Source organism: Streptomyces sp. NPDC096323 (genome assembly GCF_040302845.1).
In the GTDB taxonomy this organism is placed as follows: Bacteria; Actinomycetota; Actinomycetes; order Streptomycetales; family Streptomycetaceae; genus Streptomyces.
The window spans coordinates 683,297-740,967 of record NZ_JBEOSI010000004.1 but is presented as its reverse complement, the minus strand read 5'-3'; the positions used below and the strand labels follow the sequence as shown (position 1 = coordinate 740,967).

Sequence of the window (57,671 nt, the reverse complement as noted above, 5' to 3'; positions counted from 1 at the left end):
GCAGCCGGGATCCAGCCTTCGACGCTCGGGATCGCGCTGGCCGCCAACACCGCGGTCATCGTCGTGGCCCAGTTCGTGGTGCTGCGCCTGGTGGAGCGCCGCAAGCGCAGCCGGGTCATCGCCTCGGTGGGCCTGATCTGGGCGTTCGCCTGGATCGTGGCGGGCTACGCGGGTCTCGGTCACGGGAGCCAGACCATGGCGACCGCCGCGATGATCTCCACGTACGCGCTGTTCGGGCTCGGTGAGGCGATGCTGTCGCCGACCGTCGCCCCGCTGGTCGCCGATCTGGCGCCGGAGTCGATGGTCGGTCAGTACAACTCGGCGTTCGCGCTCTGCAAGCAGCTGGCGCTGGCGGTCGGGCCCGCTGTGGGCGGCCCGATGGGGGCCTCGCTGCACGGGCCGTACATCGTGACGTTCGTCCTCTTCTCGCTGGGCATCACGGTGCTGGCACTGCGGCTGGGCCGGCGGCTCACCGCCGTACAGGACCAGCCTTCGCTCGCGGCCGTGCCGTCGCGAGTGGTGGCCGTGTCGCTGCCGGAGCATGCGTCGGCGGAAGTGCCGGTCGCCGCCGTCCGCTGACGGTCCGCTACTGCGGCAGGGCGAATTCGCACCAGACCGCCTTGCCACCGCCGGGTGTGCGGCGGCTGCCCCATGACGTGGCGATCGACGCGACGATGGTGATGCCGCGGCCCGCCTCGTCGCCCGGTTCCGCCCGGCGGCGGCGCGGGAGGTGGTCGTCGCCGTCGGTCACCTCGATGATCAGCCTGCGGTCCGTGCGCCGCAGGCCCAGGCGCATCGGCGGCGTCCCGTGCTGCAGGGAGTTGGCCACCAGCTCACCGGCGGCCAGGACGCCCAGGTCGCACAGGTCCATGGGGAAACGCCACGACGTCAGCACGCCCGTCGCGAAGGCGCGGGCGCGCGGGGCCGCTTCGATGCCGCCGAGCAGATCGAGCGAGGCGTTGTGGAACAGCTCCGCCGTCGGGCCGGTGCGGGCGGGGTGCTGGACGACCAGCACCGCCACGTCGTCGTCGTGCTCCGCGGTGACGTTCAGGGAACGGATCAGACGGTCGCAGACCACCTGGGGCGAGCCCTTCGCCCCGGACAGCGCCCGTTCCAGCGCGGCCACTCCCTCGTCGATGTCCTCGCTGCGGCGCTCGACCAGGCCGTCCGTGTAGAGGACGGCGGTCGAGCCGGGAGGCAGTGCGATCGTGCCCGACGTGTGGATCCAGCCGCCGGTGCCGAGCGGGGGCCCCGTCGGCTCCGCGGCGCGGCGCACCGTGCCGTCCTCGTCGCGCACCAGGATCGGGAGGTGTCCCGCGGAGGCGTGGACGAGCAGGCCCTCGTTGGGATCGTGGACGGCGTAGGCGCAGGTGGCGATCTGGCTGGCGTCGATCTCGGCGGCGAGCCCGTCGAGCAGCTGGAGCACCTCGTGCGGGGGGAGGTCGAGGCGGGCGTAGGCGCGCACGGCCGTGCGCAGCTGGCCCATCACCGCGGCGGCCCGTACCCCGCGGCCCATCACGTCCCCGATGACCAGCGCGGTGCGGCCCGCTCCGAGCGTGATGACGTCGTACCAGTCGCCGCCGACCGCGGCGTCCGTGCCGCCCGGCTGATAGGTGGCGGCGATCCGCAGGTCGTCGGGCTGCTCCAGTTCCTGCGGGAGCAGTGAACGCTGAAGGGTGACGGCCGTTTCGCGGTGCCGGCTCTCGCTGGCGCGCAGCCGCTCGGCCGCTTCGGCGTGGTCGGTGACGTCGACGGCGTAGACGAGGACGCCGCTCTCGTGTCCCTTTTCCTTGTCGTGCCGTTTGTCCTTGTCGTGCCGTACGGGGGTGCAGGTGACCGTGTACGAGTTGCCGCTGCCGGCCTTGCGGGACTTGACGGTGCGCGGCGTGCCGCTGCGCAGGACCTGGTCCATCAGGGGGAGGAGGCTGAGCTCGGTGAGCTCGGGCATCGCCTCGGCTGCGGGGACACCGCTGGGGCGCGGGCCGAACGCGGTGGCGTAGGCGTCGTTGACGTACGCGATGCGGTGATCCGGGCCGTGCACCAGGGCGACGAGGGCGGGGAGCCGGCCGAGGATCTCGCGGGCGGAGAGGTCCTCCAGCGCGGGTGCGGCTGCGCGGGTGCCGGGGCCGTCGGGGTCGCCGTCCGGAGGGCCCGCGCCGGTGTCGGCCCGGGCGAACTCGGCGCGGGCCGCCGGTACGGGACTGCGGTCGTCGGGGACGGTTTTACGTTGCGTACCGGGGAGGCGGGCGCTCCAACGCGTGAAGTTCACGGAATCCAATGCCTCGTGTGTCGGTCTGGTCCGCTCGGGCGGGCTGCTTCCTCTGCCGGGGCGTCACCCGTGGGTGCTGGCGGTCTGCTCGCCCCTGGGACGGTCTACCTCGTGGTCACTGTCGGTGGCTGCCGGCCGGGTCACTCTGTGCAGATGTGAGCCCACCTATGGTCACACGTCCAGTGTGCCGGACCCTACTGACAGTCGCCGTCGTCCGGCCGGGGGCGTCTGCCGGCGGCGGCCTCGAACTCGGCCCGGGGGTGTTCCAGCGAGCCCAGCGAGACGATCTCCCGCTTGAAGAGTCCGGCGAGGGTCCATTCGGCCAGCACCCTGGCCTTCCGGTTGAAGGTCGGGACCCTGCTCAGGTGGTAGACGCGGTGCATCAGCCAGGCCGGATAGCCCTTGAGCCGGCGCCCGTACACATGCGCGACGCCCTTGTGGAGGCCGAGGGACGCGACGGATCCCGCGTATCTGTGGCGGTACTCCTCGAGCGGGCGGCCGTCGATCGACGCGACGAGGTTGTCGGCGAGGACCTTGGCCTGGCGGACCGCGTGCTGGGCGTTGGGGGCGGTCTCCCTGCCCGGTTCGGCGGCGGTCAGGTCGGGGACAGCGGCGGCGTCACCCGCGGCCCAGGCGTGCTCGGTACCGTCGACGGTGAGCCGGGCGGTGCAGACGAGCCTGCCGCGTTCGTTCAGGGGCAGGTCGGTCGCGGCGAGCAGGGGCGCGGGTTTGACCCCGGCGGTCCACACCAGCGTGCGGGTCGGGAAGCGGGAGCCGTCGCTGAGCACGGCGATCCGGTCCTCGCAGGACTCCAGCCGGGTGTCGAGGCGTACGTCGATGTTGCGGCCGCGCAGTTCCCGTACGGCGTACCTGCCCATCGACTCCCCCACCTCGGGGAGGATGCGGCCGGTCGCCTCGACGAGGATCCATTTCAGGTCCTCGGCCTTGATGTTGTGGTAGTACCGCGAGGTGTAGCGGGCCATGTCCTCCAGCTCGGCGAGCGCCTCCACTCCCGCGTAACCGCCGCCGACGAAGACGAAGGTGAGGGCGGCGTCGCGGATGGCGGGGTCGCGGGTGGCGGACGCGATGTCCATCTGCTCGATCACGTGGTTGCGCAGCCCGATGGCCTCCTCGATCGTCTTGAAGCCGACGCCGTGCTCGGCGAGGCCCGGGACCGGGAGGGTGCGCGAGACGGAACCGGGGGCGAGGACGAGCTCGTCGTACGTGATCTCCACGGCGCCGGTGCCGTCCTCGTCCGTGGCGAGGGTGGTGACCGTCGCGGTGCGCTTGGTGTGATCGATGCGCCGGGCCTCCCCGACGAGGATGGTGCAGTGCGGCAGGACCCGGCGCAGCGGGACGACGACATGACGCGGCGAGATGGAACCGGCGGCGGCCTCGGGGAGGAACGGCTGGTAGGTCATGTACGGGTCGGGGGTGACGACGACGATCTCCGCGTCACCGGTTCTCAGCCTCTGCTTCAGCTTCCGTTGGAGACGCAGCGCCGTGTACATCCCGACATAGCCCCCACCGACGACGAGAATGCGCACACCGGGCGGGGGGCCGGGGGGCGTTTCCCCGGAGTCTGAAGCCGAATCTGAAGCCATCACCACCCCATGACGCAACGTGCGCAGGAGTTTGTCCACAGCCCCGGCAAATTGTGTGACCGGAGGTTCTGTACGGGCCGCAGGGTGCGGCCGAGGCGTATATACGGAAGCTCCGCAGGTCAGGGGTTACGGAAAGGGCGGCGGAAGGCGTTCGGCGGAAGGCGAGGCCGGCCGGCGCTCCGGCCGCAGGACGCTCCCTGCGGGCTGCCCCCTTCTGAATTGACCCTCGCTCAACTATGTTCGTATGTCGTCGGGGTGTCGGACGGTGACCATCGGTCCACCCTCGACTGACACGGCGGGAGTCTCCGGGGGGAGACGTCATAACCGGGGGAACAGTTATGCATATTCAGGAATCGCATTGGCCGACTGCTGCGGTCACGTCCGAAGAAAACGGACGGATCGGGGCAGTCGGCACGGTGAGCGGAGCCGGGGCGGCCGGGACCATCGCGCCGTCGGGCGCCCTGGGCAGCACGCTGGGGGCCGCGCTCGGCTCCCAAGCCGGCGGGACCGGCGCACACAGCCGCTCTGCTGCCCCGCTGCGCGTGGACGCGCAGCGCAATCTGGAACATGTGCTGCGGGCCGCGCGCGAGGTCTTCGGTGAGCTGGGGTACGGCGCTCCGATGGAGGACGTGGCACGCCGCGCCCGGGTGGGCGTCGGCACGGTGTACCGGCGCTTTCCCAGCAAGGACGTGCTGGTGCGCCGGATAGCCGAGGAGGAGACGGCCCGGCTGACCGATCAGGCCCGGTCGGCGCTGGGGCAGGAGGAGGAGCCGTGGTCGGCCCTGTCGCGCTTCCTGCGCACGTCGGTGGCCTCGGGCGCCGGGCGGCTGCTGCCTCCGCAGATACTGCGGGTCGGCGTCGATGTCGAGGACTCCGTGGCCGGTGATGCCGGTGCCGTACGGACCGCGGAAGCGGCGCCGGGTGACGCGTGGGACGAGCCCCGGGTACCCCAGCAGCGCCAGGAAACCGGGCAGGCTCCGGTCCAGGCGGGTCTGCGGGTGGCCGAGCACCCTTCCGTACCGGGGGACGACGGCGGGGACCTCGGCGCCGGAGCGGCCGATCTGCTGGAGGTCGTGGGGCGGCTGGTCGACCGGGCGCGGGCGTCAGGTGAGCTGCGCCGCGACGTGACGGTGGCCGATGTGCTGCTCGTCATCGCGACGGCGGCGCCCTCGCTGCCCGACGCGGCTCAGCAGGCGGCGGCCTCGGCGCGGTTGCTGGAGATCCTGCTGGAGGGGCTGCGCTCGCGGCCTGCGTGAGCGCGTGGGCTTGAGGGGGACGGGCCACTCAGGGACAGGGCAGCCCCTGCCCGAGTGGGGGGCTTCCGTCGCTCTCGTTGCGGTCCGTCCCAACTGCCCGGTCAACACGTCCCGTTTCTCCTGCCCCGAATGAGTGCCCCCATTGCTCGCAGTCGGGAAAAAGCCCCGGACGAGTGGTTGACGCGGCCGCAGGGCCATCGTTTCTGCGCTCTGTGGCACGCTTGCCCGGTATTCGGGTCCGACAGCGCATACGGGGGCGTCCGCGATGAGCGGTGACGGGCAGCAGGAAGAGTCGCTCGACGGTCTGTCCGCCGCCGGCGGCATGGAGACGGGCGGGCTGCCCGGGCACCAGGTGCCGAGCCAGGCCGGGCCGCGGCGTGGGCAAGCCGGTGACGAGGGCGGCGGCACCGTGCTGCCCGGGCCGTGGCCGCCCGTTCCGGACGAGGGCACCGCGGACACGGACGCGATCGATGCCACGGCCGCCGTTCCCCTGCAGCGGGCGCCCAGTACCGCGCCCGCCGGGGACGCCTCCGGTCTCGCCGCCTCCGACGCCCAGTTGATCCAGGCGATGCGTGACGGCGACGACCTCGCGTACGAGGAGCTGTTCCGCCGCCACTCGGACGCGGTGCGCCGCTATGCGCGTACCTGCTGCCGGGACGCGCATACCGCCGACGACCTGACGGCCGAGGTCTTCGCCCGGACCCTGCAGGCTGTACGGGGCGGCAAGGGGCCCGAGGAGGCCGTACGCGCCTATCTGATGACGGCGGTCCGGCATGTCGCGGCCGCGTGGACCAAGACCGCGAAGCGTGAGCACCTGGTCGACGACTTCGCGATGTTCGCCGCGCAGGCGACGCGCACCTCGGAGGTGTCGGACGCGGACACACTCGATCTCGGTGCCGATGTGATGGCGATGCACGAGGCTGAGCAGTCAATGGCGATGCAGGCGTTCCGCAGCCTCCCGGAGCGCTGGCAGGCCGTCCTTTGGCACACCACGGTGGAGGAGGAGTCGCCCAGTGACATCGCCCCACTGTTCGGACTGACGGCCAACGCCACGTCGGTGCTGGCCAGCCGCGCCCGTGAGGGCCTCAAGCAGGCCTACCTGCAAGCCCATGTGAGCCAGGCGCTCACCTCCGGCGGCGACTGCGCTCGCTACGCGGACCGGCTGGGCGCCTACGCGCGTGGCGGCCTGCGGATGCGGGCCGAGCGCGGACTGCGGGGTCATCTGGACGAGTGCGCGAAGTGCCGGCTGGCGGCGGGCGAACTGGCGCATGTCAACGCCGGGATTCCCGCGCTGCTGCCAGTCGCCGTCATCGGTTGGTTCGCCGCCGGTTACACGCTCAAGGCCGCGGGGGTCGTGGCAGGTGGCGCCGTCGGTGCCGCCGGTGCGGGAGCCGCCGCCGCGGCGACCGGCGGCAGCTCGTCCGCGGGTTCCGCCGGGGGCGCCGCCGCTTCGGAGGGGCTCGGTGCACCGGCGAAGGCCGGCATCGCGGCGGCGGTCGCCGTCGCGGCCGCGGCCGGGCTGGTCTGGGCGCTGGTGGGGGACGACCAGCCGCGGCCCGAGGCGAAGCCCGTTGCCCGGCCCCCTGCCGTGTCGCCCGCCGCGCCGGCCCCCGCACCGCCGAAGCCCGAGCCGAAGCCCGCCGCGCCGGCTCCCCCGGCTCCCGCACCGCCGGAACCCACGCCCACTCCGACCCCCACGCCCACACCGACTCCGACCCCACCGCCGAAACCCACTCCGACGCCGAAGCCCGTCCCTCCGCCGCCGCCCGCGCCGACGCCGACCCCGACTCCCACCCCTCCCGCGCCCACACCGCCTCCGCCGCCCGCTCCTGCGCCCGAGGAGTACCAGGTCAGCGAGCTGGGCTACACCCTGTTCGGCGATCACAGCGGGCCCGAGGTGATGCTCGGTGAGAGCAGCTGGGCGTGGCAGCGTTCCGGCCTGTCGATCGGCGGCACGCAGTACGCGCACGGGGTGACCGTCCACAGCCGTTCCTCGGTCTCCATCCAGCTGAACCGTCCGTGCACGCGTTACGAGGCGATGGTGGGCGTGGATGATCTGACCATGGGCCTCGGCTCGGTGCGGTTCTCGGTGTTCGACGGCGACGGGGCAAGGCTGTGGCAGTCCCCGGTGATGAACGGTGACGACCCGGCCGTTCCGGTGAGCGTCGGCATCGAGGGCCAGGAGCGCATCCGGCTCGTCGTGGAGCCGATGAGCCCGCTCGGCGGGGTTGCCCTCGCCGACTGGGCCGAATCACGCATCAGCTGCCGCTGAGCGGCGGGGACCGCGGGGAGCCGCCCAGCGCCCTGCCCTCCGAGGTCACGGCAGGCCCACTGTGACGCCCTCGTGGGTCACGGCAGCTCTGCCGCGATGCCCTTCAACAAGTCGATGACGCCGTCGAGGGTCAGGCCGAGGCCCTCGGCGCGCTCCTCCTCGTACCGCAGCGCGCCCAGTTCCTTGCGGGCCAGTCGCTCGGCCGTGTCCACCTCGGCCTGTTCCTCCGGGGTCCTGGGTCCGGACAGGCGCCAGCTGTCGGCTGCGGCCAGGACGCGTGCGGCGGCGGCGTGGCGGCCCACCTTCGGCAGCACGGTCACCACGCCGTCCGCCAGGTAGCCGGTCACGATCTCCGCGCACCGCGCCTCGCTCGCGGCGACCAGGGCCGCCGTCAGCCCGCGCAGGCCGGCGAGGGGGCCGCCCCCGGGCCCGGGTTCGTCCACGGAGATCCGGGCCGAGAGTCCGTCCAGCGCCACGATGAAGTGTGAGGGCGGGCCACCTCGCCCGGCCTCGCTGCGGGCGGTGACGAGGTGCTGCCGGGCGGTCGCCGTTTCGCCCCTGTGGAAGGCCATGGTGGCCCGGAGGTAGTGGATGTCCGCGGCGGCGTCGCGTACCTGGTGGCTCTCCGCCTCGGCCTCCGAGTGGTCCAGCATCTCTGAGGCGACAGCCGGATCGCCTGTGCGGTAGGAGAGTTCGGCGAGCCGGGCGAGGAGGAACGGGGCCTCGGCGTGGGCGCCGACCTCGCGGGCGAGCAGCAGCGCCTCCTCGTAGGCCGTCCGCGCTTCGTCGTAGCGCCCGCGCATCATGCCCGCCTCGGCCGCCGCGCTCGCGACCTGGGCCCGCATCCACCGGTCGCCGACGCGGCGGCTCAGCGCGCGCAGTTCGGCGAGGTCGTCGTCGATGCCGGGCATGCCGCCCGGCATGTCGACGATCATGTGGGTGCGGAACATCAGGGTGATGCCGTACTCCCAGGCACCGGCGTGGATACGGGCGTTGTCGACGGCCGCGTCGATCTTCCGCCGTACGTCGTCCGCCGTTCCGGTCAGGAACGAGGTCATCGGCCAGAGCAGCCCGGGGAACCGGACGCCCGACGGCGTGGAGGAGGCGAACGCGTCGGCCAGGCGGTCCACGAACGCGTGGAGCTGGGCGTCGTTCTGCTCCGTGCCGGTCGAGCCGCGCTCCGCCGCGTAGAAGAACCACAGGATGTGGAGGTTCATCCGGTCCCAGTACCGGGGGTCCGTGTCATCGGCGGGGTCCTCGCCGAGTGCCAGGACCCGCTCGGTCCAGGAGAGGCCCTCGGGGCGGTAGTTGCGCAGCCACCAGAACCAGCCCATGCCGAGAACCAATCGCGTCGCGTCCTGTTCGCAGGGGAGAGCGGCGGCCGTGGTGCGGTGCAGTGCGGCGCGGATGTTGTCGAGGTCGGTCTCCAGGCGCTGGATCCAGGGGAGCTGGTCGGCCGAGCGCAGACGCGGCTCGGCCTCCTCGACGAGCGCGGTGAAGTACGCGGTGTGCGCGCGTCCGGCGGCGGTGCGCAGGTCCGGCGTCTCGGCGCAGCGCTCGACGGCGTACTCGTGAATGGTCTCCAGGAGGCGGTAGCGCATCGTGCCGTCCGCGGCCGGGGCGGCGACGACGAGGGACTTGTCGACCAGGGCGCCGATCAGATCGGCGGTGTCGCCCCAGGCGTGCGGGCTGGTACCGGCGGGTCTGCGGATGACGGCTTCCGCGGCGGTCAGGTCCCAGCCGCCCGCGAAGACGGAGACCTGGCACAGGGCGGTGCGTTCGTCCTCATCCAGGAGATCCCAGGACCAGTCGACGACCGCCCGCAGGGTCTGCTGGCGGGGCAGCACCGTGCGGCTGCCCCCCGTCAGCAGACGGAACCGGTCGTCCAGCCGGTCCGCGATCTGGCGTGGGCCGAGCAACCGCAGTCGCGCGGCCGCGAGTTCGATGGCGAGCGGCAGACCGTCCAGCCGGCGGCAGATCTCGGCGACCGCGTCCGGATCGTGTGCGGGTTCGTGTGCGGGGTCGAATCCGGGGCGTACGGCTCTGGCGCGCTCGGTGAACAGGCGGTGGGCGGGGTCCGCGGGCAGCGGGTCGACCGGCCGTACGGACTCGCCGGGGACGCCGAGCGGTTCGCGGCTGGTGGCGAGGACGCGCAACCGCGGACAGCGGGTCAGCAGGGCCTCGGCCAGCGCGGCGGCCGCGCCGATGACGTGCTCGCAGTTGTCGAGGATGAGGAGGACCGGCCGGGCGCGTGAGCCCAGACGGTCGACGAGCAGGTCGACCGGTTCGGCGCGCGGGGGGCCGTCGTGGCTGCCGTCCCGCAGCAGCGCCGTTTCGCGCAGCCCGAGTGCCGACAGCACGGCTCCCGGGACGGCGTCGGGGTCCTCGACCGGGGCCAGTTCGGCGAGCCAGACGTCACAGGGCGTGTCGGCGGCGTGGCCCTCACGTGCTGCGGACTCCTCGGCGAGGCGGGTCTTTCCCGTGCCGCCGGGGCCGGTGAGGGTGACCAGCCGGGACCGGGCCAGGTCGTCCCGGAGGGCGCGGAGCTCGGGCTCGCGGCCCACGAAGGAGGTGAGCCTGGGGCGGAGGTTGCCCTGGGCCGGTTTCACGTGAAACGTGCCGGTCGATCCGGGGGTAGCGGGGGCGGCCATTGCGGGGTCGAGCAGTTCCTGATGGAGGGCGGTCAGTTCGGGCCCGGGGTCTGTGCCGAGCCCGTCGGCGAGGGTGCGGCGCGCGTCCTCGTACGCGGCAAGCGCGTCGGCCTGCCGGCCGTCGGCGCGCAGGGCGCGGATGAGCTGGGCCCGGAAGCGTTCGTCGTACGGGTGGGCGGCGGTCAGCTCCGTCAGTTCGGCGACGAGAGCGGCGGGGCCGGGGGCGGACGCGGCATCGGGCGCGTCTCCGGCCCCGTTCCGTATCGCGGGCCCGTTCCGTATCGCAGGCGCTCCCGCCCCCGGTGCCACCGCGCAGCGCAGGTCGGCCTCGATGCGGCGTTCCAGGGCGGCCAGCCGGTGGGCCTCCGGGCGCAGGGCATGGCCGCGGTCCCCCTCGGGCAGGTCGGCGAGCGCGGGTCCGCGCCAGAGGGCGAGTGCGGTACGCAGGGTGCGGGCGGCATCCGACGGGGCGCCGGCCTCCAGCTCGGCCCCGCCCTGCCGGGCGAGGCGCTCGAAGACGTGCAGGTCCACATCGTCCGGACGGGCGGCAAGGCGGTAGCCGCCGGGGCCGCTGGCCAGTGCTTCCTTGCCCAGCACCCGGCGCAGGCGCCCGACGAGGGCCTGGAGCGCGGCGGTGGCGTCCACCGGGGGCTCGTCCGCCCAGACGTCCGCTACCAGCTCGGCGACGGGTACCGCGCGGCCCGGTCGCAGGGCGAGGGCGGCGAGCAGGGCGCGCAGCCGCGTACCGCCGAGGGGCAGCGCCGCTCCACGCTCGTCTCGCGCCTCCGTGACGCCCAGGATCAGATACCGCACCCCGCCATTGTGTCCCTCCGCTCGGACAACGGGGCATCGGACGGCGCTCACCGCTCACGGGATCAGCCACCCGAGACGGCACCGCGGCCGCGCGCGCTCCCGAATCCGCTACCCCTGCAACGAGCGCCGGGCCGGGGCCACCCCGCCGGCCACCGCGCGCTGCCGGGGCGCCGCCGTCCCCGTCCAGCAGGTGCCGCGCCGCGACACGAGGCGGCGCAGCCACATTTCCGTGGAGGCGAGGTCGGCCAGGCCGTCCAGGGGCAGGGGCTCGCCCTCGGAGGCCGCACGGAGTGCCTTGCGTACGACGCGGGCCTCGACGAGCCCCGCGTCGGCGAGCAGCGGGGCGTCGAACAGGGCGATCAGCTCGGGCAGCGAGGCGCGCAGACCGGTCCGGGTGACGGCGTTCGAGGTGGCCTGGGACGGGGTGCCCCAGCCGGGCGGCAGTTCGTGGATGCCCGCGCCCGCCAGGACCCGGCGCAGGATCGCCGCGCGGGCGCCCGGCTGGACCCGGAGGGATTCGGGGAGCGCGCGGGCGGCGCGTACGACCTGGTTGTCCAGGAAGGGGGCGTGCAGGCGCTGACTGCGGATCTCGGCGGCCTGCTCCAGGATGCGGTGACCGGCGGCGTGGCGGGCGAGGGAGGCTCTGGCCCGGGCCTCACCGGGGCGCTGGACGGAGGTGGGGCGGATCGCCGCCTCCTGGAGGCGAACCGATACTTCGGCCAGCGCCTCCCCGGTGAGCCACCGGGCGGCCGGTCCCGGGCGGGACCAGGCCAGTGCGGCGAGCGAGGCGTCGGCGGGCGTGCCGAGGTCGGGGGTGAGGCGGTTGGCGTCGGGCAGGCGGTCGGCCGCGGCCTCGAGTCCGGTGCGGTAGGACGTACGGGCCAGTCGGCGGGCGGCCCGGTAGACGGTCAGCGGCACGAACAGCGAGTGGGCGGACGGGCCTTCGGCCTTGGCGAGCGCGGCGACCGGGCGCACGAGATGGCGCCGCCTGCGGTCGATCAGCAGATCGGCGAGGCGAGCCGGGTGGGCGTCGAGCACCTGGCGGGCGCCGTCGCCCACGAAATGGTCGGCGCTGCCTGCGGAGAGGCGGCGGCGGTGGCGTTCGACGAGGACGAGGGAGGGGGCCGGCTCGTCGGTGAGCGGACCGTTCTCCAGGTCGGCGTAGGGCAGGGCCTCCTCGCCCGCGGCGACCACGACGTGGTGCAGCCTCGGGTTGGCGGCGATGAGGCGGGCGCGTTCGAGCTCGTCCTCGTGGGCGCGGGTCGTCAGGTCGTTGAAGGTGACGGCGAGCAGCCGCTCCCCCGCTCCCGTGCCGTGGCCCAGGATCGTGCCGGGCAGGCCGGGAAGCCCGGCGGCGAGCAGCGCGAGCGTCGCCGACGCGCTGCCCCCCGAGAGGTCGGAGCCGATTCCGGGGACGGGTGCGCCCCGGGCGGCGCGGCGTTCGGCGGGGCCCATGCCGGGGACGGGGCCGGGGTCGGGCGGCAGGGTCTCCGGGGCGTGGCGCGGGGCCAGGAGCCTGGCGCGCACCGCCTCGACGAGGGCGTCGCGCACCCCCTCGACGGCGGTCACGGGGTCGAGTTCGGGCGCGGCCACGGCGAGGGAGGCCACGGCCTCGTACCCGGTGATCTCCCGCGAGCCCTCGCGCAGGATCAGCGCGTGCCCGGGCGGGATGCGCTTCACCCCCTCGTACGGAGTGCCGTCGCGCAGCGCCTCCGGGGTTTCGGGGCAGGCGAGCAGGGCGGCGAGGTGGCCGATGTCCAGCTGGGCCTCGATGAGGTCGGCCAGGGGAAGCGCCGCGGTGGCGTAGGCCGTGCCGCCGGCCCAGGGCGTGTAGAAGACCGGGCGGGCTCCGGCGAGATCTCCGGCCACGGTGATCCGGCGGCCTATCTGGACGACGGCCGTGTAGCTGCCGGTCCATGCGGTGAGGTGGCGGAGGGCTCCGCCACGGGCGGCGAGCAGGCCGATCCGCAGTTGTTCGTCCGTGGCGCCGCAGCAGCCGAGGACGGCGAGCCGTGCGGTGGGGGCGCCTTGGGCGGTGTCCACCCGGACGGTACGGATCTCGTCGGGCCGCCAGTCGCCCACCGCCCACAGCGGGTCCGGGTCGCCCCAAAGGAGTTGGGAGCCCACGGGGTGCATCGTGCGCCCCTCGTCACTGCCGCCGACGGCTCCGGCCGTGCCGAAGCTCGCGGCGATACTGCTCCAACCCACCAACCAACGCATCGCCGCCTCCACAGGCTGTGGACAAAACGGCGCGACAGGGCACTATCGGGAGAACTCCGGTAACGCGCGGCGCCGTTGCGGACATGCTGCCACGACAACGGCGCGCAGGAGTGGCTACGGAGCGCGCACGTCGTGAGCGCATGCGCCCCTGGCAAAGGCCGGAGCGTGCGCGCCCGACCTGGTGTTCCGTGAACGGCTCGCGCGCGTCGGCCCCGGCGCCAACGAAGTTGCGGATTCCGGCCGTCGCGTTCCCCACGCACGGGCCGGGGTAACGGCCCGGATTGCGCCACGGCCGGCCCCTTGTCCGGACGGCTGCCGGAATGTCCCTGAACCCCTCGGCCCACCCTGGTTCCACCGGCGACATCCGGCCAATCTCTGGAGGCGCGGGAACCGATCATCCGACGCATCGCAGCCAGTTATGGCCCAGTTGGCACCGGTTCATCCCCCGTAGCGCCCGGCCGCGCGGCGTACCCCGTCCAAGCCCCGTCACGCGCTCGGCCGTAGCTCGTCGACCCGGCTGCGGCCGGGGCGGCACCGGCTCCACGCCGGGTCCGGGAGGCGCGGTCCGCCCCCCGGACCGGTCCGCCGCCTGCGGGGAATGAGGCGGCGGTGTTCCCCCAGCCCGCTGCGTCCAGCGCAGCGGGCCGACCCACGCAGCACCCATGCAAGCGCTCCCGCGGGGACCGGGCGAGAGCGCACAACCGGGCGCACGGCCACACACCAGGAGCACACGCAAACATCCCCGGCCGCAGTCCGGCGATGGCCCCCAAGGCCGCACGAGCAGGGCACCGGAGGTACCCGTACGCCCGGGTCCTGGCTGGTCGGCGGGGGGACGGCAGACGGCACGCTCCCTCCTCGCGCCGGAGCCGCAACCCTCGGGCACTCCTCCCGGGCGCCACCCGGAGGTCTCAGCGCCGGAGCGCGGGCGGACCTCACAGCCACTGCCCCGCGGCCCCGCCCCCTCTCCTCCGTTCCTCCGCCCTTCCTTCGCGCGACGTTCGCCTCCCGCTCGCCCACCGCGCCCCTTCCGCCCCTCGCGCCGCCCGGCTTCACTCCGGTCCCCGCGCGTGGCCGGTACGGACAACAATCCCGCCATACGGACGTCCAGCCCTTAACGGTAGGGATGTGGCGAACTACGCTGGGTTTACTGATGTTCTCAGCAGGGCGGCATATTCCTCGGGGCTCGGCCAAATGCGTGTGCGGCCGGAGTGCCGGGGTTCGTCCTTGGGGAGAACCCGGTACGAATGCCGCGCGCCGCATCGGTGACGCGGCTGCCGTCTGTGTGTCGAGGGGTGGCGCATGTCCAGGGAGCAACGCGGGCCGAACGACAAACTCGGAACCGTTCTCGCCCTCGCGGGAATCAGCAACGCCGGGCTCGCCCGGCGGGTCAACGACCTCGGGGCGCAGCGCGGACTGACACTTCGGTACGACAAGACCTCGGTGGCCCGATGGGTCTCCAAGGGCATGGTGCCGCAGGGCGCAGCGCCCCATCTCATCGCGGCGGCGATCGGCGCCAAGCTCGGCCGGCCGGTTCCGCTGCACGAGATCGGACTGGCCGACGCCGACCCGGCGCCGGAGGTCGGGCTGGCGTTCCCCCGCGATGTGGGTGAGGCGGTCCGTTCCGCGACCGAGCTCTACCGGCTGGATCTGGCCGGGCGGCGGGCGGGAAGTGGCGGGATCTGGCAGTCGCTGGCGGGTTCCTTCTCGGTGAGTGCCTACGCGACCCCGGCGTCGCGCTGGCTGATATCCCCCGCCGACCCGTCGGTCGAACGCGCCTCGACGGCGTCGGCCCCCGCCCAGCAGGGCGCACGGGGCGCATCGGGGGCGCAAGGCGCATCGGACGCGCCGAGCTCTGCCCATCCGTCCGGCGGCCACGGAAAGCCCGGCGGCCACGGGAAGCAGGGTGCCCCGTCCCAGGACGCGCCGGGACGGCCGACGGCCACGGCCCCCGGGCACCCGGCAGCCGGGCACCCCGCATCCGCCGGGCCCGGTACGTCGCTGCTGACGGGCCACGGCACGCCGCCGGGTGCCGGGCACGGCCTGTCGATCCCCGTCCAGCCGGGCCCGGATTCCGCATACGCCGTCTCGCCGCTGCGGGTCGGGCACAGCGATGTGTCCAAGCTGCGGGAGGCCGCCCAGGACGCGCGCCGCTGGGACTCCAAGTACGGCGGCGGCGACTGGCGTTCGTCCATGGTTCCGGAGTGCTTACGGGTCGACGCGGCACCGCTGCTGCTGGGCTCGTACAGCGACGAGGTCGGCCGGGCGCTCTTCGGCGCCGCGGCCGAACTGACCAGGCTCGCCGGGTGGATGGCCTTCGACACCGGTCAGCAGGAAGCGGCCCAGCGCTACTACATCCAGGCGCTGCGCCTGGCTCGGGCCGCGGCCGATGTACCGCTCGGCGGCTACGTCCTCGCCTCCATGTCGCTGCAGGCGACGTACCGCGGCTTCGCCGACGAGGGCGTCGACCTCGCGCAGGCGGCGGTCGAGCGCAACCGCGGCCTCGCGACGGCCCGCACCATGAGCTTCTTCCGCCTGGTGGAGGCCCGGGCCCACGCGAAGGCGAACGACGCCCCGGCCGCCGGAGCCGCGCTGAAGGCCGCCGAGGGGTGGCTGGAGCGCTCCCGGGACGGCGACGCGGACCCGTCGTGGCTGGGCTTCTACTCGTACGACCGGTTCGCCGCCGACGCCGCGGAGTGCCACCTCGACCTGAAGGCGCCGCGGCAGGTGCGGCGGTTCACCGAGCAGGCGCTGTCCAGACCCACCGAGGAGTTCGTCCGCTCGCACGGCCTGCGGCTCGTCGTCTCGGCCGTCGCCGAGCTGGAGTCCGGAAACCTCGACGCCGCCTGCGCGGCGGGCACCCGTGCCGTGGAGGTCGCGGGCCGCATCTCGTCGGCCCGGACCACCGAGTACGTGCGCGATCTGCTGCACCGCCTGGAGCCGTACGGGGACGAGCCGCGCGTCGTCGAGCTGAGGGAGCGCGCCCGCCCGCTGCTCGGCGCCCCCGCGTAGCCGGCCCCGGTTCCGCGCCGGCCCCGCCTGGGCCGGCGCGGGATCCGCCACGCTGTGCCCGCACTGGTTTGAACGTGTTGTCAGTGGGTCAGTGCACTATCGGGGTGGGAGGTGGCGTGATGATGACGCACGCGGCGTACGACTGCGATGTGCTGGTGATCGGCGGCGGGATCGTCGGCCTGTCGGCCGCGTATGCGATCACGCGGACCGCACCGGGCACGCGCGTGACCGTGCTGGAGAAGGAGTGGGGCCCCGCGCGCCACCAGACCGGCCGCAACAGCGGGGTGATCCACAGCGGCATCTACTACCCCCCGGGCTCGCTGAAGGCGCGGTACGCGGTGCGTGGCGCGGCGGAGATGACGGACTTCTGCCGGGAGCACGGCATCGCGCACGCCGTGACCGGCAAGCTGATCGTCGCGACCGGCCGCTCCGAGCTGCCGCGGCTGCACGCCCTGGTGCAGCGCGGCCGGGAGCACGGACTGCCGGTGCGCGAGCTGGGGCCCGCGCAGATCGCGGAGTACGAGCCCCAGGTGCGGGGCCTCGCAGCCATCCGGGTGGGCACGACCGGGGTGTGCGACTTCCGCGCGGTCGCCGAGCGTCTCGCCGCCGAGGTGCGGGGCGGCGGCGGCCTGATCAGGTTCGGCGCCGAGGTCACCGCGATCGACCGGCGGCCGTGGGGCGTCGCGGTGCGGACGGCGGACGGCCTGGTGGTGCGGGCCCGGGTGCTGGTCAACTGCGCGGGGCTGCACTGCGACCGGGTGGCACGGCTGGCGGGCGACGACCCGGGGGTGCGCATCGTGCCCTTTAGGGGGGAGTACTACGAGCTGGCCCGGCCCGAGCTGGTGCGCGGCCTGGTCTATCCGGTGCCCGACCCGGCGTTCCCCTTCCTCGGCGTCCATCTGACCCGGGGCCACGACGGCAGCGTCCGCGTCGGGCCGAACGCGGTACCGGCACTGGCCCGTGAAGGGTACGGCTGGCCGGTCGTACGCCCCCGAGAGCTGGCGGACACGCTGAGCTGGCCGGGTTCCTGGCAGATCGCCCGCAGACACTGGCGGTACGGGGCGGGCGAGGTGCACCGCTCGCTGTCGAAGCGCGCCTTCACGGCGGCCGTCCGGCGGCTCCTGCCCGAGGTGACGGAGGCCGACCTGCGCCCCTCGCCGGCCGGGGTCAGGGCGCAGGCCGTCCTGCGCGACGGCACACTCGTGGACGACTTCCTGATCCGTGAGGCCCCTCACACGGTGCACGTGCTGAACGCCCCGTCGCCCGCCGCCACGGCCGCGCTGCCCATCGGACGGGAGGTGGCACGCAGGGCGCTGCTCCGGGCACAGGGGACCGGGTGGAAGCCGCCCGCCGTAGAATCAGGGCATTGTGTCTGAGCCCTTGAACCCCTCCCCCGCGAACGGCGCCGACGCGGACGGCACCGACCCCGCGCCCGCGCCCGCGTCCACCGGTACGGACGGCGCCGCGCCCGCGACCGCCGGAATCCCGGACGAGCTGCGCGCCGCGGCCCTGGACCGTGCGCGCAGGCTGCGCCAGGAGCCCCGCTTCCCCGGCGGTCCCGCGGCCGATCCGGCAGGTTCGCACCACGAGCGCCGGATCCGCAGCTTCCAGCCGCGCCGCAGCCGGGTCACCCCCGGCCAGCAGGACGCCCTGGAGCGGCTCTGGCCGAAGTGGGGCCTGGACATCGACGGGCTGAGCGTCCTCGATCTGCCCGAGCTGTTCGACGGGCTCCCGGTGGTCCTGGAGATCGGCTTCGGCATGGGCGAGGCCACCGCCCAGATGGCCGCCGACGACCCGGGCACCGGCATTCTCGCCGTCGACGTGCACACCCCGGGCCAGGGCAATCTCCTCGCTCTCGCCGACCGGAACGGCTTGTCCAACATCCGGGTCGCCAACGGTGACGCGATCATCCTGCTGCGCGAGATGCTGGAGCCGGACGCGCTGGACGGGCTGCGGGTGTACTTCCCCGACCCGTGGCCCAAGTCGCGCCACCACAAGCGGCGGCTGATCCAGCCGGAGTTCCTCGACCTGGCGGCGCAGCGCCTGAAGCCCGGTGCGGTCCTGCACTGCGCGACCGACTGGGAGCCGTACGCCGAGCAGATGCTGGAGGTGCTGACCGCGCACCCCCGCTTCGAGAACACGGCGGCGGACGGCGGCTACGCACCACGGCCCGCGTTCCGGCCCCTGACCCGGTTCGAGGGTCAGGGCCTGGACAAGGGCCATGTCGTGCACGACCTGCTCTTCGCCCGCTGCTGACGGCCGAGGGGCGGCCCGGCGTTGACCTGGCGACCGCCCCGGGCCCGGCAGGCCCGAGGCCCCTTCCACGCGCCATGGCCGTTGTCAGTCCTGCTCGTTAGGGTCATGGAGTGTCGTCCGACGGGTCTGTTCAACAGCAACTCCACTCGCAGCCGGCCGTCCCGGTGCTCGCGGAGCACCTGGACGGCGGGGTACTGACCGCCGCCCCGGACCGGGGACAGTGGCGGTACCGCCCGCGCCGCGTCGGCATGCTGTGGCGGAGCAGGCCGCTCCGCGTCGTCGCCGTCTTCACCGTGCTGGCGCTCTGCGGTCTGGTGATCCTCGCCCTGGTCCGTGACCAGACGGGGACGCGGGGGTTCCTCGTCGGTCTGGGCCTGGCCGTGCTGCCCGTCCCGGTGCTGATGACGGTGTTCCGGTGGCTGGACCGGGTCGAGCCGGGCCCGTGGCGCAACATGCTGTTCGCCTTCGCCTGGGGTGCCTGCGCGGCCGCCCTGGTCGCGATCCTGGCCAACTCCTTCGCGACGCAGTGGATCGCCACCGCCACGGCGGACCCGGGCAGCGCCGACACCCTGGGCGCCACGGTCATAGCGCCCGTCGTGGAGGAGAGCGCCAAGGCGGCGGCCGTGCTGCTGCTCTTCCTGTTCCGACGGCGGGACTTCGACGGGATCGTCGACGGCGTGGTCGTCGCCGGCTTCACCGCCACGGGCTTCGCCTTCACCGAGAACATCCTCTACCTGGGCAACGCCTTCGGCGAGGACCAGCAGATGGGCTCGGGCTTCGCCTCGGTGACCGCGGCGACGTTCTTCGTACGTGCGGTGATGTCGCCGTTCGCCCATCCGCTCTTCACGGTGATGACCGGCATCGGTTTCGGCATCGCCGCGAGCAGCGCGCGCCACCAGCGGTTCCGGCGCCTCGCGCTCCCTCTGGTGGGCCTGCTGTTCGCGATGGGAATGCACGCCCTGTGGAACGGTTCCTCGTCGTTCGGCCCGTACGGTTTCTACGCCGTGTACGGGGCGTTCATGGTTCCGGCGTTCGGGCTCGTGACCTGGCTGGCGATCTGGGCCCGCCGCCGCGAACTGCGCGCCCTCGGCATCGAACTGCCGGTGTACGCGGCGGCCGGCTGGCTGTCCCCCGCCGAGCCCTTCGCCCTCTCCTCGATGCGCGCCCGCGGCATGGCCAGGGACCTCGCCCGCCACCGGGCGGCGGCAGCGGCGGCCGGCGCCCCGTACGGCAATCCCCAGGGCCACGCGTACCACCCGGCACACGCTCCCGCGCACGCCGCGCACCCCGCTCACGCGCGCATACCCGCCACACCGCTGAAGGCGGTGAGGGCCGAGGGCAGGGCCGCAGCTCGTACGGTCGCCGAGTACGAGTCGTTCGCGACCTCACTGGCCTTTCTGCGCCGCCAGGCCCGCCGCGGCACGGCAGGACCGGATTTCGCCGAACGCGAGCGGGAGTTGCTGCACCACCTGTGGCAGCGCAGGGAGACCGCCGGCCCGGCCCTGGTGCACGCGGCACAGGCCACGGGCCGTCTGCGCCTCCGGTACGTTCCCGCGGCGCACCGGCCCTATACAAACCCGTCGTACGGGAACCCGCCGTACATACCCCCGCAGCACGCGACCCCGCCGTACGCGAACGGGCCATACACACCCCCGCCCTCCTACGGCCCGCAGGGTTAGGAGGCGACGGGTCAGGCGGATGCCTCGGTGAGGTCCGCCAGCTCCTGGTCCGTCAGCCGCAGACCGGCGACGGCCACCAGGGCGGGGAGCTGCTCGACCGTACGGGCCGAGGCGATCGGTGCGGCGACGGTCGGCCGGGCCGCCAGCCAGGCCAGCGCCACGGTCGCGATCTCGGCATCCCGCTCCTGGGCCACCTCGTCGAGCGCGGCGAGAACCTTGCGACCGCGCTCAGACTCCAGGTGCGCTCCCGCGCTCCCGGCCCGGGCGCTCTCCACGGCGCTCCCCGGACGGTACTTGCCGGTGAGGAAACCGGAGGCGAGGGCGTAGTACGGGACGGCCGCGAGTCCTGCCGCGGCCGCGGTGTCCTGGAGCTCGCCCTCGTACGTGTCGCGGGAGACGAGGTTGTAGTGGGGCTGCAGGGCCACGTAGCGGGCGAGCCCCTCGCGCTCCGAGAAGTCCAGCGAGGCGCGCAGCCGCCGGGGGCTGATGTTGGACGCGGCGATCTCGCGGACCTTGCCGTCCTTCACCAACTGGTCCAGGGCGGTGATGATCTCCTCGACCGGGACCGTCTCGTCGTCGAAGTGGGTGTAGTAGAGATCGATGTGGTCGGTGCCGAGCCGGCGCAGCGACTCCTCGGCGGCGGCCTTGATGGTGGTGCTCGAGAGCCCCGTGTACGCGGGGTGGGCGCCGACCTTGGTCGCCACGACGATGTCGGAGCGGTTGCCGCGCGCCGCGAGCCACTTGCCGATGAGGTTCTCGGACTCGCCGCCCTCGTTGCCGGGGACCCAGGCCGAGTAGGAGTCGGCGGTGTCGACGAAGTTGCCGCCGGCCGCCACGTACGCGTCCAGAACGGCGAAGGACTGCGCCTCGTCGGCGGTCCAGCCGAAGACGTTGCCCCCGAGGGCGAGCGGGAAGACCTGAAGGCTGGAGGAACCGAGCTTGCGGAGAGAAGTCATGGGTGCAACAACGGCTTCCCCCGGCACCGCTATTCCGTGGCCGGTACACCTGAACCGCGGCCGCGGCCGCGGCCGGGCTGCGGCTGCGGCTGCGGCCCGACACATACCGCGAGGGCACGGCCGCGGACAGACCGGCAGCCCTGACGTCGGGGGGAGCGTCAGGGCTGCCGGGGTCGCGGGGCCGGAGAACCGGCGCGGGGAAACGGTCTCAGACCGTCAGGCCACGGGCGCGCAGCCAGGCCATCGGGTCGATACCGGTGCCGTCCGGGGTGTGGACCTCCAGGTGGAGGTGCGGGCCGGTCACGTTGCCGGTCGCGCCGACGCGTCCGATGGTGTCGCCCGTCGTGACCTTCTGGCCGATGCTCACGTCGATCGAGGACTGGTGGCAGAACCACACCTCGGTGCCGTCCTCGAGCTCGAGGACCGTGCGGTAGCCGTAGGAACCGGAGTAGCCGGCCGACTTGACCGTCCCGCTGTGGACGGCCTTGATCGGTGTACCGGTCGGCGCCGCGAAGTCGAGACCGGTGTGGTAGCCGGAGGACCACATCGATCCTGCCTCGCCGAAGGTCGAGGTGATCGTGTACGAGGAGGTGGGGATGGCGTAGCTGGCGGCGAGCTTGGCCAGCCGCAGGGCCTCCGCCTTCTTCGCCGCCTCCTCCGCCGCCTTCTTCTTCTCGGCGGCGATCTTGGCCTCGGCGGCGTCCTGCTGCTTCTTCGCCTCGGCGGCGGCCTTTTCGGCGGCCGCCTTCTCCGCGGCGGCCTTGACCTCGGCGTCGGCGGCGTCCTGCTGCTGCTCGGCCTGCTGGAGGATGCGGGCGCGGAGGGCCTCACCGGCGTCGGTGGTGCCCTGCTCGGCCTCGGCGGTGGTGATGCCGGCGGTGGTCAGCGGGGCGGCAGAGGTCGCGGCCGCCGTCTTCTCCGCTGCGGATTCGGACTCCTCGCCCGAGAACAGCGCGCCGACGCCCGGAAGGGACTTGGCGTCGGGGAGGTTGTCCGCGAGGGAATCGGGAAGAGAAATGGAGACCGGCGGCTTGCTCTGGGCGGTGGCCATGCCACCCGCACCGACGGCCGCGATGACGCCGACGCCGAGGACGGTGGAGCTGCGGGCCAGACCATTGCGCTGCTTGGCGACGCGGTGCTTGCCGCGCACGGGGCGGACGGACTCCTCGGTGGGGTTCCATTCCTCCCAGGTCCGCTCGGACCCGGCCTCGTCGGCGCGGAAGTCGTTTCCGAAGACGCTGCCCCGATCGGTCCCGTGGTCGGTCGCGTAGTCGGTTCCGTACTCCGTACCGAAAGCGGTGGCGGGCCGGGGCGCGAAGTCATCGCCGTACTCGGACCCGAACCGGGAGGGAGCTTCGGGGGCAGGCTTGTTGGACGCCACGGGGGCGCACTCCTTTCCTTCCTTCTCGCCTACCGGGTTAGCTGACGGGTTCGGAGCAGGAAGGTCTCCTACGGGTTCTCCGTCTCGTGGGACAAGACAGAGACACCCGATTCACCCCATGTAGGTGGTTCCCCGGTTCCCTTGCGGAATTCGGCGCTCGCGCACGGTGCCGCCACTGACGGCGGCTGGGACAACCGCGCTGCGTTATCGAACGTTAATAGACACCGGGGTCCGATTCCAAGCTGTTCCCACTGATCGTTCACGCCCTTGGCCTGGACTTTACGGGACACAACCGGGTGGAATCGGACGAGTTGATCGCGCCTCAGCTACCGGTCAGTTCCTGACGTTGCGTCACATGTTATGCGGAGTGATGCGCTTCGGTTACGGACGGTGGCATGGCATCAAGGCCGCCACCCGCTTCCCACCCCACTCCACTCCCGCCCAACGGACCTCCGGCTCATCCGCCGCGCACGGCCGCCTCGGCGGACCTCCGGCTCATCCGCCGCCCAGGCCGACGATCTTCACGGTCCTGCGCCGGTCGGGCTGGCCCTCGGTGGGCCGTACGACCGCGAGCAGCGCCATGTCGTCCGTCGACTCGCCACCCGTGTGCAGCCGTACGTCATCGGTCAGCGCGGAGAGCAGCTCGTCGGGCCCCGGGAAGATCCGTCCCCGTAGCCGCTCGGCGGGGTCGTAGAAGACGCCTTCGGCGTTACGGGCCTCGGAGAGGCCGTCCGTATAGAGGAGGAGCGTCGCGCCGGGAGGCAGGTCCCACTCGTCGGCCCGGTCCGGCCACTCCCCCAGACCCATCCCCAGCGGCAGCGCGGGCATCGAAGGACCGAGCACCTCCACCACCCCGTCGGTGTGCAGCAGCAGCGGCTCGGGGTGGCCGCGGTTGACGATCCGCGCCCGCGCCGCACCCGGCTGGATCTCCGCGAGCACGGCGGTGACGAACCCCTCGAACGCGTCGAGGCCACCGCGCCGGTCCGACTCCCGCGCCAGCGCCCGCTCCAGCCGCTGCGCCACACCCTCCAGCGTCTCCTCCTGCTCCGCCGCCTCCCGGAAGGCCCCGATGACCACGGCCACCGCCTCCACGGCGTCCAGCCCCTTGCCCCGCACGTCCCCGACCACGAGCCGCACGCCCTGCGGGGAGTCCGTCACCGAGAACAGGTCACCGCCGACGAACTCGTCCGCCTGCGCCGCCTCGTACCGCGCGGCCACATGCAGCCCGCCGATCCGCTCGGACGGCGTCGGCAGCACGGCACGCATGGCGGTCTCCGCGATGACACGGGCCGAGGCCAGCTGCTCGTTGCCGCGCCGCACGACCCCGTTGATCACGACCGCGAGCACGGAGACGGTGAGGACGGTGACCAGTTCGATGGCGGGCACGACCTGGAGCAGGGTGCCGCTGTAGGCCCGCAGCCCGACGACCGCCAGCAGCGCGGCGACCCCGGCACGGACGGTGCCGGCCAGCGAGGCGAACGGTGCGGCGATCAGCGGGGCAGCCGCGTACAGGGGGATGGCGGTGAACTCGGGCGGGCTCAGGACGTCGAACAGCACGCCTCCGACGATCATCAGCCCAGGCAGCACCCGGACGAACCGGCGGGTCCGCACCCCTCCGCCACGTCTGAGCCGCCGCTTCTCCCGCTTCCCCACCTGCTGATCTCCTGCCCGGTACATCCACGGCCGCGGACGGTACCGCGTACCACCACCCCCAGGCTTCCCGCAGCGGGGTCGCGTGGCGACTCCTCGTCGGCCAATGGGGGTACGTACGCGGCATGCGGCTCCCGCACCGACCGGCCCGGCGGGCCGACGGCGCCACAAACGATTCAGGCCCGGCACGCTGTATGCGTGCCGGGCCTGAGTCTTCAGTAGCGGGGACAGGATTTGAACCTGCGACCTCTGGGTTATGAGCCCAGCGAGCTACCGAGCTGCTCCACCCCGCGTCGGTAAACACAACTCTACGGCATGTTCGAGGGACTCATGACCACCCGGCGCGCACGCCCCCCGCAGGCCGTGTGCGCCCCGGCCCGCTGCCCGCGCCCCGGCCGAGGGCACCTGGAAGGCACCCGACTCACCAACCGCACGCTGCGAGCGGGCTGTTCTGCGTCACCAAGCCACAACAAACCAGCTCTGCCGCCCCTTTTGAGAGCCGCGCGCGACCGTCCCCGGCGCGGGCGACCTCCGGTGACCGTTCAACGTGTAGAAACCACGAAGGTGTTGCGAGGAACACGTGTTCTGCCGCAAGGTAACTGCTGCATCCCCCGGACCGGTGGGCTGCCCGTGCGAGCAGGCCCGGAGCGCGCACTCGCCGCGCCCCGAAAGCGCTCCCGGTCTCTCATCGCAGCCTGTCTGGAGGGCCCTCGACGATGACCGCACCGCTCACGCCCACTCCCGCCCCGGCCACCTCGCCCTCGCCCGTACGCGGCGCCGTCATCAGCGGCGTCATCGGCGGTCTCATCGGTGCGGTGATGAGCGCGGTGGTGAACTACGCCGCCGTCGGCCTCCCGGACAGCGAATCGGCCAACGCGATCAACCACGCGATATCGGGCCTGATCAGCGGGTTCCTCGCCGGCTTCATCGGAATCCTGGCGCACAACCGGAAGACCGCAGCGAACGCACGCGCGGCAGCGGTCACCGGCACGCCCGCGACCCCGCAGCCGGCCGAGCCCGCAGAGCGGTCCACCGACACGGTCCCGGCCGAGGCGCCGGGCGCAGCCCCCGTACCGGAGAAGTAGCGGCGTACTCCACACCGCCTGCAACTCCAACAGGCGAAGGCATAAATGCGGTGATATGACTGATTTCGGATTCAGTCATTCGACGCGGTGCCTGGAGTGGACGATGGACGACTACCCCCTGCTCAACCTCTTCTGGACCATGCTCTGGTTCTTTCTCTGGATCATGTGGCTGTTCCTGCTGTTCCGGGTCATCATGGACATCTTCCGCAGTGACGACCTGGGCGGATGGGCCAAGGCGGGCTGGCTGATCGTGACGCTGGTACTGCCGTTCGTGGGCGTGCTGGTCTACGTGATCGCCCGGGGCAAATCCATGGGAACGCGTGACGCGAAGGACGCCAAGGAACGCGACGCGGCCTTCAAGGCGTACGTGAGAGACGCGGCGGGCACCTCCGACGCGCACGGCTCACCGAAGGGCAGCCACGTAGAGGACCTGTCCAAGCTCGCGGACCTCAAGGACAAGGGCGCGATCACGGAAGAGGAGTACCAGCGGGCGAAGACGAAGCTCCTCGTCTGACTACTCCCGTACGGCGAGAGAACGACGCCGGCGGGGCGAGAGAACGACGCGGGCGGGGCTTCCCCGATGTGCCACGCCCGCGTCCTTCGTCGGAGGAGACCCATTCCCGGCCGAGGCGCTGAGGCGTATCCAGGACACCATCGAGTGGCGACCTGCCCGGGCTTGTTGATCAACAACACTGCCCCCTCCGGCGCCGAGTGCGCTGCCGACGCACCCGAGGGCCCGGAACGACGAAGCGCCCCGACCGGATGGGACCAGTCGAGGCGCTAAGTTGCAGGTCAGATGGGGTTTCCCCGCCCTGCTTCGCGTAGGCCGTGTGGGACTCGAACCCACAACCAACGGATTAAAAGTCCGCTGCTCTGACCAATTGAGCTAACGGCCCTCGGCGAATCACCCCCGAGCATAGCCCGCCGTGGCCCGGCCGCCGATCGGGTATCGGTTGCCGGGCCACGTCGTCGTGGCAGCGGCCTCGTTCAGCGGGAGGCGTTGCGGGCGATCGTGCGTTTGTGATCGGGGTTGAGGAACCAGTGACGGGCCGAGGCGAACCACCAGGTCGCGGCGAAACCCAGGACCACCAGGACGGCGACCGGGGCGTAGTTGAAGGTCTCCCAGGTGACGGGCGAGAGCTGGGGCAGCATGAAGAGCACGGTGATGACCACGACCCACACCACCGCGACGATGCCGATCGGACGGGACCAGCGGCCCAGGTGCCAGGGGCCGGGACGGAAGTCGTCGCCGCGCAGAAGACGGAGCAGGGTCGGGATGACGTAGGCGATGTAGAGGCCGATGACCGCGATCGAGGTGACGGCCGCGTACGCGGTGAGGTTGATCAGGTACGGAAGGCCCAGGGCCAGCGCGGCGACGGCGGCCAGCCACACCGCGGCCACGGGCGTGCGGGTGCGGGGGCTCACCGTGTGCCAGACCCTGGAGAAGGGCAGGGCGCCGTCCCGGGAGAACGCGTAGATCATCCGGCTGTTGGCGGTCACGGACGCCATCCCGCAGAAGAGCTGGGCGCCGATCACCACGAGGAGCAGCAGCTTGCCCGTGGTGGCGCCCAGGGCGTCGAGGAGGATCTGGGCGGGCGGTGCGCCGGTCGGGGAGGCCAGGGCTCCGTCGTACGACTGGATGGCGAAGGTGAAGCCGAGGAGGAGAACGAATCCGGCGATCCAGGAGGTCCAGATGGACTGGACGATGCCGCGCGGTCCGGCCGTCGCGGCGTCGTGCGTCTCCTCGGTCATGTGGGCGGAGGCGTCGTAGCCGGTGAAGGTGTACTGCGCCATCAGCAGCCCGATCATCACCACGTAGAAGCCGCTGCCCCACCCGGTGTTGTTCACGAACTCGGTGAAGACGAACGACGCCGACTGATGCGAATCGGGTACGAAGGTCAGCGCGCCGACGATGACGGCGACGCCGAGCACGTGCCACCAGACGCTGACGCTGTTGAGGACCGCGACGATGCGCACGCCGAACGTGTTCAGGAGGCCGTGCAGCAGCAGGATCGCGGCGAAGAGGAGGATCGTGCGGCCGGGGGTGACCTCGAAGTCGAACTGGAGGTTCAGATAGGCGCCGAGGAACGACGCCGCCCCGAAGTCGATCCCGGCGGTCACGGCGACCTGGCCCAGCACGTTGAACCAGCCGGTGAACCACGCCCACGCGGCCGCCGAGCGGGGCGGGGCCAGCCGGTGGGCCCAGAAGTACAGGCCTGCGGACGTCGGGTACGCCGAGCAGATCTCGGCCATCGCCAGCCCGACGAACAGCGTCATCAGTCCGACGCCGACCCAGCCCCAGGTGATCAGGACGGGACCACCTGTGTTCATGCCGAACAGGTAGAGCGTGAGGCAGCCGGAGAGCACCGAGATGATCGTGAACGAGACCGCGTAGTTGGAGAAGGCGGACATCCGGCGGGCGAGGACCTGCGTGTAGCCCAGCTCGGCCAGCCGCGCCTCGTCGGAGCCGGGGGGTGGGGCGGAAGGGGCCGAAGTGGCGGGCGGGGACGTTGTGCTGGACCCAGGCTTCGACAGGCTCTGTGGGGTGACTGGGGACGGTTGTTCGGAAGGCGCTCCAGGTGGGTTGCTTGTCATGCCCCCAGCGATTCCCTCGCCGGGGGCACGACATGCGTCGGACGCGGACCGGTATGACGGCCGAGCGCGTCGCGTCCTCTTGGGAAGAGGCGGACCGCGCCTGCGTCAGTAGAGCCTGGAGTACATCTGCCAGCCGCCACCGACCTTCGCCCGGTACCCGAACAGCCCCTTGCCGTCGCCCCGGTAGGACCACAACACGCCGGCCGTGTCACGGGCGAGGAGATCGGCCTTGCCGTCACCGCTCACATCGCCCACACCGACGAGCGAGTTGTAGACCTGCCAACCGGCACCGACCTTCACCCGGGCCGCCAGCGTGCCCTTGCCGGTCCCGGCGTACCGCCACAACACCCCGGCCGCGTCCCGGGCCAGCAGGTCACCCCTGCCATCACCGTTCAGGTCACCGGCACCGGCCAGCAGGTAGCCCTTCCAGCCCGTACCGATCTTGACGCGCGCCTTGAACGCACCGGCGCTCGTCTGCTCGTACAGGTACAGGTATCCGGTCGACGTCTCCCGGGCGAGCACGTCCGCCCGGCCGTCCCCGGTCAGGTCACCCGGCGAGGTGAGGGCGTCGTAGATGTTCCAGCCAAGACCCACCCTCGTGAACGCGGTCGTCGGCTTCAACGCGGCGCCGCACGACGGCTTGTACGCCCGCAGCTCACCACTCTTCACCCGCACCAGCACGTCATTGCACCGGTCGCCGTTCACATCGCCGAACGGCACCGCCGCCGTCACGGTGTTCGCACCCGTCCAGCCCGAACCCGACACCTTCGCATCCACCGAGCCTGTGCCCGTACCGGCCCGGAAGTCAGCGACTCCGGCAGAGGTGAACGCCAGCAGGTCACCGACACCGTCACGCTTCACGAAGTCGCGCGGCACCGCCGACCCACCGACGACGTTCATTGTGCCGGTAGTGCGCAGATCCGCTCCCTGCCCGTCGGCAGGCTTCGCCGTCAGCGTCCACGTGTACGGGCCGTTGGGCAGGTAGCCCCCGTCCGCGGACCGCCCGTCCCACGTAGCGGAGACGGAGTACGCAACAGCCCCGCCCGAGCGGGTGGCCACGGTCTGCCCCGTCACCTTGTTGCGGAGCGTCAACGTCCATGACGCGGCCGGTTCCGTCAGCCACCACGTACCGCGCCAGGCAACGGGAGTGCTGTCCGTGTCGGCCGTGGCGGACACCGATCGGTACGGAGAGGTCAAAGGAGCGGCGGGGAGGCCCTCGTGCAGCACACGGGTACCGGAGTTCGTGTGGACCGCGATGTCACCGGAACGCGGGTCCAGCGCGCTTCGCCCACCACCGAGAGGTGTCACCAGGACCGAGCCGGTGTGCACGTCGTAGCGCTTCGACTGGAAGGTGTCGACGACCACACCTCCGTCACCGAGTTGGGCGGGCCCCGTGACGGGAAGGCGCGTGTTCGTTCCGGTCCGTATGTTGAGGACGCCCGAGGCCGTCCCGACGTCAAGGATGTAGCAGCTCCAGTAAATCCACTCGCCCCGCACCTGAAGATCGCTCAGATCGCTGCAGCCCTCCTTGATGGTCGAGGTCGCCACGTTGGCTCCGGTGGACAGGTCCTTGCCCGTCACCTCCAGATTCCCGGCAGGGAAGGTTCTGGCCAGCGTCCAGAGCGAGCTGCCCCACAACGCGCTGACAGATACCGGCCTCTTGTCGATCACCGTGCCCGTGTCGATGTCGATGACCCGGGTCTCCATGGCACCGGCCGCTGACTGCCCCGTCACGAGAACCAGGTTGCCGGAGGCGCCATCGATGCCCGCCCTCCCGTCCTGCGTGGGAACCAGTCCCGTCTTCACCTCCGCCGCAGCGGGATACCCGGCACCCCTGTTCACCACAGCCACCGCGTCGCTGCCGTCGGCCTGCGTGCTGTCGTAGACAACCCTTCCGTCTCCCGTCGCGACGAGTGGGGGGCAGTAGATACTGCGTCCCGGCCAGTCGCAGTTCTCCAACGGCTTCTGGAAACTGCCTCGATCGACGCGGGGGCCGTAGCCGGGTGAGTCCGCTACGAGATCCCGGGTGTAGACCGCGGTACGGCCGTCTCCGCGCTCCACCGTGGTGACCTGTCCCTGATCGATCAGGAGGTCGTGGACGACCATCTGTACGGGTGCGATCGGGTGGAGGAGATCCACCCGGGGCTTGCCCACACTATCCGCGGTGATGGATACGAGTCCGTAGTCCAGGGCCGAGGAGCCACCGTTGAGTATCAGCCCCCCACCGGGACGGATCGCCACAGTGTCCACGTTCGCCCGGGCGACGAGTTCGTACTCGGCCGTGCCGTCGAACGGGACAGCGGAGATCCGCCACTGGGACTCGTCCTGCATTTTCTCGCCGTAGGCGGGGTCGTAGCGCCCGACGATAAGCGCGTCCCCGGCGAAGCCGATGATCCGCGCGCCCTTCTGAGGCCGGGCGACCACTCGCTCAGGGGCGGAGAGATGCCCGATGGCGTTCATGCCTATGCCCGCTACCTCCCGGGTCAGGAGATAGCCGTCAGCGACCACCGCGTCGGCAAAACGGATGGGCAGCAGTTCGAGATGGGCCGTGGCAAGATCCACCCAGCCGTTGATCAGGTTCTGGCCCGGCACACTGACATACACCAGGAGTCCCTGCGCGCTGCCCCGCTTTCCCGTCAGGAAGTTCGCACCCTCCGGAAGTCCGGTCACCTTCCGGTCCACGGTCGCACCCTGATCGGCTCGCAGCAGATGTATTTCGCTCACATAGCTGCTCTGCGTCGCCGGGACCTTGGTCACCACGGTGTCCCCGAGGGTCATGTAGTACTCCTGACCCGCCGGAATCGTGATGTGCCACGACGCTCCGGTTGCCATGTCGCGCAGGAGAACATCGGAACTGCCCGGCGCCCGCAGCGCCACTACGTCCGAATCCGCGCCGCGGTATTCGACCGGGGCGGGCACCCCCATGCCCTCGGTGCCCTCGACCGGGCGTGTCTCGCCGCCGTAAGTGGTCCACTCCAGAAAGGTTCTGCTCGAATCGGTGTCCGCGTGGAGAAAGCCCGTGCTGCCCGCGCTGTGTACTCCGCCGGCCGAAGAGGGTGTGGTGCGCATGGTCGGCGGAATCACGATCTCGGTGGGCGGAGCCTCCGCGTTCGCGGTAGGCATCGGGCCAAGGCCCACCGCAAGCGCCACCAGAGTCATCACGGTCGTACGGCCGCGCAGAAAACGTGCCAAGGCAGTCCCTCCCCAGGAATCGGCCTGCGATACGGGGATCGCGCCGGTATGCGTGTCCGCGCTCAGCCGCCACTGACAGCGACCGGCACCGGCCCCCCGCCCCCATGGCTCATGGCCCCCACATCAAAGTCGCCGGACTGTAACATCCGTTCCGCATGTGACGTGAGCGAAAAGAAAAGCGGGCCCGTCCAGGAAGGACGGGCCCGCTTCATCAGGTCAAAGACCTACGGACGATCAGCCGTTGCGCTTCCAGCGCGGCTTGTCGTCGCGGCGGCCGAAGGTACCGGTGCCGGTACCCGTGCCGGTGCCACCGCGGTGGTCGTCGCGGCGGCCGGTCGGGCGGTCGCTGCCGCCGGAGCGGAAGCCGCCGGCCGGGCGGTCGTCACGACGGTCGCGGTTGACCGGACGGTCGCCGCCGGAGCGGAAGCCACCGGCCGGGCGGTCGTCACGACGGTCGCGGTTGAACGACGGACGGTCGTTGTCGCGGTTGAACGACGGGCGGTCGTTGTCGCGACGCTCGAAGGGACGGCCGCCACGGTCGTCGCGACGGTCACCGCCACCGGAGCGGAAGCCGCCCGAGGGACGCTCGTCACGACGGTCGCGGTTGAACGACGGGCGGTCGTTGTCACGACGCTCGAAGGGACGGCCGCCACGGTCGTCACGACGGTCACCGCCACCGGAGCGGAAGCCGCCACCGACCGGACGGTCCTCGCGACGGTCGTTGCTGCCGCGGAACGACGGACGGTCGCTGCTGCCGCGGTAGCCGCTGCTGCCGGCCGGACGGCCGCTGCGCTCGCCGGTACGGTCGTTGCCGCCACGGTAACCACCGCGGTCGCCGCCGCCGCGGTTGTCCCGGCGCTCGAAGTTGCCGCGGTCGTCGCGACGCTCCTCGCGCGCAGCCTGCTGCTCCGGCACGGAGGTGGCGGCCAGCAGTGCGGCCTCCGCCTCGGCGGCGACCTCGGCCACCGCTGCCTCGGGGTCGTCGCCCCGCTCGCGTGCGGCGCGGGCGACCAGGCGGTCGGCCTCCTCGCGCAGCTCCACGGCACGGCGCTGGATGCGCTCCAGCTGCTTGGTCAGGTCGGCGGCCTCGCGCTCCGCCTGCTTGGCGGCGTTGTTCGCGGAGTCGGCCTGGACCTCGGTGAGCGAACGGGCACCGGTGATCTCGGCGACCTCCGGCTCGAAGACGCCCGCGCCCTGGACGATGTGACGGGACGCGTCGACGCCCGCGTCCTCCATCAGGCGGAAGATCTGGCGACGCTGGTGCGGCAGCGCCAGCGAGACGACCACACCGGACTTGCCGGCACGGGCGGTACGGCCCGAGCGGTGCAGGTAGTCCTTGTGGTCACCGGCCGGGTCCACGTTCAGGACCAGGTCGATGCCGTCGACGTGGATACCGCGGGCGGCGACGTCGGTCGCGACGAGCGCGTTGACGAAGCCCTTCTTGAAGTCCTCGAGCACGCGGGTACGGGCACCCTGCGTCATGCCGCCGTGCAGTGCGTCCGCCTTGACGCCGGCCTCGATGAGCTGCTCGGCGATGCGGTCGGCGCCCAGCTGGGTGCGGACGAAGATGATCGTCCGGCCCTTGCGGGCGGCGATGGCGGAGGTGACCGGCGCCTTGTCCTTCGGCTTCACGACGAGGACGTGGTGCGACATGGTCGAGACGTTGCCCTGGGCGGAGTCGACCTCGTGGGTGACCGGGTTGCTCAGGTAGCGCTTGACCAGGGTGCCGATCTCGTTCTCCATGGTGGCGGAGAAGAGCATGCGCTGGCCGCCGCCGGGGATCTGGTCGAGCAGCTCGGTGACCTCGGGCAGGAAGCCCAGGTCGGACATCTGGTCGGCCTCGTCGAGGACGGCGACCTGGACGTTCTCCAGGGAGCAGGCGCCCCGGTTGATGATGTCGCGCAGCCGGCCCGGGGTGGCGACGAGGACATCGACACCGCGCTCCAGCGCGTAGATCTGGTTGCCCATCGACGTACCGCCGCAGACGACCTTCATCTTCAGGCCGAGCACGTCGCCGTACGGCTGCAGCGCGTCCGCGACCTGCATCGCGAGCTCACGCGTCGGGGTGAGGATGATCGCGCGGGGCTTCTTCTTCTCGGTGTGCCCACCGGCCAGCGCCGTCAGGGTCGGCAGACCGAAGGAGAGCGTCTTGCCGGAGCCGGTACGACCGCGGCCGAGGATGTCCTTGCCGGCCAGGGCGTCCGGGATGGTCGCCGCCTGGATCGGGAAGGGTGCGGTCACACCGTTCTGCGCGAGCTTGCGGACGATGCCCTCGGGCAGGCCCAGCTCGGCGAACGTGATGGTCGGCTCGGCGTCCGCCGCGTCGGCGTCGGCCTCCACGGCCAGAGGGGCGTCGGTCTCGACGGCAACGGCCTCGACGACGGCCTCGGCGACCTCGATGAGCTCGGCGCTCTCGATGGTGTTCTCGACGTTCTCGGGCATGACGGTGTGGTCAGAACTGGAAATTGACATGCGAAATGCGAAACCTCTCGGAGTCTCGGCACGCGCCCGTAACTCCGTGTTTTCGCAATTTCGACCGCCTCAATGCGGTCCAGCCACGGCAAGGGAGAGTACGCGCCACACGGCGCTCTTCTGTGTCGGCGCCGGGCAATGGGATCAAACGATCTATAACCATACGCACTCTTCCCCCCATTACGCAACCCACCCCCTCCCGACCACCCCTTCAGGCCGGTCCCACCTGCGGTGATGCCTCCGGAGTCCGCAGCGCGTAGACGGCGCCCGGCGCGCCCATCGCGCCGTTACGGAGCTGAGCGGCCGGCGAGGCGGAGGGCGCGGGTGGCACCGGTGGCGCCGGATCGGAGGGGCCCGGATCGGGCTCCGGTGGAGCCGTCGGCTGCGGGCTCTCGGGGGCGGGGCCCGGGTCGGATGCGGCGGGCGGTTCCGGCTGCGCGGGGGCCCCCGGCCCCGAGGGTGTCTGTGGCGCCGGGTGGCCGCCCTTCGCCGGGCCGGACCGGCCCGATTCCGGGCGGGGGCTGCCGGAGGGGGCGGCGGAGGCGCTCGGGTCGGCGGAAGGGCCAGCCCTCCGTTCGGCGTGCGCCCCGGCGCCGCCCCCCGTACGGGCCCGGCCCGTCCCGGCCACCGTGGACCCGTCCGGCTCGGCCACCGCGCCCTTCGGTGCGGCGGACCCGGAGGGCGCCGGCTTCCCGCCGTCGGAGCCGATGCTCATGCAGCCGGTGGACGCGGCGAGCGTCACCGCGGTGACGGCCATCCAACGGACGGTTACGGGCAACTGGCGCACGGGGGCCTCCGGGGGGCGCGAAGAAGGACGGGCGCTGTGCCCAACTCCCCCCGCCCCGCCGTGGACACGGGTCCCTACGGGGTGGCCGCGCCTTTGCGGTTGCCCCGTGCCGGGGCGCGGGGTTCCGTCCTCAATCCCCCCCATAGCCTTAAGGGCATGGGGGGACCCCCATGACGGGCTTGGAGTGGTGCGGCTTGCCCCGCCGGTGCGGGCGCCCCTGCCCGGTGGGTGGGGGTCCGGGGTCCCTCCGGGGCGTCTCCTCAAACGACGAACGTTCCGCGGGTACGTGATGGACCCGGGTCGATGTTCGTCGTCCTGCGGGGACTCCCCTGCACGCCCCCGGACCCGGCCGTCTGGCGTCTGCGACAGTCGATCCACCGGGCGTTCACACGCAAGACGGCTGGGTGGGGGCGTGCAGGGGAGTCCCCGCAGGAAATGGCGTACGACTCGGGTCGTTTCCGCACCCGGCCGCACATGCCATTTCTGAGGAGTCTCCCCGGAGGGACCCCACCCCCACCCACCGGCGTGGCGCACCCGCGCCCCGCGAGGGGACCCGCACCAAGCCCGTCCGGCGCTTGAGGACGGAACCCCGCGCCACGGACCCCCGCACCGAGTCACCCGTAGCCCAGCGCATGCAGCCTCTCGTCGTCGATGCCGAAGTGGTGGGCGATCTCGTGCACGACCGTGATCTCCGTCTCGGCCACGACGTCCTCGCGCGACTCGCACATCCGCAGCGTCGGCCCCCGGTAGATGGTGATCCGGTCCGGCAGGACGCCCGCGTACCACTCACCGCGCTCAGTCAGCGGCGTGCCTTCGTAGAGCCCCAGCAGGTCCGGATCATCGGACTCCGGTTCGTCCTCGACGAACACCGCGACGTTGTCCATCAGCCGGGTGAGCTCCGGCGGGATCCGGTCCAGCGCCTCGCCGACCAGTTCCTCGAACGCTTCCCGCGTCATCTCCAGCACCCGGCCATTGTCACGTACGCCCACCGGACGCGCCCCGGTGTCCGCGTATCCGCCTCGCCGCCGGGGCGCACGCGCGTATCCGCCTCGCCGCCGGGGCGCACGCGCGTATCCGCCTCGCCGCCGGGGCGCACGCGCGTATCCGCCTCGCCGCCGGGGCGCACGCGCATATCCGCCCCACCGCCGGGGCATACGCGCCCAATGGCCCGCGTCCGGCACCTCCTGAGCCCGCTCCCGAGCACCTCGCCGCGGCCGTTCGTCCGCGCGCTCGGTCTCGTCGCCGTCGTGCTGTTCGGCGCCTGGCTGGGGCTGCTGGTCGTCGGCAGCGTCCGTACGCCCGTGGGCCCGATGGACACGACGATGACCCTGCGGCCCTCCCTCAGCGGCGGCACCAAGATCAACGTGTCGCCGCTCGGCGCCCTGGAACTGGATTCGCATCACGCCCCCGTCCGGCTGGACGTGGACATCGACCGCCTCGACCCGGTCCGCTCCGAGGCGCTGGTCCAGCACCCCGAGCGGCTTGCCGGTCTGGAGGCCGAAGTCGGCGGAGATGTCGGCACCGGTGCCCGCGAGCTCGCCGTGCGTTCCTGTGTCGCGGTCGTTTCCGGGGCCACCGCCCTCGGCCTCGCCGTCTACCGCAGGCCCCGGCGCGCCCTGGCCGCGGGAGGGCTCGCGCTCGCGCTGCTGACCGCCTCGGGCGTGAGCGCGTACGCCACCTGGAACCCGGAGTCCGTCCTGGAGCCGAAGTTCTCCGGGCTGCTCTCCAGCGCCCCCTCCGTCGTCGGCGACGCCCGCTCGATCGTCACCGACTTCGACGTCTACCAGCAGGAACTCGCCCGGCTGGTCACCAACGTCACCAAGCTGTACGACGCCACCTCGACGCTCCCGGTGTACAGCCCGAACCCCGCCACGCTCCGCGTCCTGCACGTCTCCGACATCCACCTCAACCCGGCGGCGTGGCACATCATCGGCTCGCTCGTCGAGCAGTACGACATCGACGTGATCATCGACTCCGGCGACACGATGGATCACGGCACGGCCGTGGAGAACAGCTTCCTCGACCCGATCGCCGACCTGGGCGCGCCCTACGTCTGGGTCCGCGGCAACCACGACTCGGCGGTGACGCAGAAGTACCTGGAGGGGAAGAAGCGCTTCCGGAACGTGCACGTATTGGACGAGGGCCGCGCGGTGGACGTCGGCGGCCTGCGGGTGGCGGGCATGGGGGACCCCGAGTTCACCCCGGACCGCACGGGCCCGGAGCAGGCCGAGGGGGTCGAGCGGGCGGCCGGCGGGCGGCTCGCCGCCGCGCTGCGCGGCGGGCTGCGGGCCGGCACACCGGCCGACATCGCCGTGACCCACGAACCGGAGGCGGCCCGGCAGACGGACGGCACGGTTCCGCTCGTCCTGGCCGGCCATGTGCACCACCGGCAGAACGAGCTGATGAAGGGCGGTACGCGGCTGATGGTCGAGGGCTCCACGGGGGGCGGCGGGCTGCGGGCCGTACAGAACAAGAAGCCCGAGCAGGTGCTCGCCTCGGTGCTCTATCTGGACCGCTCCACCCGCCGGCTGCAGGCCTGGGACGAGATCACCCTGGGCGGCCTCGGCCTGACGACCGCCGAGGTCAGCCGCCATCTGCCGGAGGAGAGCCGGCCCGACGCAACGCCCTCCCCTATTCGGTTTGGCTGACACCGAAACCCACGTGTACAGTCTCCGACGTGCCCAAGGGCGCCGGTCGCGGCTCGGCCGTCCCGAAACCTCAAGGGGTTGAAGGAGAAGCGGAACCTTTCGAGGGGAAGCGGAGTCGCACGCTTCTCACTTTCCCTTCGGGCGACAGACGCAGAAGCAAGCTGTACCAGCAGTTCTGCCCTCATCGTCTAGTGGCCCAGGACGCCGCCCTTTCAAGGCGGTAGCACGGGTTCGAATCCCGTTGGGGGCACGCACAACCTGTGCGACACTTAGTCGCACAAAGCTTGGTCCTGTGGAGCAGTTTGGAGTGCTCGCCACCCTGTCAAGGTGGAGGCCGCGGGTTCAAATCCCGTCAGGACCGCTGCAGCCCTTTGTGAGCTGCGTGGCTGGGTAGCTCAGTTGGTACGAGCGATCGCCTGAAAAGCGATAGGTCGCCGGTTCGATCCCGGCCCCAGCCACTCTTCGAAGGCCCCGTCCGGTGGACGGGGCCTTTGCCGTGTTCGCGCACGTGTTCGCGCACGTGTCCGGTCCGCGTGAACCAGGCCGCGTGACCGAGGCCGCGCGAAATACGTTCGCCGTTCCTCGCACCCGGGTGAGATCCTGGGACCCGTATGTCTACTTCCTTCGCCGATCTCCAGTCCCAGCTCGCGCAGCTGCCCCTCCGCGACGCGCACCGGCTCGGCCGCCGCCTCGAAGGCGCGCGGCGCATTCGCAAGCCCGAGGCCCAGCAGGCCGTGCTGGACGAGATCGCGGCCCAGGCCACGAAGGCAGCCGGGCGGCTCGCGCTGAGGGCCGGGCGGATGCCTGTCCTCTCGTACCCCGAACAGCTGCCCGTCAGCCAGAAGAAGGACGAGATCCTGGAGGCGATACGCGACCACCAGGTCGTGATCGTCGCCGGTGAGACCGGCTCCGGCAAAACCACCCAGATCCCCAAGATCTGCATGGAGCTGGGCCGTGGCGTCCGCGGCATGATCGGCCACACCCAGCCGCGCCGGATCGCGGCGCGCACGGTCGCCGAGCGGATCGCCGAGGAGCTGAAGACTCCGCTGGGCGAGGCGGTCGGCTGGAAGGTCCGCTTCACCGACCAGGTCAACCCGGACGCGACCTTCGTCAAGCTGATGACGGACGGCATCCTGCTCGCCGAGATCCAGACGGACCGCGAGCTGCTCGCGTACGACACGATCATCATCGACGAGGCCCACGAGCGGTCGCTGAACATCGACTTCCTGCTCGGCTATCTGGCCCGGCTGCTGCCCAAGCGCCCCGATCTGAAGGTCGTCATCACCTCGGCGACCATCGACCCGGAGCGCTTCGCACGCCACTTCGGCGAGGCCCCGATCGTGGAAGTCAGCGGGCGTACGTACCCCGTGGAGGTGCGGTACCGCCCGCTCCTGGAGGAGGACAGCGAGGACTCCGACCGCGACCAGATCACCGCGATCTGCGACGCCGTCGACGAGCTCCAGACGGAGGGGCCGGGCGATGTCCTGGTCTTCCTCTCCGGGGAACGGGAGATCCGCGACACGGCCGACGCGCTCGGCAAGCGCAATCTCAGGCATACCGAGGTGCTCCCCCTCTACGCACGCCTCTCGCACGCCGAGCAGCACCGCGTGTTCCAGCGCCACACCGGCCGCAGGGTGGTGCTCGCGACGAACGTCGCCGAGACCTCGCTGACCGTTCCGGGCATCAAGTACGTGATCGACCCGGGCAACGCCCGTATCTCCCGCTACAGCCACCGCACCAAGGTCCAGCGGCTGCCGATCGAGCGGATCTCGCAGGCCAGCGCCAACCAGCGCAAGGGCCGCTGCGGCCGTACGTCCGACGGCATCTGCATCCGGCTGTACTCCGAGGACGACTTCCTGACCCGCCCGGAGTTCACGGACCCGGAGATCCTCCGTACGAACCTGGCTTCCGTCATCCTGCAGATGACCGCGGCCGGTCTCGGCGACATCGAGAAGTTCCCCTTCATCGACCCGCCGGACCACCGCAACATCCGCGACGGCGTGCAGCTCCTGCAGGAGCTGGGCGCATTGGATCCGGAGGAGAAGGACCCGAAGAAGCGGCTCACCCCGCTCGGCCGCAAGCTCTCGCAGCTGCCCGTGGACCCGCGGCTCGCCCGTATGGTCATCGAAGCCGACCGGAACGGCTGCGTCCGCGAGGTCATGGTCATCGCCTCCGCGCTCTCCATCCAGGACCCGCGCGAGCGGCCGTCCGAGAAGCAGACGCAGGCCGATCAGCAGCACGCCCGGTTCAAGGACGAGACGTCGGACTTCCTGGCGTTCCTGAATCTGTGGCGCTACATCCGTGAGCAGCAGAAGGAGCGCGGCTCCTCCAGCTTCCGCCGGATGTGCAAGCAGGAGTACCTGAACTTCCTGCGCATCCGCGAATGGCAGGACATCTACGCGCAGTTGCGCACGGTCGCCAAGCAGATGGGCATCGAGCTCAATGAGGACGACGCGCCGGAGCAGTCGGTGCACACCTCTCTGCTGGCCGGACTGCTCTCGCACATCGGGCTGAAGGACACCGAGAAGAACGAGTACCTCGGCGCCCGCAGCGCCAAGTTCGCGATCTTCCCCGGGTCGGCGCTCTTCAAGAAGCAGCCGCGGTTCGTGATGTCGGCCGAGCTGGTCGAGACGTCCCGGCTGTGGGCGCGGGTCAACGCGCGGGTCGAGCCGGAGTGGATCGAACCGTTGGCCCAGCACCTGCTGAAGCGCACCTACAGCGAGCCGCACTGGGAGAAGGACCAGGCGGCGGTGATGGCGTACGAACGGGTCACGCTCTACGGCGTGCCCGTCGTGGCGCAGCGCAAGGTCAATTTCGGCCGGATCGACCAAGAGGCCTCGCGCGACCTGTTCATCCGCAACGCGCTGGTCGAGGGCGACTGGCGCACACACCACCAGTTCTTCCACGACAACCGCAAACTCCTCGGCGAGGTCGAGGAGTTGGAGCACCGCGCCCGGCGCCGCGACATCCTCGTGGACGACGAGACGCTCTTCGACTTCTACGACCAGCGCATCCCCGAACACGTCGTCTCGGGCGCGCACTTCGACTCGTGGTGGAAGCACAAGCGCAAGGACGAGCCGGACGCGCTGGACTTCGAGCGTTCGATGCTCATCAACGAGAAGGCCGGGGCCGTCACCAAGGACGATTACCCGGACTCCTGGCGGCAGGGGAAGCTCAAGTTCCGGGTGACGTACCAGTTCGAGCCCGGCGCGGACGCCGACGGTGTGACCGTCCACATCCCGCTCCAGGTGCTCAACCAGGTCACGTCCGAGGGCTTCGACTGGCAGATTCCGGGCCTGCGCGAGGAAGTGGTCACCGAGCTGATCCGTTCCCTGCCCAAGCCGATCCGCCGGCACTACGTCCCCGCGCCGAACTACGCGGACAAGTTCCTGGACCGGGCCGTACCGCTCCAGGAGCCGCTGCCGGTGACGCTGGCCCGTGAGCTCCAGCGGATGGTCGGCGTGCCCGTCACCGCGGACGACTTCGACCTGAGCCGGGTACCGGACCACCTGAAGATCACCTTCCGGGTGGTCGACGAGCGGCGCCGCAAGGTCGCCGAGGACAAGGACCTGGAGGCGCTGCGGGTCCAGCTGCGCCCCAAGGCCCGCCAGGCCCTCTCCCAGGCCGCCGCGGCGACCGCAGGGCCTACCGGGGAGTCCATCGAGCGCTCGAACCTCACGGACTGGACGATCGGCACGCTGGACCGGGTGTTCGAGACGCGTCGGGCGGGGCAGCCGGTCAAGGCCTTCCCTGCCCTCGTCGACCAGGGCGAGACCGTGGCCGTACGGCTCTTCGACACCGAGGCCGAGCAGCAGCAGGCGATGTGGCGGGGCACCCGGAAGCTGATCCTGCTGAACATCCCGGTGAATCCGGCGAAGTTCGCCTCGGACAAGCTGACGAACCAGCAGAAGCTGGCCCTGTCCCGCAACCCGCACGGCTCCATCCAGGCGCTCTTCGACGACTGCGCGACGGCGGCCGCCGACCGGCTGATCGCCGCCCACGGCGGACCCGCCTGGGACGAGGCGTCTTTCCGGAAGCTGTACGACAAGGTGCGCGCCGACCTGGTGGACCTGACCGTCCGTACGATCGGCCAGGTCCAGCAGATCCTGGCGGCCTGGCAGGCCTGCGAGCGCCGGCTGAAGTCCACCAACAGCCTGGTCCTGATCAACAACGTCACGGATGTACGGGACCACCTCGCCCGTCTCGTACCGCCCGGCTTCGTCACCCTGACCGGGCTGCGCAGACTGCCCGACCTGATGCGCTACCTGGTCGCCGAGGACCGCCGGCTCCAGCAGATGCCGACGAACGTCCAGCGCGACACCACGCGCATGGAGAAGGTCCACGAGATGCAGGACGAGTACGCCTGGCTGCTGGAGCAACTGCCGCAGGGCAGGCCCGTACCGCAGGAGGTCCTGGACATCCGCTGGATGATCGAGGAGCTGCGGGTCAGCTACTTCGCGCACGCGCTCGGCACCGCGTTCCCCGTCTCCGACAAGCGGATCGTGAAGGCGATCGACGCCGCCGCCCCGTAGGGCGCCCGGCGGCCTCGGACGGAGCGGTTCGTGTAGCGGCTCCGGCACCGGGAGTGAGGTCGACCGCACCCTCCGACCTGCTGTAGAGTCTGGTTTCGCAGGCAGCCGCAAGGCAGCCGCGAAAATCTGGTCCTGTGGAGCAGTTTGGAGTGCTCGCCACCCTGTCAAGGTGGAGGCCGCGGGTTCAAATCCCGTCAGGACCGCAGTAACGAAGGCCCGGATCCTCTGGATCCGGGCCTTCGTGCGTCTTGACTCCGGTGTCCGCCGACGAGTACTCAGAAACCCAGGGCTGCCCCTGGGTTTCCGGGCGGGGCGGCGCGCATCCACCGGGAGGTGGCGCGGATGGCGGCATCCACGAGCGAGGGGTCACTGCCGAACCGCTCCGGAGTCCGCGAGCCGGCCCCGGCTCACCCCCCGGCACCGGGTCCGCATCCGGCCCCGGCCGGCAGCAGGACGCCCCGGCACGAGATCCGTGCCCTGCTGCGCGCCCACCTGGCGGCGGCTTCGGGCTATCGCCATCTCACCCGTCACTGCGCGGTCTGCGCACGCTTACTGAGGCTCGCCATGGATCCCCTGACGGCCTCCGGACCCCAGGACGCGGCCCCGGCCACCCTGGAAGCCCACGAACGGCCCGGAGCGGCCTCTGCGGACGCACCGGCTCCCGGGCCGCCACCGGCCGCCGAAGCGCGGGCGACACCTCCCGGAGCGCCGGAACAGACCGCACGGCCCGTGATGGGGCCGGAGGCGGCCACCTCGTCCACAGCGCCGAAGGCCGCCCCTCACGCCCTCATCGGACGGCCCGCCCCCGCCGGGACGGCGGCCCGCGCCATCCCCGCGCGCGCCTCCTCGCCGCCCGGCGGGGCCGAAGCGGGTCCCGACGGGCGGATCGGCCCCGCGTGGGCGGAGGACGAAAGTCCCCCCGCCGCGTGACCAATGGCGGGGTCTCCCCCCGTCCAACAGTGGCAGGCTCGTACTTGGCAAGACTCGTGCCATGTGACGGGTGTCACCGAATCAGTTTTCAGAACGGGTGGCTTTACACCCTTCCTACAACTGGCGAATTTAATATGTGCAATTGCACCACTCCGTAGGGACGTCCCACGAAACCCCGGACCCACCCCGCTCCGGGCCTCCACCGGCCCGCCCGCGCCACCTCGCACCGAGGCCGGCACGCTCGCGCGAGACCCCTCCGGAGCCAACCGGACGCCCGGTTTCCAGCGACGGGAGCCGGCCGGGAGCCAGGGACCCGACGGGGGCTCCACGCCGCCCGCGCGCACAAAAAAGATCGCGCTGGACCCGGCGGAGTCCAGCGCGATCTCATGACAAAACCCGTATGACACAGGTATGGCGCCCGTTGGGGCGGGCGCCCGTCATATGGAGCTATAGGTGGGCTATGCGGGTTGGGGGACCCAAAAGCCCAGTTGTGACGCGGCGACAGGGGTATGTCAGGCCTCGCTGCGCTGCTGCGGAATACCCGCAAGCAGTGCGCGGACCTCTGCCTCGCGGTACCGGCGATGTCCACCGAGCGTGCGGATGGACGTGAGCTTGCCTGCCTTGGCCCAACGGGTAACCGTCTTCGGGTCCACGCGGAACATCGTGGCAACCTCAGCCGGGGTCAGCAGCGGCTCGGCATCAGGGGTGCGAGCGGTCATGAGCGGCCTCCTCGGGAGAACCGAACCATCTCGGTTCTTTCCTCTAAATTCTGCACCTTGACCCGCGTTGCCCGAAATGGCGGACGCGGGCCGAGTCGGTTATAGGACGAACGGCTTGTCCTCGGCACTACAACTACACCATCCGTCCAGCCACGTCGGCCAAACCGATGGAATTGCCCTCCCAGGTGTTCATCAGCGACGGAAGCCGATGGACCATGCCATAGCGGACAGTCACACCACCGTGACGATCAGTCACAGAGTGATCAGGAGCCCTCAGACCCCCCATAGCGTGCAATGCTGAGCATTCCGCCCTTACTTGGACGGAAGGAGTCCTCCCCGGACTCCTTGTCCTATTTTGGCACGAGGAGTAGGGAAGGACGCAAGGGCCCCGTAAGTGCTATCCATCACGCTTGAGACAAAGGCCCGGTTCGGGACGTAGGTCCCGAGGCCACTGAGGTGCGGTTCCGCCTCTTCACCCTCACGTGTCACGTGGGTCACAGGTTCATGAGTCGTCAGTTCGATCGTCAGTTCGCAAACTGGCGGTCCCTCACGGCCCTCCAGCGCTCCGCGAGACGCGCGTACGCCTCACTCGCCCCCTCGGTGTCCCCGGCACCCAGCGCCGCGATGCCCTCGGCCACGTCGGCCGCACTCCGGTCCCCGGCGAGCCGCTCCGCCGACAGGGCGTGCACCAGCCCCCCGTAGTCCAGCTCGACGAGCGCGCGCGGGTGGAACTCCTCCAGCCACCGCCCGACGTCCACCAGCCCCTCGGTCAGCGGACCGTCGTCCATGGACTCCCGCAGCGTCTTCAGCCCCCGTGCCAGCCGGCGCCGCGCCTGGACCATCGGCGTCCGGTACCGCAGCACCGGCGGCTCACCGTCCTGGCCTGCCTCCCGGTACTCGCGCTCCTCGTCCGTGAACAGGACGAACCAGCGCACCGGCACCTGCCACACCGCCGTCCTGATCCACGGCCGGGCATCCGGATTGCGCTCCGACCACCGCTCGTGGTCGGCCGCGGCCTGGCCGCGCACCACCGGCGGCAGCACCGCGTCGAGCACCGCCCCGGGGAACATCTCCGCCAGCCCGTCCAGCGCCAGCCACCCGCGCAGCCGAGTCCGCCACGGACAGACGCACACCACCCCGTCCACCTCGGCGACGAACGCGTCGGAGCTCTCGTGCGCCGGCACGGCTACCGGCGGGGTCGCCGCCAAGTCGGCCAGGGAACGGCGCAGTTCGTCCTGCGCCGTGGGGATGCGCTCGCGGCCCGCATAGCGGGCCCAGTGAGCACGTTCCGCTTCCGGGAAGGCCGCCAGTGGCTCGTACACCCGGAGGTAGGACGCGTAAGGGACGAGCACTGAAGACACCACCGACATGCAGCGATCGTGTCACGCCCGTACTCCTGTAGTGGGTGATCCACCGCACTGGAACGGATCTCCCCGCCCGGAGGACTTACGCTCTTGCCCAGTCGGACCGTCCATGCCGGTCGGTCCGGGGCCCTCCCCACCTTCAGGAGGGTCTTTCCGCCGCTTCGTACTTGGGAGTCACCACAGTGACCGATGTGACCGGCGTGCCTGTCGATGTACTGCACACCCTTTTCCACTCGGACCAGGGGGGCCACGAACAGGTCGTGCTCTGCCAGGACCGTGCCAGCGGCCTCAAGGCCGTCATCGCGCTCCACTCCACCGCCCTGGGCCCTGCCCTCGGCGGCACCCGCTTCTACCCGTACGCCTCCGAGCAGGAGGCCGTCGCGGACGCGCTGAACCTGGCGCGCGGCATGTCGTACAAGAACGCCATGGCGGGTCTCGACCACGGCGGCGGCAAGGCCGTCATCATCGGCGACCCGGAGCAGATCAAGACCGAGGAACTCCTGCTGGCCTACGGGCGCTTCGTGGCCTCGCTCGGCGGGCGTTACGTGACGGCCTGCGATGTCGGCACGTACGTCGCCGACATGGACGTCGTGGCCCGCGAGTGCCGCTGGACCACCGGCCGCTCCCCCGAGAACGGCGGCGCCGGCGACTCCTCCGTGCTGACCGCCTTCGGCGTCTTCCAGGGCATGCGGGCCTCGGCCCAGCACCTCTGGGGCGACCCGACGCTGCGGGGCCGGAAAGTGGGGGTCGCGGGTGTCGGCAAGGTGGGGCACCACCTCGTGGAGCACCTCCTGTCGGACGGTGCCGAGGTCGTGATCACGGATGTACGGGACGAGTCCGTGCGCCGGATCACCGCCAAGCACCCCCAGGTCGCCGTCGCGGCGGACACCGCGGCTCTGATCCGTACCGAGGGTCTGGACATCTACGCGCCGTGCGCGCTCGGCGGCGCGCTCGACGACGACACCGTCCCGGTGCTCACCGCCTCGGTGGTGTGCGGAGCGGCCAACAACCAGCTGGCGCACCCCGGCGTCGAGAAGGACCTGGCCGACCGGTCGATCCTGTACGCACCCGACTACGTGGTGAACGCTGGCGGCGTCATCCAGGTCGCGGACGAGCTGCACGGCTTCGACTTCGACCGGTGCAAGGCGAAGGCGGCGAAGATCTTCGACACGACCCTGGCGATCTTTGCGCGTGCGAAGGAAGACGGCATTCCGCCGGCCGCGGCAGCCGACCGGATCGCCGAGCAGCGGATGGCGGAAGCCCGCCGCAGCTGATCGGGCGGGGCCCTCCAGGGCATCTCCCCGGGTACATCGCCCACCTGCCCGCCGACCGGCCGAGACAAGACTCACTCCGGTCGGCGGGTCGCAGGCCAATAAGAGGTTAAAATCGCAGTTGACCAGCGAGGACGAGCTCTTCGCGGGTCCTCTTCCGGGGCGCGTGATGCGGGCGGCGTACCGTATGGCCGCGGAAGCAGGTACCGTTAAAGCACTACAGGCACGGCCTCTCTGCCGAGAGTCCGTTCTGAAACATGAACGCGTGTCAAGACTCTGGGGCCGTCGAGCCCCGTCACCGAGGGGGTCGAGCCATGGGGCGCGGCCGGGCAAAGGCCAAGCAGACCAAGGTCGCCCGTCAGCTGAAGTACAGCAGCGGCGGGACAGACCTGTCGCGTCTGGCCAATGAGCTGGGCGCATCACCTTCGAGTCAACCACCGAACGCCGAGCCGTTCGAGGACGACGACGAGGAAGATGACCCGTACGCACAGTACGCGGATCAGTACAACGTCGATGATGACGAGGACGAGGACGATCAGTCCGGTCCGTCGTCACAGCGCCGCGGCGCTTGACCTCGCGCTGACACAACAACCCGGTCCGGGCCTGTCCCGGACCGGGTTCTGTGCTGTCCCGGTCCGGTGCGTTCGCTGTGCTCGCCGCCCTTGAACGAGACGGGTCGGGCGCCGTACACATGGCGATCGGGCTGCCGTGTCCCGGCGGACGGGCCTTCCGGGCCCGCCCGCCACCTGGGAGCATCCCGCGCGCCCGGACTCAGCGCGCGTACCCGCCCACGAGCTCGGCGCCGGTCGTGTGCGCACCGCGGTCGGTGATCTCGCCCGCGACCCACGAGTCGACGCCGCGGTCGGCCAGCGTCGTCAGAGCCGCGTCCACCGAATCGGCGGGGACGATCGCGATCATGCCGACGCCCATGTTGAGCGTCTTCTCCAGCTCCAGCTGCTCCACCCGGCCGGCCTTGCCGACGAGGTCGAAGACCGCGCCGGGCGTCCAGGTCGAACGGTCCACGGTCGCGTGCAGGCCGTCCGGGATGACCCGGGCCAGGTTGTTGGCCAGTCCGCCGCCGGTGACGTGGCTGAAGCCGTGCACCTCGGTCGTACGGGTCAGGGCCAGGCAGTCCAGGGAGTAGATCCGGGTGGGCTCCAGGAGCTCCTCGCCGAGCGTCCGGCCGAACTCCTCGATCTCGCGGTCCAGCGTCCAGCCGGCCCGGTCGAAGACGACGTGGCGGACGAGCGAGTACCCGTTCGAGTGAAGACCGGACGACGCCATCGCGATCACGGCGTCACCCTTGCGGATGCGGTCGGGGCCGAGCAGGCGGTCCGCCTCGACCACGCCCGTACCGGCGCCGGCGACATCGAAGTCGTCCGGGCCGAGCAGGCCGGGGTGTTCGGCGGTCTCGCCGCCGACCAGGGCGCAGCCGGCCAGGACACAGCCTTCGGCGATGCCCTTCACGATGGCCGCGACACGCTCGGGATGCACCTTGCCGACACAGATGTAGTCGGTCATGAAGAGCGGCTCGGCGCCGCAGACGACGAGGTCGTCCACGACCATGCCGACGAGGTCGTGGCCGATCGTGTCGTACACGCCCATCTGACGGGCGAGGTCGACCTTCGTGCCGACGCCGTCCGTGGCGGAGGCGAGCAGCGGACGCTCGTAGCGCTTGAGCGCCGAGGCGTCGAAGAGGCCGGCGAAGCCGCCGAGGCCGCCGAGGCCCGCGACCTCGGGGCGCTGCGTCTTCTTCACCCACTCCTTCATCAGCTCTACGGCGCGGTCGCCGGCCTCGATGTCGACGCCCGCTGCCGCGTAGGAAGCACCTGTTGTCTCAGACATTGCCTGGGATCTTTCGTGTGGAGATACGGGGCTGGTGGGAAGGCTGCCGAGCGGTCCGGGTCACGGACGGCGCAGCGCGTCGGCCGCGGCGGTCGCCGCAGGGCCTGCCGCCAGCTCGGTCTCCAGCAGCTGCTTGCCGAGCAGCTCCGGGTCCGGAAGCTCCATCGGGTACTCGCCGTCGAAGCAGGCGCGGCACAGATTCGGCTTGGCGATCGTCGTCGCCTCGACCATCGCGTCGAGCGAGATGTACGAGAGCGAGTCGGCCCCCATCGAGGTGGCGATCTCGTCCACGGTCATGCCGTTGGCGATCAGCTCGGCGCGGGTGGCGAAGTCGATACCGAAGAAGCAGGGCCACTTCACCGGCGGGGAGGAGATCCGGATGTGGATCTCGGCCGCACCGGCCTCGCGGAGCATCCGGACGAGTGCGCGCTGGGTGTTGCCGCGGACGATCGAGTCGTCGACGACCACCAGTCGCTTGCCCTTGATGACTTCCTTGAGGGGGTTCAGCTTGAGGCGGATGCCGAGCTGCCGGATGGTCTGGGACGGCTGGATGAAGGTCCGGCCGACGTAGGCGTTCTTCACCAGTCCGGCGCCGAACGGGATGCCGCTGGCCTCCGCGTAACCGATGGCGGCGGGGGTGCCGGATTCCGGTGTCGCTATGACCAGATCGGCCTCGACCGGGGCCTCGGCCGCCAGCTTGCGGCCCATCTCCACCCGGGAGAGGTAGACGTTGCGCCCGGCGATGTCGGTGTCGGGGCGCGCCAGGTAGACGTACTCGAAGACACAGCCCTTGGGCTTCGCTTCTGCGAAGCGGGAGGTGCGCAGACCGTTCTCGTCGATGGCGACGAGCTCGCCCGGCTCGATCTCGCGGACGAAGCTGGCGCCGCAGATGTCGAGGGCGGCGGACTCGGAGGCCACCACCCAGCCGCGCTCCAGCCGGCCGAGGACCAGCGGACGGATGCCCTGCGGGTCACGGGCCGCGTAGAGGGTGTGCTCGTCCATGAAGACGAGGGAGAAGGCGCCCCGCACCTCGGGAAGCACCTTGGCGGCTGCCTCCTCGATGGTGAGCGGCTTGCCGTCCTCATCGGTCTGGCCGGCGAGCAGCGCGGTCACCAGGTCGGTGTCGTTGGTCGCGGCGACCTGGGTGGCGCGGCCGTCCTTGCGCGGAAGGTCGGCGACCATCTCGGCGAGCTGGGCCGTGTTGACCAGGTTGCCGTTGTGACCCAGGGCGATCGAGCCGTGCGCGGTCGCACGGAACGTCGGCTGCGCGTTCTCCCACACCGAGGCACCGGTGGTGGAGTAGCGGGCATGACCGACCGCGATATGGCCCTGGAGCGATCCCAGAGACGTTTCGTCGAAGACCTGCGAGACCAGTCCCATGTCCTTGAAGACCAGGATCTGGGACCCGTTGCTCACTGCGATGCCCGCGGACTCCTGTCCACGGTGCTGCAGGGCATACAGTCCGAAATAGGTGAGCTTGGCGACCTCTTCGCCCGGAGCCCAGACACCGAAGACGCCGCAAGCGTCCTGGGGGCCTTTCTCTCCGGGGAGCAGGTCGTGGTTGAGTCGTCCATCACCACGAGGCACACCACCGAGTGTAGGCGAGATCGACCACTGGTCCGAATTGGGGACGCCCCGCCTGTGGGTACGCCAAACGGGCCCGCACAGCCGTGGCGAAGGGTGACTCCGGGTGATGTCCCTGCGGGCCGACTGCCGCCCGTGGCCGCCTCGGGGCAGTCGCCGCCCGGATCACCGGCGGGTTACCGATCGGTTCCAGCCGCCGGGGACCGTGCTCACGCAGGCAGGTGGGTGGCGCTTCGCGAGGGCCCGTTACGCCCCTGAGCAGGGTGGCCGAACGCTCGTTTCGTGGTGAGCCTCACACCGAGCGCGGGGCGCTCGGGGCGGTATGCGCTTCTTGTGACAGGACTGCCGCGGCCGTCCGGAGTGCGAGACCGCCGTTGACAGGCGCATGCCTCATTGGCAGGCTCCTGGTCATGCAGCCCCTCGGTGATCGCACGATCACGCTCGTGGAGCGCCGTCACGTCGATCTGGGACGTGTATCGAGCGCCATCTGTCGCAGCGCCTGATTTCTCCGGCGCACGCGAGGGCTTCGCTTTCCCCTTCTCGGCGATGCAGCGGCTGTACGGCTCCGTCCCCGACGCGATCCCCGGGCCTAGGTGACCCTGCGGGTTACCCGCGTCCGGTACGTACAGCGCTCGGAGCGCGAGCCGCGCTCTCGGCACTGCTGATACCCCCGATGCCCTGACGCCCTTGACGCCCCTCGCGTCGCGCCCGTCCGTCGCGCCTTCCGCATACCTCGTGCCCGTCGCGCCTTCGGGACGCCCGTAGGCGTCCGTCCGGCCCTGTCCGGGCGGTAGCACGCGTCCCGTACGGCGTGGCCCTTTCCTGCCCTGGAGCAGCCATGACTCCCCCGTCACCCGACTCGAACGCCAGTTCCAGCATTCCGCTGTCCCGACGCGCTTTCGGGACCGCTGTCGGCGCCACGGCCGCCGCAGCGGCCGTGGGTCTGCCCGCCGCGGCCCCCGCCTCCGCCGCACCGGCGGAATCGGCGCGCGAGCGGCCCTTCCGGGCCGCCCGGGGCCGGCACGCACGGCGGCCCAACATCCTCTTCATCCTCGGCGACGACCTCGGCTGGGCCGACCTCTCCTCCTACGGGTCGCCGGACATCCGTACCCCGAACCTCGACCGGCTCGGCCGTCAGGGCGTGCGGTTCACCGACGCCTACGCCGGGTCCGCGACCTGCTCACCGACCCGGTTCAGCCTGTACACCGGCCGCTACCCGGGGCGTACGAAGGGCGGCCTCGCGGAACCCATCGCGGACCGTTCGGTGGGCCTCGATCCCACCCATCCCACCCTCGCCTCACTGCTGCGGGGCGCCGGGTACGCGACCGCGCTGATCGGCAAGTGGCACTGCGGCTACCTGCCGGACTACAGCCCCACCAAGTCGGGCTGGGACGAGTTCTTCGGCAACTTCGGCGGGGCGCTGGAGTACTACTCGAAGCTCGGTCTCGGCGGCGAGTACGACCTCTACGAGGGCGATGCCGAGTACAAGGACCTGCGTTACTACACCCGCATCCTGACCGAGCGGGCGAGCGAGTACGTACAGCGCGACCACGACAAGCCGTGGCTGCTGAACCTCAACTTCACCACCCCGCACTGGCCATGGATCGCCGAGGGCGACACCGCCGAGAGCGCCGAGATCGTCCGGAAGATCAAGGAGGGCGGCCTCGGGGGTCTGTTCCACGCCGACGGCGGCTCGCTCGCCAAGTACAAGGAGATGGTCGAGGACCTGGACCGCTCGGTCGGCGAGGTGCTGAAGGCGCTGAAGAGGTCCGGCCAGGAGGAGGACACCCTGGTCTTCTTCGCCAGTGACAACGGCGGCGAGCGCTTCTCGTACCAGTGGCCGCTCTCGGGCAACAAGAGCTCCCTCCAGGAGGGCGGCATCCGCGTCCCGGCCGTGCTGCGCTGGCCCTCAAGGATCGACCCGCACCAGGTGAGCGACCTGCCGCTGTTCTCGCCCGACTGGACGGCGACGCTGCTGGAGCTCGGCGGGGCCCGGCCCGATCCGGCCCATCCCCTGGACGGCGTCAGCCTGGCCGGATACCTGCTGCGCGGCGAGCAGCCGAAGGAACGGGACCTGTTCTGGCGTGTACGCGGGGAGCGCGCGCTTCGGCGCGGCGACTGGAAGTACTACCGGGGCAAGGGCGGCCCGGATCAGCTGTTCCACCTGGCGTCCGACCAGCGGGAACAGGCGGACCGGTCCGCCGCCGAGCCGGAACTGCTGGCCGAACTGCGGGCGGCCTGGGAACGGACGGACGCGGGCCTGCTGCCCTATCCGAAGATCTCCTGATCCTGCATCCCGTACGCCTGCCGTCGCTGCTCCCCTTCCCTCATCCCGTCAGGTTCCGTCACCCCATCAGGGGCAGCAGCGCGGCCAGGTCCGCCCGTTCGCCACTGGCGCTGACCTTGGCCGCGTCGAGTTCCCGTGCCCATCGCGTACGTCCGGTGGCGAGCCTGATCCAGGTGAGCGCGTCGGTCTCGACGACGTTGGGCGGGGTGCCGCGCGTGTGCCGGGGTCCCTGGACGCACTGGACCACCGCGAACGGCGGGACGCGCACCTCGACCGACCCGCCCGGCGCTTTCTCCGCCAGGGCATCCGCGAGCAACCGGGTGCAGGCGGCGAGCGCCTGGCGGTCGTACGGGATAGCAAGCCCGGTCGCCTCGTTGAGGTCGTACGTATGGACCACGAGCTCGACGGTTCGGGTCACCAGGAAGTCCCCGAGCCGCATCGCGCCCACCCGCGTGGCCAGCAGCCGGTCCTCGGGGACACCGGGCACCAGCGTCTCGAACCGGTCGGCCACCTCCCCGTACAGCGCGTCCACATCGGGGTGACCGGCGGCGAGCGCCACGGTGTCGTCGGCGATCCGGCCGGCCCGCTCCGCCGTGGTGAACGGCCACTCCAGCAGGCTCACCTCGGGCTTGGCGAGGGCGGGCGCGGGCAGCTCCAGCTTGCTGCTGACGTGCGAGAGCGCCATGGTCAGGTGGGCGGCCAGTTCCCGCACCGACCAGGCGCCGAGCCCGCTCGGCCGGTCCAGCTGCTCGGGCGTCAGGGTGCGTACGGCAGCCCGGACATGGGAGAACTGCGCCAGGACCGCGGTGCGGGTCCTGGCCGGATCGTAGCGGCGGGCGCGCTTCTGGGACGGCGGCATGGAGCGGAGCCTACGGCGTCCCGAGGCCGCCTCCCAGGGCACCGGCCCTGTCGGTCCCGGCCGGCTCCGGTCGGTCCCGGATCAGCCCCGGTCAGCCCCGCGTCGCGAAGTCGCCCAGGCCGTTCTCGAGCAGTCCGAACGCCCGCTCGGCCAGAACGGCGGCATCCGACGCGATGGCCTCGGCGGATTCACCGGCCAGCAACCGCCGGTGGTTCTCGACGATCAGGGCGTTGCGGGTGCTGATCAGCTGGGCCGCCACGATGCGCGCGACAGCCGGCTCCTCCCCCTCTGCGACCAGGACGTCGACGAGCAGCTCATCACCGCGCGCGAAGAAGGCGTGGACCCGGGTGAGCAGGGCCGGTGTCTGCTGGATCAACCGGAGGAGTCGGAGCGCGAGCGGTGAATCACTCACCCCGACCGCGGGATCCCGGCTCTCGACGGCGGCCAGGAACTGCCGGCGCACGCCGGCCACCGCGGACTCGCCCGGCGCCCGGTCCCGTACCACCTGGGCGACATCCCCGATGTGCTCCTCCATGGGAGCGAGAACCAGGTCTTCCTTGCTGTCGAAGTAGTTGAAGACGGTCATCTTCGACACGTCGGCCGCTTCGGCGATTTCCGCGACCGAGACCTGGTCGAATCCCCGCTCGCTGAAGAGCCGCGTCGCCTCGGCAAGCAGACGGCGTCGCGTCTGGATCTTCTTGCGCTCACGGAGGCCCATCCCCTCGGTCACCATGACATGACTGTACCAGGATGAAACTTGGCCTTGGGTAAATTTTAGACTCAGTACACATGCACGCGGAAGCCCCCACCCGGTCGAGCCGGGCGGGGGCCTGCGCGCAAGGTGCCGTGCGTTCGGCGGTGCTACGCGAACAGCGCGGGGATCGTCCCCTCGTGAGCCGTACGGAGCTCGCTCAGCGGGATGCTGAACTCGCCCTGGATCTCGATCTCCTCGCCGTCCACGACACCGATCCGGGTGACGGGCAGACCCCGTGCCCCGCACATGTCGTTGAAGCGGAGCTCCTCGCTGCGCGGGATCGAGACGATCGCGCGTCCCGCCGACTCGGAGAACAGGAAGGTGAACGCGTCCAGTCCGTCGGGCACGACCAGCCGGGCGCCCTTCCCGCCGCGCAGGCAGGACTCGGTGACCGCCTGGATGAGGCCACCGTCGGACAGGTCGTGCGCCGCGTCGATCATGCCGTCGCGGGAGGCCGAGATCAGGATCTCGCCGAGCAGCTTCTCGCGGCCCAGGTCGACCTTGGGCGGCATGCCGCCGAGGTGCTGGTGGATGACCTCGGACCAGGCCGAGCCGCCGAACTCCTCGCGCGTCTCACCCAGCAGGTAGAGGAGCTGGCCCTCTTCCTTGAAGGCGACCGGCGTACGCCGCGTCACGTCGTCGATCACACCGAGCACGGCCACGACCGGCGTCGGGTGGATCGCCGTGTCACCGGTCTGGTTGTACAGCGACACATTGCCGCCGGTGACCGGGGTGCCCAGCTCCAGGCAGCCGTCCGCGAGACCGCGCGTGGCCTCGGCGAACTGCCACATGACGTCGGGGTCCTCGGGCGAACCGAAGTTCAGGCAGTCCGAGATGGCGAGCGGCTTGGCGCCGGAGGCGGCGACGTTGCGGTACGACTCCGCCAGTGCGAGCTGCGCGCCGGTGTACGGGTCGAGCTTCGCGTACCGGCCGTTGCCGTCGGTCGCCATGGCCACGCCGAGGTTGGACTCCTCGTCGATGCGGACCATGCCGGCGTCCTCGGGCATCGCGAGCACGGTGTTGCCCTGCACGAACCGGTCGTACTGGTCCGTGATCCAGGACTTCGACGCCTGGTTCGGCGAGGAGACGAGCCGCAGGACCTGCTCGCGCAGCTCCGCGCCGTTCGCCGGGCGGGCCAGCTTTCCGGCGTCGTCGGCCTGCAGGGCGTCCTGCCAGGACGGGCGGGCGAAGGGACGGTGGTACGTCGGGCCCTCGTGGGCGACGGACCGCGGCGGAACGTCCACGATCTGCTCGCCGTGCCAGAAGATCTCCAGCTGGGAGCCCTCGGTCACCTCACCGATGACGGTGGCGATGACGTCCCACTTCTCGCAGATCTCCAGGAAGCGGTCCACGTGCTGCGGCTCGACGATCGCGCACATGCGCTCCTGCGACTCGCTCATGAGGATTTCCTCGGGCGAGAGGGAGGAGTCGCGCAGCGGCACGGTGTCCAGCTCGACGCGCATGCCGCCGGAACCGGCGGAGGCGAGCTCGGACGTGGCACAGGAGAGCCCGGCGCCGCCGAGGTCCTGGATGCCCGCGACGAGCTTCTCCTTGAAGATCTCCAGGGTGCACTCGATGAGGAGCTTCTCCTGGAACGGGTCGCCGACCTGGACGGCCGGGCGCTTCGCCGGGCCGGTCGACTCGAAGGTCTCCGAGGCCAGCACCGAGACGCCGCCGATGCCGTCGCCGCCGGTGCGGGCGCCGTACAGGATGACCTTGTTGCCGGGCCCGGAGGCCTGCGCGAGGTGGATGTCCTCGTGCTTCATCACGCCGATGCAGCCGGCGTTGACGAGCGGGTTGCCCTGGTAGCAGGCGTCGAAGACGACCTCACCACCGATGTTGGGCAGGCCCAGGCAGTTGCCGTAGCCGCCGATGCCCGCGACGACGCCCGGGAGGACGCGCTTGGTGTCGGGGTGGTCGGCCGCGCCGAAGCGCAGCGGGTCGACGACCGCGACCGGGCGGGCGCCCATGGCGAGGATGTCGCGGACGATGCCGCCGACGCCGGTGGCCGCGCCCTGGTAGGGCTCGATGTACGAGGGGTGGTTGTGCGACTCGACCTTGAAGGTGACCGCATACCCCTGGCCGACGTCGACCACACCGGCGTTCTCGCCGATGCCGACGAGCATGGCGTCGTTGACGGGGACCTTCTCGCCGAACTGCTTGAGGTGGACCTTGCTGCTCTTGTAGGAGCAGTGCTCGGACCACATCACGGAGTACATGGCGAGCTCGGCGCCGGTGGGGCGGCGGCCCAGGATCTCGCGGATCCTGGCGTACTCGTCCTCCTTGAGGCCGAGCTCCTTCCAGGGCTGCGCGGTGTCCGGGGTCTCGGCCGCGTGCTTGACCGTGTCCAGGCTCATGCGTTGACCAGCTTCTTGATGATCGAGGTGAAGAAACCGAGACCGTCGGTGCGACCGGTGCCGATCAGCGGCTCGACGGCGTGCTCCGGGTGCGGCATCAGGCCGACGACGTTGCCCGCGGCGTTGCTGATGCCCGCGATGTCGCGCAGCGAGCCGTTGGGGTTGACGTCCATGTAGCGGAACGCGACGCGGCCCTCGGCCTCCAGCTCGTCGAGCGTGCGCTCGTCGGCGGTGTACCGGCCGTCCACGTTCTTGAGCGGTACGGAGATTTCCTGGCCCGCGGAGTAGTCCGAGGTCCAGGCCGTCTCCGCGTTCTCGACGCGGAGCTTCTGGTCGCGGCAGATGAAGTGCAGGTGGTTGTTGCGCAGCATCGCGCCGGGCAGCAGATGGGCCTCGGTCAGGATCTGGAAGCCGTTGCAGATACCGAGGACCGGCATGCCCGCCCTGGCCTGCTCGATCACCGTCTCCATGACCGGCGAGAAGCGGGAGATGGCTCCGGCCCGCAGATAGTCGCCGTAGGAGAAACCGCCCGCGAGGATGACCGCGTCGACCTGGTGCAGGTCCTTGTCGCGGTGCCACAGCGATACGGGTTCGGCGCCGGCGACCCGTACGGCCCGAAGGCTGTCCTGGTCGTCGAGCGTGCCCGGAAAAGTGACGACTCCGATACGAGCGGTCACTTCGACTCCTCGGCCTTCTCCACCTTCACGGTGAAGTCCTCGATCACGGTGTTGGCGAGGAACGTCTCCGCCATCTCGTGAATACGAGCGAGCGCGGCGTCATCGACGGGCCCCTCGATGTCCAGCTCGAAACGCTTTCCCTGACGTACGTCCGCGATTCCCTCGAAGCCGAGACGGGGCAGCGCACGCTGCACAGCCTGTCCCTGCGGGTCGAGGATCTCGGGCTTGAGCATGACGTCGACTACGACGCGTGCCACTGGCACTCCCGGTGTGGTGGTGTGGTGCGGCTGTTTCTCCGGGGGGTTCCCCAGACCCCCGCGGGTCCTCTCAGCGTACCTGGCCCGAAATTCTACGCGGGTAGATATGCGGCAGCGCAGATCACGCCGAGATATCGACCGCGACTACGGGGGCGGAAAAACCCTGCAAAAAGATCCTCACCGGCAGCACACAAAGCAGGTTGACACGCGCAGGTAATTGCGCGGGCTTCACAATGCGGCGCCCCTCGCTGTACAAATGATTACCGGGGAAAGCAGCATTGCCCCTGAACGGCCGACACCGGTCAGCCCGCATCCGCGCTCACAGCCGGAAGGCCGGCATCCGCGCACGTCAGGCGCGGACGCCGCAGGAAAGGACCGATATCCGTGGCTCAGCGCGTAGTGGTCACGCTCTCCGACGACATCGACGGGGGAGCAGCAGCGGAAACGGTCGCCTTCGCCCTGGACGGGAAGTCGTACGAGATCGACCTGAATCAGTCCAACGCGAAGAAACTGCGCAAGGCCCTGGCGCCGTACGTGGCAGCCGGCCGCAAGCAGACGAACGCGGGCAAGCACGGCAAGGCGCCCGTCTCGTACAGCCACACCTCGCTCGCGCCCGATCCGGCGGCCGTACGCGCCTGGGCCCGCTCCCACCGGATCGAGGTACCGGCCCGGGGCCGGATCCCGAAGAAGGTCTACGAGGCCTTCCAGGAAGCCAGTTGAGCGGACGGGCGACGCGGACCGACCGGGCGGCGGGCACCCTGCCGCCCGGCAAGGGCCGCCCGCGCGACACCCCGCGGGAGCCGACTTGCGCGACACCCCCGCAGGTCGGCTAGAGTCTGGAGCACGCCGAAGGGCAAGGCCGCAAAAGCCGAACCTCACGCAGCGTGCGGGTGTAGTTCAGTAGTAGAACATCCCCCTTCCAGGGGGAAGGCGCAGTGTGCAATTCCTGTCACCCGCTCTGCATCGCTCTCCAAACCACTCCGGTGGATCAGGTAGAGTAGTGCTTGCACCGCCGGTGAAAGCCGAGTGGCTGCAATGCGGACGTAGCTCAGTTGGTAGAGCGCAACCTTGCCAAGGTTGAGGTCGCCAGTTCGAACCTGGTCGTCCGCTCTTGATCGAAGGCCCTGGTCGATTTCGACCAGGGCCTTCGTCGTATTCGCTCCCGGCGGCCAATACCCTTCGGCTCTCTTCACTCCTGACGTTTGTCATGAAGCGCAATCCATGGCGGCAATGCATGACGTTTGTCATGGGCAGCGATGACAGCTCGCACTGCTCCCGGTCCCGTCCGGCCGGAAACCTTGAGTCATGAGCAGCGACGAAATTCCTCGTGACCGTGCCCGTGTGCGCGACCGTGTGCGTGCCCCTGTGATCGAGGTGGACGGTGTCCGGCGCAGCTACGCGGGCGGCTTCGAGGCCGTGACCGGCGTCTCCTTCTCCGTG

39 protein-coding genes, 8 tRNA genes and 1 riboswitch (2 of these 48 running past the window's edge) are annotated in these 57,671 nt (G+C 71.1%); of the genes, 24 read left to right on the top strand and 23 right to left on the bottom strand.

Annotated features, from left to right (window positions below; translation table 11 throughout):
* Positions 1-579: the end of an MFS transporter gene (locus tag ABTX18_RS14720; RefSeq protein ID WP_352123065.1), read on the top strand. It extends 723 nt beyond the left edge of the window; only the last 579 of its 1,302 coding nucleotides appear in the window; its start codon lies off the left edge, out of view; the stop codon is at positions 577-579.
* A gap of 7 nt (positions 580-586) precedes the next feature.
* Here ABTX18_RS14720 and ABTX18_RS14715 read toward each other — a convergent pair whose 3' ends face one another.
* A complete protein-coding gene (locus ABTX18_RS14715; RefSeq protein ID WP_352123064.1) occupies positions 587-2,269 on the bottom strand; it encodes an ATP-binding SpoIIE family protein phosphatase in 1,683 nt (560 codons plus the stop codon).
* Between the two features lie 194 nt (positions 2,270-2,463).
* Positions 2,464-3,873, bottom strand: a complete 1,410-nt coding sequence (locus tag ABTX18_RS14710; RefSeq protein WP_503061142.1) for an NAD(P)/FAD-dependent oxidoreductase — start codon at positions 3,871-3,873, stop codon at positions 2,464-2,466.
* 338 nt (positions 3,874-4,211) lie between these two features.
* Between ABTX18_RS14710 and ABTX18_RS14705 the strand changes: the two genes are divergently transcribed.
* The gene (locus ABTX18_RS14705) at positions 4,212-5,129 is read left to right on the top strand and encodes a TetR/AcrR family transcriptional regulator (RefSeq protein WP_352123062.1); all 918 of its coding nucleotides are present in this window, start codon (positions 4,212-4,214) and stop codon (positions 5,127-5,129) included.
* 265 nt (positions 5,130-5,394) lie between these two features.
* Complete coding sequence (locus tag ABTX18_RS14700) at positions 5,395-7,401, top strand: sigma-70 family RNA polymerase sigma factor (RefSeq protein WP_352123061.1); 2,007 nt, start codon at positions 5,395-5,397, stop codon at positions 7,399-7,401.
* 77 nt (positions 7,402-7,478) lie between these two features.
* Here ABTX18_RS14700 and ABTX18_RS14695 read toward each other — a convergent pair whose 3' ends face one another.
* Together ABTX18_RS14695 and ABTX18_RS14690 are read right to left on the bottom strand one after the other, a co-directional pair.
* Positions 7,479-10,865: an ATP-binding protein gene (locus ABTX18_RS14695; RefSeq protein ID WP_352123060.1), complete on the bottom strand. Its 3,387-nt coding sequence runs from the start codon at positions 10,863-10,865 to the stop codon at positions 7,479-7,481.
* A gap of 108 nt (positions 10,866-10,973) precedes the next feature.
* On the bottom strand, positions 10,974-13,085 hold the full coding sequence (locus ABTX18_RS14690) for an asparagine synthase-related protein (protein WP_352123059.1): 2,112 nt from the start codon (positions 13,083-13,085) through the stop codon (positions 10,974-10,976).
* 1,299 nt (positions 13,086-14,384) lie between these two features.
* Between ABTX18_RS14690 and ABTX18_RS14685 the strand changes: the two genes are divergently transcribed.
* The 4 genes from ABTX18_RS14685 (at position 14,385) to ABTX18_RS14670 (ending at position 20,029) form a co-directional block, all read left to right on the top strand.
* Positions 14,385-16,094, top strand: coding sequence for an NsdA family TPR-like regulatory protein (locus ABTX18_RS14685; protein WP_352123058.1), 1,710 nt, complete (start codon positions 14,385-14,387; stop codon positions 16,092-16,094).
* 119 nt (positions 16,095-16,213) lie between these two features.
* On the top strand, positions 16,214-17,470 hold the full coding sequence (lhgD, locus tag ABTX18_RS14680; RefSeq protein ID WP_352123057.1) for an L-2-hydroxyglutarate dehydrogenase: 1,257 nt from the start codon (positions 16,214-16,216) through the stop codon (positions 17,468-17,470).
* Entirely contained in the window at positions 17,460-18,350 is an 891-nt protein-coding gene (trmB, locus tag ABTX18_RS14675) for a tRNA (guanosine(46)-N7)-methyltransferase TrmB (protein ID WP_352123103.1), read from the top strand. The genes lhgD and trmB overlap by 11 nt, the downstream gene beginning before the upstream one ends.
* 164 nt (positions 18,351-18,514) lie before the next feature.
* Positions 18,515-20,029 carry a PrsW family intramembrane metalloprotease gene (locus ABTX18_RS14670; protein ID WP_352123102.1) on the top strand — a complete coding sequence of 505 codons (1,515 nt, stop codon included), beginning with the start codon at positions 18,515-18,517 and terminating at the stop codon, positions 20,027-20,029.
* An 11-nt stretch (positions 20,030-20,040) separates the two neighbouring features.
* Here the strand turns inward: ABTX18_RS14670 and ABTX18_RS14665 are convergent, their stop codons facing one another.
* The 4 genes from ABTX18_RS14665 to ABTX18_RS14650 all read right to left on the bottom strand — a co-directional run bounded on the left by ABTX18_RS14665 (position 20,041) and on the right by ABTX18_RS14650 (position 24,309).
* Positions 20,041-20,985: an aldo/keto reductase gene (locus ABTX18_RS14665; RefSeq protein WP_352123056.1), complete on the bottom strand. Its 945-nt coding sequence runs from the start codon at positions 20,983-20,985 to the stop codon at positions 20,041-20,043.
* Positions 20,986-21,193: 208 nt separating this feature from the next.
* A complete protein-coding gene (locus ABTX18_RS14660; protein WP_352123055.1) occupies positions 21,194-22,366 on the bottom strand; it encodes a M23 family metallopeptidase in 1,173 nt (390 codons plus the stop codon).
* Positions 22,367-22,377: 11 nt separating this feature from the next.
* Positions 22,378-22,532: riboswitch (cyclic di-AMP (ydaO/yuaA leader) on the bottom strand.
* 329 nt (positions 22,533-22,861) lie between these two features.
* Positions 22,862-24,043, bottom strand: a complete 1,182-nt coding sequence (locus ABTX18_RS14655) for a PP2C family protein-serine/threonine phosphatase (RefSeq protein ID WP_352123054.1) — start codon at positions 24,041-24,043, stop codon at positions 22,862-22,864.
* A 192-nt stretch (positions 24,044-24,235) separates the two neighbouring features.
* Positions 24,236-24,309, bottom strand: a tRNA-Met gene (locus ABTX18_RS14650).
* Between the two features lie 423 nt (positions 24,310-24,732).
* On the opposite strand from ABTX18_RS14650, the gene ABTX18_RS14645 reads away from it, so the two are divergent.
* Both ABTX18_RS14645 and ABTX18_RS14640 read left to right on the top strand, forming a co-directional pair.
* On the top strand, positions 24,733-25,101 hold the full coding sequence (locus ABTX18_RS14645) for a hypothetical protein (protein ID WP_352123053.1): 369 nt from the start codon (positions 24,733-24,735) through the stop codon (positions 25,099-25,101).
* Between the two features lie 103 nt (positions 25,102-25,204).
* A complete protein-coding gene (locus ABTX18_RS14640) occupies positions 25,205-25,615 on the top strand; it encodes an SHOCT domain-containing protein (RefSeq protein WP_352123052.1) in 411 nt (136 codons plus the stop codon).
* Positions 25,616-25,923: 308 nt separating this feature from the next.
* Here the strand turns inward: ABTX18_RS14640 and ABTX18_RS14635 are convergent.
* The 6 genes from ABTX18_RS14635 to ABTX18_RS14610 form a co-directional block, all read right to left on the bottom strand.
* Positions 25,924-25,997 (bottom strand) — tRNA-Lys (locus ABTX18_RS14635).
* Between the two features lie 91 nt (positions 25,998-26,088).
* Positions 26,089-27,696 carry an amino acid permease gene (locus tag ABTX18_RS14630; RefSeq protein ID WP_352123051.1) on the bottom strand — a complete coding sequence of 536 codons (1,608 nt, stop codon included), beginning with the start codon at positions 27,694-27,696 and terminating at the stop codon, positions 26,089-26,091.
* 105 nt (positions 27,697-27,801) lie between these two features.
* Positions 27,802-30,888 (bottom strand): FG-GAP-like repeat-containing protein, encoded by a 3,087-nt coding sequence (locus ABTX18_RS14625; protein ID WP_352123050.1) that lies wholly within the window; start codon positions 30,886-30,888, stop codon positions 27,802-27,804.
* A gap of 234 nt (positions 30,889-31,122) precedes the next feature.
* Entirely contained in the window at positions 31,123-33,360 is a 2,238-nt protein-coding gene (locus ABTX18_RS14620) for a DEAD/DEAH box helicase (RefSeq protein ID WP_503061141.1), read from the bottom strand.
* Positions 33,361-33,571: 211 nt separating this feature from the next.
* The gene (locus ABTX18_RS14615) at positions 33,572-34,147 is read right to left on the bottom strand and encodes a hypothetical protein (protein ID WP_352123048.1); all 576 of its coding nucleotides are present in this window, start codon (positions 34,145-34,147) and stop codon (positions 33,572-33,574) included.
* Positions 34,148-34,761: 614 nt separating this feature from the next.
* On the bottom strand, positions 34,762-35,112 hold the full coding sequence (locus ABTX18_RS14610) for a metallopeptidase family protein (RefSeq protein WP_352123047.1): 351 nt from the start codon (positions 35,110-35,112) through the stop codon (positions 34,762-34,764).
* A 198-nt stretch (positions 35,113-35,310) separates the two neighbouring features.
* Here ABTX18_RS14610 and ABTX18_RS14605 point away from each other — a divergent pair, with 198 nt between their 5' ends.
* The 7 genes from ABTX18_RS14605 (at position 35,311) to ABTX18_RS14575 (ending at position 42,257) form a co-directional block, all read left to right on the top strand.
* The gene (locus ABTX18_RS14605; protein WP_352123046.1) at positions 35,311-36,795 is read left to right on the top strand and encodes a metallophosphoesterase family protein; all 1,485 of its coding nucleotides are present in this window, start codon (positions 35,311-35,313) and stop codon (positions 36,793-36,795) included.
* Between the two features lie 177 nt (positions 36,796-36,972).
* Positions 36,973-37,045 (top strand) — tRNA-Glu (locus tag ABTX18_RS14600).
* Between the two features lie 36 nt (positions 37,046-37,081).
* A tRNA-Asp gene (locus ABTX18_RS14595) sits at positions 37,082-37,156 on the top strand.
* A 23-nt stretch (positions 37,157-37,179) separates the two neighbouring features.
* Positions 37,180-37,253: transfer RNA gene (locus tag ABTX18_RS14590), tRNA-Phe, on the top strand.
* A 153-nt stretch (positions 37,254-37,406) separates the two neighbouring features.
* A complete protein-coding gene (gene hrpA, locus ABTX18_RS14585) occupies positions 37,407-41,327 on the top strand; it encodes an ATP-dependent RNA helicase HrpA (protein WP_352123045.1) in 3,921 nt (1,306 codons plus the stop codon).
* A gap of 128 nt (positions 41,328-41,455) precedes the next feature.
* Positions 41,456-41,530, top strand: a tRNA-Asp gene (locus ABTX18_RS14580).
* Positions 41,531-41,669: 139 nt separating this feature from the next.
* A complete protein-coding gene (locus ABTX18_RS14575) occupies positions 41,670-42,257 on the top strand; it encodes a DUF6274 family protein (RefSeq protein ID WP_503061140.1) in 588 nt (195 codons plus the stop codon).
* A gap of 512 nt (positions 42,258-42,769) precedes the next feature.
* Here the strand turns inward: ABTX18_RS14575 and bldC are convergent.
* A complete protein-coding gene (gene bldC / locus ABTX18_RS14570; protein WP_003949541.1) occupies positions 42,770-42,976 on the bottom strand; it encodes a developmental transcriptional regulator BldC in 207 nt (68 codons plus the stop codon).
* 524 nt (positions 42,977-43,500) lie between these two features.
* Positions 43,501-44,346: a DUF8083 family protein gene (locus ABTX18_RS14565; RefSeq protein ID WP_352123044.1), complete on the bottom strand. Its 846-nt coding sequence runs from the start codon at positions 44,344-44,346 to the stop codon at positions 43,501-43,503.
* A gap of 176 nt (positions 44,347-44,522) precedes the next feature.
* On the opposite strand from ABTX18_RS14565, the gene ABTX18_RS14560 reads away from it, so the two are divergent.
* Complete coding sequence (locus tag ABTX18_RS14560) at positions 44,523-45,614, top strand: Leu/Phe/Val dehydrogenase (RefSeq protein WP_352123043.1); 1,092 nt, start codon at positions 44,523-44,525, stop codon at positions 45,612-45,614.
* Positions 45,615-45,925: 311 nt separating this feature from the next.
* The gene (locus ABTX18_RS14555; RefSeq protein ID WP_352123042.1) at positions 45,926-46,183 is read left to right on the top strand and encodes a DUF3073 domain-containing protein; all 258 of its coding nucleotides are present in this window, start codon (positions 45,926-45,928) and stop codon (positions 46,181-46,183) included.
* A gap of 199 nt (positions 46,184-46,382) precedes the next feature.
* Here ABTX18_RS14555 and purM read toward each other — a convergent pair whose 3' ends face one another.
* Together purM and purF are read right to left on the bottom strand one after the other, a co-directional pair.
* Positions 46,383-47,456 (bottom strand): phosphoribosylformylglycinamidine cyclo-ligase, encoded by a 1,074-nt coding sequence (purM, locus tag ABTX18_RS14550; RefSeq protein ID WP_352123041.1) that lies wholly within the window; start codon positions 47,454-47,456, stop codon positions 46,383-46,385.
* 60 nt (positions 47,457-47,516) lie between these two features.
* Positions 47,517-49,043, bottom strand: a complete 1,527-nt coding sequence (gene purF, locus ABTX18_RS14545; RefSeq protein ID WP_352123040.1) for an amidophosphoribosyltransferase — start codon at positions 49,041-49,043, stop codon at positions 47,517-47,519.
* 407 nt (positions 49,044-49,450) lie between these two features.
* Here purF and ABTX18_RS14540 point away from each other — a divergent pair, with 407 nt between their 5' ends.
* The gene (locus tag ABTX18_RS14540; protein ID WP_352123039.1) at positions 49,451-49,543 is read left to right on the top strand and encodes a putative leader peptide; all 93 of its coding nucleotides are present in this window, start codon (positions 49,451-49,453) and stop codon (positions 49,541-49,543) included.
* Positions 49,544-49,878: 335 nt separating this feature from the next.
* A complete protein-coding gene (locus ABTX18_RS14535; RefSeq protein WP_352123038.1) occupies positions 49,879-51,327 on the top strand; it encodes a sulfatase family protein in 1,449 nt (482 codons plus the stop codon).
* A 58-nt stretch (positions 51,328-51,385) separates the two neighbouring features.
* Here ABTX18_RS14535 and ABTX18_RS14530 read toward each other — a convergent pair whose 3' ends face one another.
* The 5 genes from ABTX18_RS14530 to purS form a co-directional block, all read right to left on the bottom strand.
* Complete coding sequence (locus tag ABTX18_RS14530) at positions 51,386-52,186, bottom strand: maleylpyruvate isomerase family mycothiol-dependent enzyme (RefSeq protein ID WP_352123037.1); 801 nt, start codon at positions 52,184-52,186, stop codon at positions 51,386-51,388.
* Positions 52,187-52,277: 91 nt separating this feature from the next.
* The gene (locus ABTX18_RS14525; RefSeq protein ID WP_352123100.1) at positions 52,278-52,916 is read right to left on the bottom strand and encodes a TetR/AcrR family transcriptional regulator; all 639 of its coding nucleotides are present in this window, start codon (positions 52,914-52,916) and stop codon (positions 52,278-52,280) included.
* A 131-nt stretch (positions 52,917-53,047) separates the two neighbouring features.
* Entirely contained in the window at positions 53,048-55,297 is a 2,250-nt protein-coding gene (gene purL / locus ABTX18_RS14520) for a phosphoribosylformylglycinamidine synthase subunit PurL (RefSeq protein WP_352123036.1), read from the bottom strand.
* On the bottom strand, positions 55,294-55,974 hold the full coding sequence (gene purQ / locus ABTX18_RS14515; RefSeq protein WP_352123035.1) for a phosphoribosylformylglycinamidine synthase subunit PurQ: 681 nt from the start codon (positions 55,972-55,974) through the stop codon (positions 55,294-55,296). Before purQ ends, purL begins: the two co-directional genes overlap by 4 nt.
* Complete coding sequence (gene purS, locus ABTX18_RS14510; protein WP_352123034.1) at positions 55,971-56,231, bottom strand: phosphoribosylformylglycinamidine synthase subunit PurS; 261 nt, start codon at positions 56,229-56,231, stop codon at positions 55,971-55,973. The genes purQ and purS overlap by 4 nt, the downstream gene beginning before the upstream one ends.
* 384 nt (positions 56,232-56,615) lie before the next feature.
* Here purS and ABTX18_RS14505 point away from each other — a divergent pair, with 384 nt between their 5' ends.
* The 4 genes from ABTX18_RS14505 to ABTX18_RS14490 form a co-directional block, all read left to right on the top strand.
* Positions 56,616-56,951, top strand: a complete 336-nt coding sequence (locus ABTX18_RS14505) for a histone-like nucleoid-structuring protein Lsr2 (RefSeq protein WP_352123033.1) — start codon at positions 56,616-56,618, stop codon at positions 56,949-56,951.
* Positions 56,952-57,117: 166 nt separating this feature from the next.
* Positions 57,118-57,189: transfer RNA gene (locus tag ABTX18_RS14500), tRNA-Gly, on the top strand.
* A 79-nt stretch (positions 57,190-57,268) separates the two neighbouring features.
* Positions 57,269-57,341 (top strand) — tRNA-Gly (locus ABTX18_RS14495).
* Between the two features lie 195 nt (positions 57,342-57,536).
* A protein-coding gene (locus tag ABTX18_RS14490; protein ID WP_352123032.1) for an ABC transporter ATP-binding protein crosses the window boundary here: on the top strand, positions 57,537-57,671 show its beginning. 840 nt of this gene lie beyond the right edge of the window; 135 of the gene's 975 nt are visible here — the first part of the coding sequence; it begins with the start codon at positions 57,537-57,539; its stop codon lies beyond the right edge, outside the window.

Excerpts from the sequence above, each read along its gene's own strand:
- ABTX18_RS14700 (WP_352123061.1), top strand. The coding sequence starts at position 5,395 with ATGAGCGGTGACGGGCAGCAGGAAGAGTCGCTCGACGGTCTGTCCGCC.
- hrpA (WP_352123045.1), top strand. The coding sequence starts at position 37,407 with ATGTCTACTTCCTTCGCCGATCTCCAGTCCCAGCTCGCGCAGCTGCCC.
- ABTX18_RS14690 (WP_352123059.1), bottom strand. The coding sequence starts at position 13,085 with ATGCGTTGGTTGGTGGGTTGGAGCAGTATCGCCGCGAGCTTCGGCACG.
- ABTX18_RS14630 (WP_352123051.1), bottom strand. The coding sequence starts at position 27,696 with ATGACAAGCAACCCACCTGGAGCGCCTTCCGAACAACCGTCCCCAGTC.
- ABTX18_RS14605 (WP_352123046.1), top strand. The coding sequence starts at position 35,311 with ATGGCCCGCGTCCGGCACCTCCTGAGCCCGCTCCCGAGCACCTCGCCG.
- ABTX18_RS14620 (WP_503061141.1), bottom strand. The coding sequence starts at position 33,360 with ATGTCAATTTCCAGTTCTGACCACACCGTCATGCCCGAGAACGTCGAG.
- ABTX18_RS14565 (WP_352123044.1), bottom strand. The coding sequence starts at position 44,346 with ATGTCGGTGGTGTCTTCAGTGCTCGTCCCTTACGCGTCCTACCTCCGG.
- ABTX18_RS14535 (WP_352123038.1), top strand. The coding sequence starts at position 49,879 with ATGACTCCCCCGTCACCCGACTCGAACGCCAGTTCCAGCATTCCGCTG.
- ABTX18_RS14645 (WP_352123053.1), top strand. The coding sequence starts at position 24,733 with ATGACCGCACCGCTCACGCCCACTCCCGCCCCGGCCACCTCGCCCTCG.
- ABTX18_RS14685 (WP_352123058.1), top strand. The coding sequence starts at position 14,385 with ATGTCCAGGGAGCAACGCGGGCCGAACGACAAACTCGGAACCGTTCTC.
- ABTX18_RS14540 (WP_352123039.1), top strand. The coding sequence starts at position 49,451 with ATGCAGCCCCTCGGTGATCGCACGATCACGCTCGTGGAGCGCCGTCAC.
- ABTX18_RS14705 (WP_352123062.1), top strand. The coding sequence starts at position 4,212 with ATGCATATTCAGGAATCGCATTGGCCGACTGCTGCGGTCACGTCCGAA.
- ABTX18_RS14640 (WP_352123052.1), top strand. The coding sequence starts at position 25,205 with ATGGACGACTACCCCCTGCTCAACCTCTTCTGGACCATGCTCTGGTTC.
- ABTX18_RS14655 (WP_352123054.1), bottom strand. The coding sequence starts at position 24,043 with ATGTACCGGGCAGGAGATCAGCAGGTGGGGAAGCGGGAGAAGCGGCGG.
- ABTX18_RS14555 (WP_352123042.1), top strand. The coding sequence starts at position 45,926 with ATGGGGCGCGGCCGGGCAAAGGCCAAGCAGACCAAGGTCGCCCGTCAG.
- ABTX18_RS14530 (WP_352123037.1), bottom strand. The coding sequence starts at position 52,186 with ATGCCGCCGTCCCAGAAGCGCGCCCGCCGCTACGATCCGGCCAGGACC.
- bldC (WP_003949541.1), bottom strand. The coding sequence starts at position 42,976 with ATGACCGCTCGCACCCCTGATGCCGAGCCGCTGCTGACCCCGGCTGAG.
- purM (WP_352123041.1), bottom strand. The coding sequence starts at position 47,456 with ATGTCTGAGACAACAGGTGCTTCCTACGCGGCAGCGGGCGTCGACATC.
- ABTX18_RS14575 (WP_503061140.1), top strand. The coding sequence starts at position 41,670 with ATGGCGGCATCCACGAGCGAGGGGTCACTGCCGAACCGCTCCGGAGTC.
- ABTX18_RS14665 (WP_352123056.1), bottom strand. The coding sequence starts at position 20,985 with ATGACTTCTCTCCGCAAGCTCGGTTCCTCCAGCCTTCAGGTCTTCCCG.
- purL (WP_352123036.1), bottom strand. The coding sequence starts at position 55,297 with ATGAGCCTGGACACGGTCAAGCACGCGGCCGAGACCCCGGACACCGCG.
- ABTX18_RS14710 (WP_503061142.1), bottom strand. The coding sequence starts at position 3,873 with ATGGCTTCAGATTCGGCTTCAGACTCCGGGGAAACGCCCCCCGGCCCC.
- lhgD (WP_352123057.1), top strand. The coding sequence starts at position 16,214 with ATGATGACGCACGCGGCGTACGACTGCGATGTGCTGGTGATCGGCGGC.